We start from the raw sequence: 54906 nt of genomic DNA, 5'->3' as shown, positions 1-54906 counted from the left end.
CCGAAACCGGGGTTGACGCTCATCAGCAGGATCAGGTCGAGGTCGTCGATCACCCAGTCCAGCACGTCCAGCGGCTCGGCCGGGTTGAAGACCAGGCCGGCTTTCACGCCCTTGGAGCGGATCGCCTGGATGCTGCGGTGTACGTGGCCCGAGGCGTCGGGGTGGAAGCTGATGTAGTCGGCGCCGGCGTCGGCGAAGGCGGCGGCCAGGGCGTCCACCGGCTGCACCATCAGGTGCACGTCGATGGGCACGGCCACGCCCTCGGCCGTCTTGGCATGGGGCTTCAGCGCCTGGCAGATCATCGGACCGAAGGTCAGATTGGGGACATAGTGGTTGTCCATCACGTCGAAGTGGATCCAGTCGGCGCCGGCGGCGATGACGTTCTTCACTTCGTCGCCCAGGCGGGCGAAATCGGCGGACAGGATCGAGGGGGCGATTCGGTAGGGGCGGCTCATGCCGCGATTGTCGCAGTTGCCCGGGTGGCCGTGCATTCGGCGGCGGCCCGCGCACCCTGATCCACCCGCCGCCCGAGCCACCGCCCCCTGCAGCCTGCCCAGCCTCCAACTCGGTACTTACCCTTTACCATTGCCCCATGCCGAAGTACCAGTTCCTGGCCGAAGTCGAGCCCGAATACCTGCCCGAGCAGTCCTCGCCCGCCGAGGGCGTCTACAGCTTCGCCTACACCATCACGGTCACCAACACCGGCGACGTGCCCGCGCAGCTCATCTCGCGCCACTGGATCATCAGCGACGCGCGGGGCCACACCGAAGAGGTCAAGGGCCTGGGCGTGGTGGGCCAGCAGCCGCTGCTCAAGCCCGGCGAGGCGTTCCAGTACACCAGCGGCTGCCGCCTGCGCACAGCCAGCGGCAGCATGCACGGCAGCTACTTCTGCATGGCCGACGACGGCGAATCGTTCAGCTGTCCCATCGACCTGTTCGTGCTGGAGGCGGTGGACGACGGCGCCACCGGCGAGCCGCTGACCCACCGGGTGCTGCATTGAGGCGTCCCGCCGACCCGGGGCCGCTGCTGGCGGCCCTGGACCCCGCCGCCCCGCTGGCCCACCGGCACCTGGCGCTGATCGCGCTGCTCGACTGGGTGCGCGGCGACCGCCGCTCGGTCGAGGCCGCCGTCAGCCGCCTGCAGACCCTGGTGGAGCGGGTCGAGGGCGACCCCGCGCTGCAGGAACGCGTGCAGGCCTGGTGGACGGCGCTGATCCAGACGGTGGACATCACCACCTTGCTGGCCGACTTCGGCTTCGCGCCCCGCACCGCGCTGATCAGCGAGATCGGCGAGCGCCTGCGCTACAAGCTGCTGCCCGCCAGCCCGGAAACCATCGATGCGTCCGAGCTGTTCATGCTGGCACTGGCCAGCGACTTCGACGCCCGCTGGCTGGCGGCCCTGGACGAGCCCCTGCTGGAGCGCCTCCTGGCGGTGCTGTCCCCCGCTGAAGCGCCGGGCGCCACGCGCTGGCAGCGTTCGCTGCTGGACGCCATCACCTATTGCGCGGGGCAGATCCTCTCCACCGGCTTCGCGCCCGAGCTGCGCCTGCGCATGACCGATTCGGCCCGCGACGCGCAGCCCTTCCATGCGCTGATCCGCGACGTGGAGAGCCTGCGGGTCGAGGTGCTGCACCAGCTGCGCACCAGCGACCGGCTGGACGAGGCCGTGCTGCGCCTGCGTGACCGGCTGGACGCCTGCCGCGCGGCGGCGTTCACGGTGTATTCCCACTTCCACGACAACGGCATCTCGGTGGGCCTGGTGTTCCGCCTGCGGCAGCTGCGCGAGCGCATTCTGCGGGTGCGCGCGCTGCTCGACTGCCTGCTCTCGCCCACGCCGGCCGTCACCTCGGCGCAGCTGATGGCGCGGCTGGTGAACGTCGGCCGGGAGCGCCGCAGCCTGCGTGCGCTGCTGCGTTCCAACACCTCCCTGTTGGCGGCCAAGGTGGCCGAGCGCAGCGCCGAGACGGGCAGCCACTACATCACCCGCAACGGTGCCGAATACCGCGCCATGTTCGCCAAGGCGGCGGGTGGCGGCCTGGTCATGGCGTTCACCACGCTGATGAAGTTCGGGCTCGCGGCGCTGGCGCTCTCCGCGTTCTGGGGCGGCTTCTGGGCCGGCTTCAACTACGCGGCCAGCTTCGTGCTGATCCAGCTGCTGCATTTCACCGTCGCCACCAAGCAGCCCGCCATGACGGCGCCGGCCATGGCCGCCAAGCTGGTCGACCTGCAGGACGACGCGGCGGTGGAGTCCTTCGTGGACGAGGTCACCCACCTGGTGCGATCGCAGGTCGCGGCGGTGCTGGGCAATGTGCTGGTGGTGTTCCCGGCGGTGATCGGCATCACCCTGGCCATCGCGCATTTCACCGGCGAGCCGGCCATCAGCCACGCGCATGCCCGCCATGTGCTCGAATCGCTGCACGTGCTCGGCCCGTCGCTGCTGTTCGCCGCCTTCACCGGCGTGCTGCTGTTTTCGTCCAGCATCATCGCGGGCTGGGCGGAGAACTGGTTCGTGCTGCACCGGCTCGACTCGGCCATCCGCTTCAACCCGCGCATCACGCGGGTGCTGGGCGCAGCGCGCGCGGTGCGCTGGGCACGCTTCATGCGCACCAACCTGTCGGGCTTCGCGGCGAACATCTCGCTGGGCTTCATGCTGGGCCTGGTGCCGGCCTTCGCGGCCTTCTTCGGCCTGGGGCTGGACGTGCGCCACGTCACCCTCTCCACCGGCCAGATGGGGGCTGCGGCCACCTCGCTGGGCATGGAGGTGCTGCACGAGCCGGCGTTCTGGTGGGCGGCGGCCTCGCTGCCGCTGATCGGCGCGCTGAACGTGACGGTCAGCTTCTACCTGGCCTTCCGGGTCGCGCTGCGGGCCGAGAACGCCACCGGCGGCGAGAAGTCGCGCCTGTACCGCGCGCTGCGCTCGCGCCTCTGGCGCGCCCCGCTCAGCTTCTTCATGCCGGTGCGCGGCCGTGCCGCCGCGGCCGACGCCGCCTGACCCGGCCGGCGCAGCCGCAGGCTGGCCGGCTGGCAGGGCGCGGCGGGGCCGCCGCCCGTGTCCTACAAGCAAAGGGGCTTTCGGCGGGTAGATTCGGGCGACCTCACGGCGGCCCGGGGACGGTCCCGCAGGCGCATCGTTTTTTCGAAAAGAACTCCACGGCGGGTGCAACACCCGCGTCATGGCCACAAGGAATGATCCACACATGAATGAGGTGATGAGCTTCTGGGCGCAATGGCTGCGCCCCTCGGCGGGGCTGCCCACGGTGCAGTGGTCGCTGCTGCTGGCCGGGGCCGCGATGGCCGGCTACCTGGTGCAACGGCACACGGGGCTGCCCAAGGTGGTGGGCTACACGCTGGTCGGCACGGTGGCGGGGTTGCTGGGCTTCAGCGGCGCCGTGTGGCCGCTGCAGGGCATCGGCCTCTTCCTGCTGGAGCTGGGCATCGCGCTGGTGCTGTTCGAGGCCGGCGCCCGCATTCCGCTGCGCTGGTTCCGCCACAACCCGATGGTGCTGGTGCAGAGCGTGGCCGAATCCGCCTTCACCTACTTCGCCGTGTACTGGGTGCTCATCTGGCTCGACGTGCCGCCCCGCGCGGCCGGGCCGCTGGCCCTGGTGGCGCTGGCCGCGTCCCCGGCCATCCTGACCCGCGTGGTGCAGGACACCCGCGCCGCCGGCCCGGTGACCGACCGCGCCATCGTGCTGGCCACGCTGTCCACCCTCTACGCCCTGACGCTGGGCAGCGCACAGGCTGAACTCATCAACCGGCCCGCAGCGCGCCTGGCCGACACCATCTACCCCGTGATGGTGGTGCTGGGGGTGTCGATCATCGTGGGTGCGGTGCTGGCTCTGGTCTTGCGCATGGCGCTGCGGTTCATGAGCCCGACCAGCGAGAACACCTCCATGCTGCTGCTCACGCTGATTGCGGCGGCCACCACCGTGGCGGGTTTCATGGGCGGCTCCGCGCCGCTCGCCGCGCTGCTGGGCGGCATGCTGCTCAAGCAGCTCAACCCGCGCCCCTGGGCCTGGCCGCGGCAGATGGGTACCGCCTCGTCCCTGCTCACCATGCTGATGTTCGTGCTCGTTTCCACCGTGGCCGCACAGGCCGACTGGAGCGGGCCGGTGGCCGGCGTGGTGGTGGCCCTCATCGTGGTGCGGCTGGTGGCCAAGGCGCTGGGCGTGGCCGTCGGCAACGTCGGCAGCGGCGCCAGCTGGCGCCAGGCCTTCTGGGTCAGCTGCGCGATGACGCCCATGTCCTCCATCGCCCTGCTGATCGCCTCGCAGTTCGTGCTGGCCTCGGCCTCCACCGGACACCTGATCGCCCGGGTCGCGCTGCCCGCCATCTTGCTGATGGAAGTGCTGGGCGCGGTGATCGCCACCGTCGCCATCTACCGCGCCGGAGAAAGCTCCAAGCCCTGGGCTGCGCTGACCCGCGCCGCCCGCACCGGCTCCACCGGAGCCACCGCCGCTGCCGCCCCCGCACCGAACGCTGCCCCAGCCGGAGACGCCTCCCGTGAGTCTTGAAGCCTTCCACCAGTCCGAGCCGCTGACGCTCGGCGTCGAGCTGGAACTGCAGCTCGTCAACACGCACGACTACGACCTGGCGCCCTATGCCGAGGACATGCTGCGCCTGATGGCCAAGCAGCCGCTGCCCGGCAGCGTGGTGCCCGAGATGACCAACAGCATGATCGAGATCTCGACCGGCATCTGCCATTCGGGCAGCGAGGTGCTGGGGCAGCTCACGCAGATCCGCGACGCGCTGGTCAAAAGCGCCGACAAGCTGAACATCGCCGTGGTTGGCGGCGGCACGCACCCCTTCCAGCAGTGGCACGAGCGCCGCATCTACGACAAGCCGCGCTTCCAGGAACTGTCGCAGCTCTACGGCTACCTATCCAAGCAGTTCACCATCTTCGGCCAGCACGTGCACATCGGCTGCCCCAGCGCCGACGAGGCGCTGCTCATGCTGCACCGCATGTCGCGCTACATCCCGCACTTCATCGCGCTGTCGGCTTCCAGCCCGTTCGTCCAGGCGCAGGACACGGCGTTCGATTCCGCGCGCCTCAACTCGGTCTTCGCCTTCCCGCTCTCGGGCCGCGCGCCCATGGTGCTGACGTGGAAGGACTTCGAAACCTACTTCGGCAAGATGACCCACACCGGCGTGGTCAAGAGCATGAAGGACTTCTACTGGGACATCCGACCCAAGCCCGAGTTCGGCACCATCGAGATCCGCGTCTTCGACACCCCGCTCACCATCGAGCGGGCCGCCGCGCTGTCGGCCTTCGTGCAGTCGCTGGGCGCCTGGTTCCTGGCCGAGCAGCCCTTCACCCCGAGCGAAGACGACTACCTGGTCTACACCTACAACCGCTTCCAGGCCTGCCGCTTCGGTATGGAAGCGGTGTATGTGGATCCGGCCACCGGCAACCACATGCCGCTGCGCGACCACATCCTGCACACCTTCGACCACATCGCGCGCCATGCCGGCGCGCATGGCGCGTCGGGCGCGCTGCACATGCTGCACAGCGAGGCCTCCGCCGGCCAGAACGACGCCCGCTGGCTGCGGGAGCGCCAGCGCGAGGAGCAATTGCTGGCCGAGGTCAGCCGCCAGGCGGCCGAGCGGTTCCGCGGCGGACCGGGCTGACCGGCGGCGGGCTCGGCTGCTCCGCCCGCACCGGGTGTTCTGAGGACGCCATCACCTGCGCCACCAGCGACATGGCGTGCACCACTTCCTGCACTGTCTTGCGCTGCGACGGCTGCAGCACCAGGTAGCGCGCCAGCATTTCCCTGTCCTGCAGACTGAGCTCGCCCAGCGAAGGGTCCGCCTCCCGGGCCAGGCTGTCGAGCGCATTGCTGCGCGCACCGAAGCGCAGTTCGTCTGGACTCACTTTCAGCCAGTCGCTCAGCGTGCGCAGCTTGTCCTGCATGGGAATGGCCACGCCCGCCAGCCATGCCCGCGCCGTGTGCGCGGTGATGCTTTTTCCCCAATAACGGAGATTGAATTCGTGCGCGACGACGGACGGGGATGGGCGCACGCCCGCCCCTTCTAGCGCCTGCCTCAGCCGTGCGGCAAACGCCTTGGTTTCCTCACCGTGAACAATTTTCACCATAGAACTTGACCCTATGGCTTGGCTAGCGCGCGGTTAACAATGTGATTTACTGATTTGGTAAAAATCAATTACCATTGGCGCTGCAGTTGATAGGCATTTGCATTGAACAACCTCTGGGTCCCTGACCCCACCACCTGATGTCGCAGGCGTGTTTTTCTTCGTCTTCCCGCTCCATTCTTCAGGAGGAAAACAGTCTGGTGCGTAAGCCGGGATCGGTGATCGTCTACATCGCCAATCTGGACATGCTGGTGCTGGCATACGGGGTCCCGGTGAAGGACCCGCTCCATGGAAACGTGGTCGAGCGGCTGCGCGCGTGCGGCTTTGCTGCGCATAGCCTGTCTGGCAATGCCGCCGTGTTCCTGATCGATCTCCCCGCGTCTGGCGCATCGCAGGTTGCCCTGGATCGTCTGCTTGAACGGCTGCGTGCCGCCATCGAGGACCGGCCGTTCACGTGCGCAGGGCATCGCATCTACCTGCAGGCCGGGCTCGATGTGTTCTACCTGCCCGATGGCAGTGCGGCCACCGACGTCCAAGAGGCCTTTGCCGCGCACCGGGGCTGGGCGCCCGGCGGCGAGCAGCCCTATGCCGCAGCCGTAACGGGCAGCAGCCTGCGCTCTGACCTGTTGCAGGCCGGCATGCTGCTCGACGCGCTGCAAGAGGGTGCCTTGGCCCTGGCCTTCCAGTCCGTTCTGCGCACGGACGGTGCCGTGCTCTACCACGAGGCCTTGTTGCGCCACGCAGCGCCTGGCACGCAGGACGTCTTCAACTTAACCCAGTCCATCAGGGCGCTGGAGCGCACCGGCGGCGCTGCGCGGCTGGAGCAGTGCGTCGTCTGGACCTGCGTGCAACTGCTGCGCACCCACCCGGACCAGCGCCTGGGCTGCAACGTCTCGGCCATGTCGCTGCGGGATACGGCGTGGTGGCGCCTGCTGCTGGACCACCTCGCCCACCACCCGCAGGTGGCCGGAAGGCTGGTGCTGGAAATCAAGGAAACCAGCGGCGTGCCGGCCTCTGCGGAGACCTTCGAGCTGCTGGCGCGACTGCAGGGTTGTGGCGCGCGCATCGCTATCGACGACATGGGCGCGGGCCACAGCACGCTCGAATTCCTGGCGCGTTCGCAGGCCGATGTGGTGAAGATGGACCGCAACCTGGTGGTCCATGCCCTGCACTCGCCCGCTCCAGCGGACATGCTGCGCAAACTGGTCGCCGCCTGTTCGGTGCTCTGTCCCTGCGTGGTGGTGGAAGACATAGAGACGCCTGCCGAGTTCGCCGCAGTGCGGCAGTCTGGTGCTCGCGGCCTGCAGGGCGTTCAGATTCAGGTCCCGGAACTGAAGCCTGCGTGGCTGAAATCGGGGCAGGCCATCGTTGCTTGTGACGCGACCGCCGCTGTGGCGCCGACGCCGGCGGATGGCGCTGCACGCCCGGCCGGGCGCGCTGGGTTGCCGCCGCTGGCAGCCTGAGGGCCGCGCCCGCCCGCACATCAGTATTCCTCTTGTCTCGATCGTTCGTGACCAGGATGCTGTCTCGTTCCTCGTTCGTCGTTCCCTCTTGATAGCGACTTGCCGCTTTGGCTCGGCCTGCAGGCGCGGCCTGTACGTCGCAGGCCGTACGGGTAGCACGACCCGATGCGGCAACGACGCCAGAAGGGTTTTTGTGGGTCGCTCTTATCCTCGACCCATGGGTGAATTCGATCTGATCCGCCAGTTCTTCCAGCGCCCGGTGCGCCGCGCCGCGCTGGGCGTGGGCGACGACTGCGCGTTGCTGGCGCCCGCGCCCGGCATGCAGCTGGCCGTGTCCAGCGACATGCTGGTGGAGGGCCGCCACTTCTTTCCCGACGTGGACCCGGCCGCGCTGGGCCACAAGGCGCTGGCCGTGAACCTGAGCGACCTGGCCGCCTGCGGCGCGCGGCCTCTGGCGTTCACGCTGGCGCTTTCGCTGCCGCATGCCGATGCCGGCTGGCTGGAAGCCTTCGCCGGCGGATTGCTGGCGCTGGCCGATGCGCACGGCTGCGAACTGGTGGGCGGCGACACCACGGGCGGGCCCCTCAACATCTGCATCACCGTCTTCGGCGAGGTGTCGCCCGGCCGCGCGCTGCTGAGGAGCGGCGCGCGCCAGGGCGACGACATCTGGGTCAGCGGCACGCTGGGCGATGCGCGGCTGGCGCTGGAGGCCTTGCGCGGCCGCATCGCGTTGCCCGCCGCTGCCCTGGCGGCCACGCGCCAGCGGCTGGAGCGGCCCAGCCCGCGCGTGGCGCTGGGGCAGGCGCTGCAGGGCGTGGCGACCAGCGCCATCGACGTGAGCGACGGGCTGCTGGGCGACCTGGGGCACATCCTCGCGGCGTCGCGGGTCGGCGCCTGCCTGGATGCATCTATTGCTATTAATTTAATAGCATCATGCGCAGGCGGATCAAGCGCTGGAGCCCATTTTGACCTGGAAATCGACGTGGAAACCCGCCGCCAGTGCGCCCTGGCGGGCGGCGACGACTACGAGTTGGCGTTCACCGCGCCGGCCGGCCTGGCGGCCGAGGTGCTGGCTGCCGCGCGCCAGGCCGACACGCCGGTCACCCGCATCGGCCGCATCGAGGCCGAACCCGGCTTGCGGCTGGTGGATGCCGCCGGGCAAGCGCTGCCGGTGCAGCACTACGCCTCGTTCGATCACTTCGCCTGAGCGCCGGCGCCACTCGACATGCCGGGGAGCCCGGCGCGAGGCTGGTGCCCGCTCCAGAGCGCCAGCGCCAGGCCCACGGCCGTCAGCCCCGCCGCCGCCCCGCTGACCGACAGCAGCCCCAGGCCCGCGCCGATCACGCCGCCGCCCACCCAGGCGCCCAGCGCATTGCCCAGGTTGAAGGCCGCGATGTTCAGGCTTGACGCCAGGTTGGCGCCGCTGTCGCCCGCCTGCTGCAACACCCGCATCTGCATGGGGGCCACGGTGGCGAAAGCCACGGTGCCCAGCAGCACCACGTAGACCATGGCCACGGCGGGTGTGCCGAAGGCCCAGCGCCCGGCCGCCAGCACCACCATCAGGGCGGCGATGGACAGCACCAGCGCCCGCATCACGCCCCGGTCCGCCAGCCGGCCGCCCAGCAGGTTGCCCGCCGCCAGCCCGGCGCCGAACAGCAGCAGCGTCAGCGCGACCAGCCCACCCGCCATGTGCGTCACCTGGGTCAGCAGCGGCTCCACATAGGTGTAGAGCGCGAATACGCCGGCGAAGCCGAACACCGTCACGCCGAGCGCCAGCCACACCGGACCGCGCGCCAGCACCGCCAGTTCCTGGCGCAGCGGCACCACGGTGGGGCGGGCCGCGTCCTTCGGCACGAAGGCGGCCAGGATGGCGAAGGCCACCGCGCCCACCGCCACCACGGCCCAGAAGGCCATGCGCCAGCCGTGGTGCTGACCGATCCAGGCCCCCGCCGGCACGCCCAGCAGCGTGGCGAGCGTGAGCCCCGAGAACATCAGCGCGATGGCCGATGCGCGCCGCTCGGGCGCCACCAGGCCGGTGGCCACCACCGCGCCCACGCCGAAGAAGGTGCCGTGCGTGAGCGAGGTGAGCACGCGCGCCGCCATCAGCCAGCCGTAGCCGGGCGCCAGCGCCGCGGCGGCATTGCCGGCGATGAAGATCAGCATCAACGCCAGCAGAAGCCGCTTGCGCGGCCAGTGGCGCGTCAGCAGCGTGAGCACCGGCGCGCCCACCGCCACGCCGAAGGCATAGCCGGAAATCAGCGTGCCGGCCGTCGGAATCGAGACCTGCAGGTCGCCCGCGACCTGGCTGAGCAGGCCCATGATGATGAATTCGGTGGTGCCGATGCCGAAGGCACCGGCGGCCAGCGCCAGAAGGGAAAGAGGCATGGAAAAAGTCCGTGGAAATGGCAATGCCGGCACTTTGGCGCAACCCCGGCGCAGGCGGTAGCCGGAATAATGGCAACGCGGTTGTGCCGTGGCGGCACAAGCCACGGCATCCCGCATCCACCACGGCATCCCGCATCCACCGCGCCCTCGCCCCACCGCGCCCTCGCCCCACCCGACCATGCAGCCCGCCCCCTACGCCCCGTCGATCGCCAGCCCCGATATCAACCGCTCCGGCGAGCTGGAAGTGCTGGTCATCGTGGCCGAGCGCGGCAGCCTTTCGGCGGCGGCGCGCCAGCTGGGCGTGTCGCCCTCGGCCGTCAGCAAGACCATGTCCCGGCTGGAGGCGCGCCTGGGCGTGCAGCTGCTGCAGCGCAGCACCCGGCGCGTGCAGCTCACGCCCGAGGGCCGGCAGCTCTACGAGCGCGCCAAGCAGGTGCTGGCCGACCTGGACGACGCCGAGGCGGCCGTCGCCGTGCGCAGCGTGCCGCGTGGGCTGGTACGCATCAGCGCCAGCACGTCGGTCGGCCAGCGGGTGCTGGCGCCGCTGGTGGGGCCGCTGCTGGCCGCGCACCCGGGCCTGCGGCTGGAGCTGCACTTCACCGACCAGGTGGTGGACCTGGCCGAGAACGGCGTGGACATCGCCATCCGCTGGGGCCGGCTGCCGTCCTCCGACATGGTGGCGCGCCTCCTGGGCCGCACCCGCCAGTTGGTGGTGGGCGCGCCCGGCTACCTGGCGCTGCACGGCACGCCGCTGCATCCCGACGACCTGGCCGGCCACCGCCGCCTGGGCTGGAGCTACCGCCGCGCCGTGCCGCACTGGCCGTTCACCGTCCATGGCCAGCGGGTGGAGGTCGAGATCGGCGAGGCGGTGCGGGTGAACGACGGCGATGCACTGCGGCGCCTGGCCATCCACGGCGCCGGGCTGGCCCGCCTGTCGCTCTACCATGCGTGGGACGACCTGCAGAGCGGCCGGCTGGTGCCCGTGCTGGAGGCCTTCGACACCGGCGAGCTGGAACCCATCCATGCCGTCTACCTGGGCCGCCCCGACCGGCTGCCGCCGCGCACGCGGGCGGTGCTCGACTTCCTGAAGGCGCATGTGGACCTGCGCCACGCCGAAAGCTGGCCCGGCACCATCGATCCCGCTGCCGGCGCAGCGGGAGCTTCACCAGGTAATCCATGACCGACACCGACTCCCGCCACGAACCCAACGCCACCCGCCGCCCGCCCGCCATCAGCCTGCGCCAGGCCGCGCAGGACCTGTTCCGCGCGCTCTGGCGGCATGCGGACGGTGTGCGCGGGCAGCTGCTGGGCGCCGCCGGCCTGCTGTCGGCCGCGCAACTGCTGCGCCTTGCCATGCCGTGGCTGGCAGCGCAGGCCATCAATGCGCTGCAGCAGGGGCAGCTCGCCGCCGCCGGCCGCTGGATCCTCGCGCTGCTGGGCATCTACCTGCTGTCGTGGCTGCTGCATGGCCCCGGGCGCGTGCTGGAGCGCAATGTCGGTGTGCGGGTGCGCGAGCGGCTGGCCGACCAGCTCTACGCCCGCATCGCCGCAGCGCCGCTCGCCTGGCGCGACGGCCGGCATTCGGGCGAGCTGCAGCATCGCGTGATGCAGGCCAGCCGGGCGCTGTCCGACTTCGCGCAGAGCCAGTTCGGCTACCTGCAGAACGCCTTCAACTTCGTCGGACCGCTGGTCGCGCTGGCGCTGCTGTCGGCCACCAGCGGCGCCATCGCGGTGACGGGCTACGTCGTCATCGCTCTGATCATCGTGCGCTTCGATCGCGTGCTGATGCAGCTGGCCCGGGCCGAGAACGACGCCGAGCGCCGCTACGCCGCCGCGCTGCTCGACTTCGTGGGCAACGCCGGCACGGTGATCGGCCTCAGGCTGCAGGCCGCATCGCGCCGCGTGCTGGGCCGGCGCATGGAAGCGGTGATGGCGCCGCTGCGCCGCGCCGTCATGGTGGGCGAAGGCAAGTGGTTCGCCGTCGACCTGCTGGGCATGGGGCTGACCTGGGCGCTGGTCGTCATCTACGTGCTGCAGCACCGCCAGCCGGGCCAGGCCATCGCGCTCGGCACCGTGTTCATGATCTACCAGTACGCGCAGCAGGCCGCCTCGGTGGTGGGCGGCATGGCGTCGAACTTCCAGAGTTTTGCCCGCATGCACACCGACTACGGCAGCGCCGAGCCGATCTGGGCCGCGCCCGCCGATCCCGACGCCGCCGTGCCGGCGGTGGCGCCGCATGCCGCGTGGCAGACGCTGGAGCTGCGCGGCGCCAGCCTGCGGTACGGCCCTGCGGGCGGTGCCGGGGTGGGCGATTCGCAGCCGCGCGGCGGCCTGCACGGCATCGACCTGCGGCTCGAGCGCGGCACGCGCGTGGCGCTCATCGGGCCCAGCGGCGGCGGCAAGAGCACGCTGCTGCGCACGCTGGCGGGGCTCTATGCACCCCAGGAAGGCACGCTGTGGCGCGACGGCGCCGCCGTGCCCTGGGCCGAACTGCGCACCCTGGCCACGCTGATCCCGCAGGAGGCCGAGGTCTTCGAGGCCAGCGTGGAAGAGAACCTGACCTTCGGCGAGCCGTGCGACGCCGCCGCATTGCAGTCGGCCGTGCACGCCGGTGTGTTCGACGAGGTGCTGCAGCGCATGCCGGCCGGGCTGCAGAGCCCCTTGAGCGAGCGCGGCGGCAACCTGTCGGGCGGGCAGCGCCAGCGGCTGGCCCTGGCGCGCGGCGCGCTGGCGGCCCAGGGCAGCTCGCTGCTGCTGCTGGACGAGCCCACCAGCGCGCTCGACCCGCAGGCCGAGGCCCGCGTGTTCGACCGCATGGCGGCGGCCTTTCCGGCGGCCTGCATCGTGGCGTCGGTGCACCGGCCCAGCCTGCTGCCGCGCTTCGACACCGTCGTGGTGGTGGAGTCCGGACGGGTGGTGGATGCCGGCCCGCGCGACGAAGTGCTGGCGCGCCAGGGGCACTGACCGCGCCGGGCGGCGGGCCGCCCCCGGCCGCACTATCATCGCGCCCCCATGCCGCAGCCGCACATCGCCGTCCAGAACCTCGTCAAGACCTACCGCGTGGCCGAGCGCGCCCCCGGCCTCTGGGGCGCCCTGCGTGGCGTGGTCCGCCGCCGCCATCGCACGGTGGAGGCGCTCTCGGGCGTGACGTTCGCGCTGCAGCGCGGCGAGCTGCTGGGCTTCGTCGGCCCCAACGGCGCGGGCAAGTCCACCACCATCAAGATCCTCTCGGGCATTTTGCGGCCCGACGGCGGCACGGTGCGGGTCGATGGCCGCGACCCGTTCGCCGACCGCGAGCGGCACGTGGCCGGCATCGGCGTGGTGTTCGGCCAGCGCAGCCAGCTCTGGTGGGACCTGCCGGTGGAAGACGGCTTCGCGCTGCTGCGCGACATCTACCGGGTGGACGCCACGCGCTTCCAGGCCACGCGCGACGAGCTGGTCGCGCTGCTGCGGCTCGAAGGCGTGCTGGCCCAGCCCGTGCGGCAGCTGTCGCTGGGCCAGCGCATGCGCGCGGAGATCGCGGCGGCGCTGCTGCACGAGCCGTCCATCCTGTTCCTGGACGAGCCCACCATCGGGCTGGACGCGCCCTCCAAGCTGGCGGTGCGCGACTTCGTGCTGCGCGCCAACCGCGAGCGCGGCACCACCGTGCTGCTGACCACGCACGACATGCACGACATCGAGGCGCTGGCCAGCCGCGTCATCGTGATCGGCCATGGCCGGGTGCTGGCCGATGCGCCGCTCGATGCGCTGCGCGCCCAGGTGCTGGCCGAACGCCGGCTGGTGGTGGACTTCGCCGGCCCCGCGCCGCACGACCTGGCGCTGCCGGGCGTGGCGGTGCATGCGCGCGAGGCGCAGCGCCTGGTGCTCGCGTTCGACCCGGCGGTGGTGGCCGCGCCCGTGCTGATCGCCCAGGTGGCCGCCGCCCATGCGGTGGAAGACATCCGCCTGGAGGCGCTGCCCGTGGAGGAGGTGATCACCCGCTTCTACGCGCTGCACGGGGCGCACGAATGACGGCGCACGCCACGGCGGCGGCCCGCTGGCGGCCCTACGCCGCCGCGTTCAATGCGCGCTTCCTGCAGATGCTGCAGTACCGCTCCGCCGCGCTGGCCGGCTTCGTCACGCAGTGCTGGTGGGGCGGCATCAAGGTCATGGTGCTGGCCGCGTTCTATGCCGGCGGGCAGGGTGGTGGCAGCGCCATGCCGCTGGCCCAGGCCATCACCTACACCTGGATCGCCCAGGGCCTGCTGGCGCTGCTGCCCTGGGGCGGCGACCCCGAGGTGGCGCAGGCCGTACGCACCGGCGCGGTGGCCTACGACCGGCTGCGCCCGGTCGATGCCTATGCCTTCTGGTTCGCGCGCACCGCCGGCTGGATCGCCGCGCGCGTGCTGCCGCGCGTGGCGCTGATGCTGGGTTTCGCGGCCGTGGTGCTGCCGCTGGCGGGCCATGCCGAATGGGGCTGGCAGCCGCCGGCCGGGGCGGTGGCCGGGGCGATCTTCGCCGCGTCCCTGCTGCTGGCGCTGCTGCTCTCCACCGCGCTGGTGATGCTGCTCAACGTGGCGGCCACGGCGGCGCTGGATGCGCGCGGCATCAACGCCTTCGCCGTGCCGGCCGTGGTGGTGCTGTCGGGCAACCTGCTGCCGCTGGCGCTCATGCCCGACGCCTGGCAGGCCGCGCTGCTGGTGCAGCCGCTGGCCGGGCTGCTGGACATTCCCGTGCGCCTCTACTTCGGCCGCCTGGCGGGGTGGGACGCCCTGGGCGGGCTGGCGCTGCAGGCCTTCTGGGTCGCCGCGCTGGTCACGCTCGGGCGGGTGGCGCTGGCCCGCACGCTGGCGCGGCTCGACATCCAGGGCGGCTGAGCATGGGTTCGTTCGCGCTGTTCATCCGCCTGGCCGGCGCGTCGCTCTCCGGGCAGATGCGCTATCCCGGCTCGGCGCTGCTGCTGACGGTGGGGCAGTTCCTGGCGACCGGCATCGAGGTGGTCGCCGTGTGGGCGCTGTTCCATCGCTTCGGCGCGGTGCAGGGCTGGGGCATCGGCGAGGTGGCGCTGTTCTACGGCCTGGTCAACGCCATGTTCGCCATTGCCGACGGGCTGGGCCGGGGCTTCGACGTGCTGGGCACCGAGCTGCTGCGCACCGGCGCCTTCGACCGGCTGCTGCTGCGCCCGCGCCCGCTGGCGCTGCAGCTGATGGGGCAGGACGTGCGCCTGAGCCGGCTGGGCCGGCTGCTGCAGGCCGGGCTGGTGATCGCCTTCGCCACGGCGCAGGCCGGTATCGTATGGACGCCCGCCACCATCGCGCTGGCGCTCTTCGCGCTGGCCGGCGGCGCGGCGCTGTTCCTGGGCATCCTGGTGCTGCAGGGTGCGCTGGCCTTCTGGACGGTGGAGAGCCTGGAGATCGCCAACGTCTTCACCTACGGCGGCGTGGAGGCGGGCCAGTACCCGCTGGCCATCTACGCGCGCTGGTTCCGGCGGCTGCTGACCTTCGCCGTGCCGCTGGCGGCCGTCAGCTACTACCCGGCGCTCGCCATTCTGGGCCGGCCCGATCCGCTGGGCGCACCGGGCTGGGTCGGCTGGCTGTCGCCGCTGGCGGGCTTCGCCTTCCTGGCGCTGGCCTTCGCGGCCTGGGGCGCGGGGCTCAGGCGGCACGCGTCCACCGGCAGCTGAGGCGCAGGCTCGGGCTACCATCGACCTTCATCCCCACCTGTCCTTCCCGCCACCCATGCCTTCCTCCGATTCCGCTCCTCGCATGGCGCCGCACGCGCTGCGCGGCTTCCTGCTGTCGCACCCCGCGCATTTCATCGCGCTGGGCCTCGGCAGCGGCCTTTCGCGCGTGGCGCCGGGCACGGTGGGCACGGCCTGGGGCTGGCTGGCCTATCTGGTGCTGCAGGCCTGGCTGGCGCCCCTGGCCATCGGCATCGTCATCGCCGTGTCGCTGGTGCTGGGCTGGTGGGCCTGCACGGTGGCGGCGCGCCACATGGGCGTGGCCGACCCGGGTAGCATCGTGTGGGACGAGATCGTCGCCATCTGGATCGTGCTTTGGCTGGCCATGCCCATGGGCTTCTGGGGGCAGCTGGCGGCGTTCGCGCTGTTCCGCTATTTCGACGCGGCCAAGCCGGGCCCGGTGCGCTGGGCCGACGGCTGCTTCAAGGGCTTCGGCTGGCGCGGCGGCTTCGGCATCCTGTTCGACGACCTGGTGGCGGCGTTCTGCACGCTGCTGGTCATCGCGCTCTGGCGCTGGTTCTGGTAAGCCACCGAGAGCTTTCATCCGGTTTTGCTATTAAAAGAAGAGCATATGCCCCTTGATAGTCAAGCGCTGCGGGCCGATTGGGCCGTTGATGTGAGCCGTCTCGCCGAGCTGCTCGCTGCCCGGGGCGGGATGCTGGCCACGGCGGAGAGCTGCACCGGTGGAATGATCGCCGCCGCCTGCACCGACCTGGCCGGATCCAGCGCCTGGTTCGAGCGCGGCTTCGTCACCTATTCCAACGCCGCCAAGACCGAACTGCTGGGCGTGCCCGCCGCGCTCATCGATGCCCACGGTGCCGTGAGCGAGCCGGTGGCCCGCGCCATGGCCGAGGGGGCCGTGGCCCGGTCGAGCGCTTCGGTGGCGGTGGCCGTCACCGGCGTGGCGGGGCCGGGCGGCGGCAGCGCCGACAAGCCGGTCGGCACCGTGTGGTTCGGCTGGTGCGTGGGCGGTGAAACCGTCACGCAGCAGTGCCGCTTCGACGGCGACCGCGCGGCGGTGCGCGCGCAGACGGTGGCGCATGCGGTGCGCCGGCTGGTGGCGCTGCTGGACCGCTGAGCGTCGGGGCTCAGCCGCCGAATTCGTCGCCCAGCTCGCGCGCCCGGTCCTTCGCGGCATGCAGCGCCTGCGCGAACTTCTGCGCCATGCCGCTCTGCTCCATCGAGGTGATGGCCGCATAGGTGGTGCCGCCCTTGGAGGTGACGCGCTGGCGCAGCACGGCGGGCGATTCGTCGGAACGGCGCGCCAGCTCGGCCGCGCCGGTGAAGGTGCCCACGGCGAGGCGGTGCGCCTGGTCGGCCGGCAGGCCCATCTCCACGCCGGCCTGCGTCATGGCTTCCAGGAAGAAGAACACATAGGCCGGGCCCGAGCCCGACAGCGCGGTGACCGCGTCCAGCTGCGCTTCCTGCGCCACCCACAGCAGGTCGCCGGTGCTGGCGAGCGTGCGCTCGACCAGCGCCCGGTCGGCCGCCGTGATGGCGGGGCGGGCGAAGAGGGCGGTCATGCCGCGCCCGATGAGGGCCGGCGTGTTGGGCATGGTGCGCACGATGCGCTCGGTGCCGAGCCAGGCGGCGATGCTGTCCGACCGGATGCCCGCCGCCACGCTCAGGTGCAGGGCGGCGCCGGTGAAGGGGCGCACCGCCGCAGCGGCTTCCTTGAAGGTCTGCGGCTTGACGGCCCAGACCACCAGTTCGGCGCGCTCCAGCGCCGGGCCGGCCTGTTCCAGCGCGGTGATGCCATGGTGCTGCAGCAGCGCGGCGCGGGCTTCGGCCCAAGGCTCCACCACGTCGATGCGGTCGGCCGGCACGCCCTGGCGGATCAGCCCGCCGATGATGGCGCTGGCCATGTTGCCGCCGCCGATGAAGGCGATGGCGGCGTGCGGGGCGGGGGCTGCGGAACGGGAGTCGGTCATGGTGCGCTGCGGTGGGTTGGAGGAAGACGCCGGATGGTAGCGCCAGCCTCCGCCCCCTCGATCGGCGGCCTGGTCAGTCCAGCGTGGCCTGGCGCACGGCGTGGTCCCAGCGCGCCATCAGCTCCTGCGCCCGGGCCTGGCCCAGCGTGGGAATGAACCGCCGCTCGGCCCGCCAGAGCGCAGAAAGGTCGGCCGTGCCGCCATAGACGCCGCTGGACAGGCCCGCCAGGTAGGCCGCGCCCAGCGCGGTGGTTTCCACCACGGCCGGCCGCACCACCGGAATGCCCAGCAGGTCGGCCTGGAACTGCATCAGGAGGTCGTTCACGCAGGCGCCGCCGTCCACGCGCAGCTCGCTCACCGGCGCACCGCCGGCGGCCACGGCGTCGCGGCTCATGGCCTGCAGCAGCGCGGCGCTCTGGTAGGCAATGCTTTCCAGCGAGGCGCGGGCGATGTGGGCGAGGGTGGTGCCGCGCGTCAGGCCGGTGATGGTGCCGCGCGCCTCGGGCTTCCAGTAGGGCGCGCCCAGGCCGGTGAAGGCGGGCACCATCATCACGCCGCCCGAGTCGGGCACGCTTTCGGCCAGCGACTGCACCTCGTTGCTCGACGAGATGGCGCGCAGTCCATCGCGCAGCCACTGCACCACGGCGCCGCCCACGAAGACGCTGCCTTCCATGGCGTATTCGGGCCGGTCGCCGGGCTGGGCGGCGGCGGTGGTGAGGAGGCCGTTGGCCGAGGCCTGGAAGCGGTCGCCCGTGTGCATCAGCAGGAAGCAGCCGGTGCCGTAGGTGTTCTTGGCCATGCCGGCGGAAAAGCAGGCCTGGCCGAAGAGGGCGCTCTGCTGGTCGCCCGCCACGCCGCCCACGCGGATGGCGTGGCCCAGCAGGTCGGGCGCCACGTCGCAGAAGTGGCTGGCCGAGGGCTGCACGGCGGGCATCAGCGCGCGCGGAATGCGCAGCAGCGCCAGCAGCTCGTCGTCCCACTGGTTGGTGTGGATGTTGAAGAGCATGGTGCGCGCCGCGTTGGTCACGTCGGTCACATGCACCTGGCCGTGGGTCAGCTGCCAGATCAGCCAGCTGTCCACCGTGCCGAAGGCCAGGTCGCCGCGCTCGGCCTGCTCGCGGGCGCCGGGCACGTGGTCCAGCAGCCATTGCAGCTTGGTGGCCGAGAAGTACGCGTCCACGCGCAGGCCGGTCTTGGCGTGGATGGTGGCTTCATGCCCCTGCTCGCGCAGCTGCGCGCAGGCGGGCTCGGCCCGGCGGTCCTGCCAGACGATGGCGTGGTGCACGGGCTGGCCCGTGCGGCGGTTCCACAGCACCGTGGTCTCGCGCTGGTTGGTGATGCCCAGGGCGCGCACCTCGCGCGCATGGATGCCGGCGCTGGCCAGCGCCTCGCGCGCCGTGGCCAGCTGCGTGCGCCAGATCTCCAGCGGGTTGTGCTCCACCCAGCCCGGCTGGGGGTAGATCTGCGGCAGCTCCTGCTGCGCCTGCGCCACGATGTGGCCGTGCTCGTCGAAGACGATGCTGCGGGAGCTGGAGGTGCCTTGGTCGAGTGCGAGCAGGTAGGTCATGGTGAGACAGTGTCAGGGGGGTGTCGTGCGACCAGCATAGGTCACTGCGGTGAGTGCGGGCGCGGCCCAGGCCGGCTACCGCCGCGCAAGGGCCGCCCCGCCGCGCTGGCGGTGTCCCTCGTCCCGCCGGGCGCAGTCCGGCGAGAGAAGGGGGAAGGCGCGCAGCGCCTCAGGGGGATGCATCGCATGCCTCAGGGGGATGCATCGCATGCAATGCAGTCCACGCCGGCATCGCGCAGCAGGGCGGGGAAGGGCTCGGGCGGCGGCGCGTCGGTGAACAGCCGGTGGATCTGCGCCAGCGTGGCGGCCTGCACCATGGCGGCGCGGCTGAACTTGCTGTGGTCGGCGGCCAGCCACACCTCGCGGGCCTGGGCGATGATGGTCTGCGCCACCTTCACCTCGCGGTAGTCGAAGTCGCGCAGCGTGCCGTCCGCCTCGATGCCGGAGATGCCGATGAGCGCGATGTCCACCTTGAACTGGCGGATGAAGTCCACCGCCGCCTCGCCCACGATGCCCCGGTCGCGCGAGCGCACCACGCCGCCGGCCACGATGACCTCGAACTCGGGGTTGCCGCTCAGGATGGCCGCCACGTTCAGGTTGTTGGTGATGACGCGCAGGCCGCGGTGCTGCAGCAGCGCGCGGGCGATGGCTTCGGTGGTGGTACCGATGTTCAGGATGAGCGAGCAGTCGTTGGGCACCTGGCTGGCCACGGCGCGGGCGATGCGGATCTTGCCGTCGGCATGCAGCGTCTCGCGCTGGGTGTGGCCGATGTTCTCGACGGTGGAGACCGGCATGCGCACGCCGCCATGGAAGCGCCGCACCAGCCCCAGCTCGGCCAGCCGCTGCACGTCGCGCCGCACGGTCTGCAGCGTCACGCCCAGGGTTTCGGCCAGGCCTTCGACGGTGGCGGACTGGCGGGTCCGCACTTCTTCGAGCAGGCGCAGCTGGCGGGGGTTGGTGTTCACGGGCGTGTCGGGAATGGGAATGAGGGGGCCAGAAAAAATCGGAAGAGTGGAGGGCGGGGAAGAGCGAATTTAGCGAAAGAGCGGAAGGACGAAAGAGGCGGCGCTGAGTTCCCAGGGCGCTGCGGACTCTGTCAGGCCTGGTCTGGGTCGCACGCCGCGCCGGACGGGCTGGACGTTGGACGTTGGACGGGCCCTGGGAGCACCTTCGATCCGTGCGCTTGCACTCTAAAGCGAAAGAAAACGAAGCGGTTGAGGGTAAACCTTGATTCGATACGATCAGAAAAGAACAAGAATCGCCGCGATCGAATAACTAGCCGAAGCCTTGCGCGCGTTCGCGCCGCGGCGATCGTCACAGAACAAGGGGTCGCTGCATGCAGCTGGCACTGGAGAGCATCAGCAAGAGGGTGGGCGCACAGACCTGGCTCCACGACATGGACCTGGCGCTGCAAAGCGGCGCGGTCACCGTGCTGCTGGGCGCCACGCAGGCGGGCAAGACCAGCCTGATGCGCATCATGGCGGGGCTGGACACGCCCACCGCCGGCCGTGTCCTGGTGGACGGCGCCGACGTCACCGGCATGCCCGTGCGCGAGCGCAACGTGGCCATGGTGTACCAGCAGTTCATCAACTACCCCTCGATGACGGTGGCGGACAACATCGCCTCGCCCCTGAAGCTGCGCGGCGACAGGAACATCGACGCCCGGGTGCGCGAGCTGGCCGAACGCCTGCACATCGACATGTTCCTGCAGCGCCTGCCGGCCGAACTCTCGGGCGGCCAGCAGCAGCGCGTGGCGCTGGCGCGGGCGCTGGCCAAGGGCGCGCCGCTGATGCTGCTGGACGAACCCCTGGTCAACCTCGACTACAAGCTGCGCGAGGAACTGCGCGAAGAACTCTCGCAGCTCTTCGCCGCCGGCCAGTCCACCGTCGTCTACGCCACCACCGAGCCGGCCGAAGCGCTGCTGCTGGGCGGCTACACCGCCGTGCTGCACGAAGGCCGGCTGCTGCAGTACGGCCCCACGGCCGACGTCTTCCACAACCCCCGCTCGCTGGACGTGGCCCGCGCCTTCAGCGACCCGCCCATGAACCTGCTGCCCGCGCAGGCGTCGGCCGGCGGCGTGCAGCTGCAGGGCGGGGCGCTGCTGACCTTGCCCATGGCGGCGACGGCGGCGGCTGTCGCCAGCGGCGCCGTCACCGCCGGCGTGCGCGCCAGCGCCCTGCGCGTGCAGGCCCGCCCGGGCGACCTGGCCTTCGCCGGCACCGTCGAGCTGGCGGAAATCTCCGGCTCCGACACCTTCGTGCACGTGGGCACCGCCGTGGGCAGCCTGGTGGCGCAGCTCACCGGCGTGCACCACTTCGAACTGGGGGCGCCGCTGGCGCTGCACCTGGACCCCGAGCAGGTCTATGTCTTCGGCGCGGACGGCCTGCTGGCCCGCGCGCCCGAGCGCCGGGGAGGGCGCTGAAATGGCACGCATCAGCCTCGATCTGGCGCATTCGTACAAGCCGAACCCGCAGCAGGACAGCGACTATGCGCTGCTGCCGCTGAAGATGGAGTTCGAGGACGGCGGCGCCTACGCGCTGCTGGGCCCCTCGGGCTGCGGCAAGACCACCATGCTCAACATCATGTCGGGCCTGCTGGTGCCCTCGCATGGCACGGTGCAGTTCGACGGGCGCGACGTCACGCGCGCCAGCCCGCAGGAACGCAACATCGCCCAGGTGTTCCAGTTCCCGGTCATCTACGACACCATGACGGTGGCCGAGAACCTGGCCTTCCCGCTGAAGAACCGCAAGGTGCCCGAAGCGCGGATCCGCCAGCGCGTGGGCCGCATCGCCGAGATGCTGGAGATGAGCCACCAGCTGGACATGCGCGCGGCGGGCCTGTCGGCCGACCAGAAGCAGAAGATCTCGCTGGGCCGTGGCCTGGTGCGCGAGGACGTGGCGGCGGTGCTGTTCGACGAGCCGCTCACCGTGATCGACCCGCACCTGAAATGGCAGCTGCGCCGCAAGCTCAAGCAGATCCACCACGAACTCAAGCTCACCCTGATCTACGTCACCCACGACCAGGTGGAGGCGCTGACCTTCGCCGACCAGGTGGTGGTGATGACGCGCGGGCGTGCCGTGCAGGTGGGCACCGCCGCGCAACTGTTCGAGCGGCCCGCGCACGTCTTCGTGGGGCACTTCATCGGCTCGCCGGGCATGAACTTCCTGCCCGCGCAGTCCGCCGGCGGGCTGCTGCAGGTCGCCGGCATCGCGATGCAGGGCGCGCCGGCCGGGCTGCACGGCCAGTGGCCCGAGGGCGCGCTGCAAGTGGGCATCCGCCCCGAATACCTGGCGCTCGCCGCCCCGCAGCAGCCCGGCGCGCTGGCCGCCAGCGTGGTGCAGGTGCAGGACATCGGCACCTACCAGATGCTCACGGCCCGCGTGGGCGAGCACACCCTCAAGGCCCGCTTCGCGCCCGAGGCGCCGTTGCCCGCTGCCGGCGAGACGGCCTGGCTGCAGGTGCTGGGCCCGCACACCTGCTACTACCGCAACGAGGAGCTGCTGGCATGAGCGCCGCCTTGCCGGGCCGCCCCCAGCCAAGCCAAGCTCGCGCCGCAGTGCGCGGCACGGAGGTCATTGAATGAGCGCCACCACCAAACCCGTGAACCAGAAGGCCTGGTTCCTGATCCTGCCCGTCATCATCTGCGTGGCCTTCTCGGCCATCCTGCCGCTGATGACGGTGGTCAACTACTCGGTGCAGGACATCATCTCGCCCGAACGCCGCGTGTTCGTGGGCACCGAATGGTTCGCCCAGGTCATGCGCGACGAGGAGCTGCACAGCGCGCTGCTGCGCCAGATCGCCTTCTCGCTGTCGGTGCTGCTGGTGGAGATCCCGCTGGGCATCTGCCTGGCGCTCGCCATGCCCGCGCAGGGCTGGAAGTCCTCGGCCGTGCTGGTGACCGTGGCGCTGTCGCTGCTGATCCCGTGGAACGTGGTGGGCACCATCTGGCAGATCTACGGCCGTGCCGACATCGGCCTCATGGGCCGCATGCTGCAGGAGGTCGGCATCGACTACAGCTACACCGGCAACGCGACCCAGGCCTGGCTCACCGTGCTGCTGATGGACGTGTGGCACTGGACGCCGCTGGTCGCGCTGCTGGCCTTCGCCGGGCTGCGCTCCATCCCCGATGCCTACTACCAGGCCGCGCGCATCGACGGCGCCAGCAAGTTCGCCGTCTTCCGCTACATCCAGCTGCCCAAGATGCGCGGCGTGCTGATGATCGCCGTGCTGCTGCGCTTCATGGACAGCTTCATGATCTACACCGAGCCCTTCGTGCTCACCGGCGGCGGGCCTGGCAACGCCACCACCTTCCTCAGCCAGTACCTCACCACCAAGGCCGTGGGCCAGTTCGACCTGGGGCCGGCCGCCGCCTTCTCGCTGATCTATTTCTTCATCATCCTGCTGCTGTGCTTCGTGCTCTACAACTGGATGCAGCGCGTGGGCACCCAGCAGCCCGAGGTGGGGCATTGATGCCTGCCATCTTGATCAAAAGAGCCACTGGCGCCCGTATCTGCTGGGCCTATAGCTATCAAAGGTGTAGCAATCATGACTGAGCGCCGCTTCCGCAAACGCACGATCTTCCTGCTGGCGTACCTGGTCTTCGCCCTGCTGCCCATCTACTGGATGGTCAACATGAGCTTCAAGACCAACGCCGAGATTTTGTCCACCTTCACCTTCTGGCCCCAGCACTTCACCTGGGACAACTACAAGACCATCTTCACCGACGAGTCCTGGTACTCGGGCTACATCAACAGCCTGATCTACGTGGCGATGAACACGGTGATCTCGCTGACGGTGGCGCTGCCGGCGGCCTATGCCTTCAGCCGCTACCAGTTCATGGGCGACAAGCACGTCTTCTTCTGGCTGCTCACCAACCGCATGACGCCGCCGGCCGTGTTCCTGCTGCCCTTCTTCCAGCTCTACACCACCGTCGGCCTGATGGACACGCACATCGCCGTGGCGCTGGCGCATCTGCTCTTCAACGTGCCGCTGGCCGTGTGGATCCTGGAAGGCTTCATGAGCGGCATCCCGCGCGAGATCGACGAGACCGCCTACATCGACGGCTACAGCTTCCCGCGCTTCTTCCTCACCATCTTCCTGCCGCTCATCAAGGCCGGCGTGGGCGTGGCCGCGTTCTTCTGCTTCATGTTCAGCTGGGTCGAGCTGCTGCTGGCGCGCACGCTCACCAGCGTGAACGCCAAGCCCATCGTGGCGACCATGACGCGCACGGTGAGCGCCTCGGGCATGGACTGGGCGACGCTGGCCGCTGCGGGCGTGCTGACCATCGTGCCCGGCGCCATCGTCATCTGGTTCGTGCGGCACTACATCGCCAAAGGCTTCGCCATGGGGCGGGTCTGAGCGCACGAGGAAAGAAACCATGAATCCATTTGCTTTGGCCCAGAGCCTGCGCGCAACGCCGGGCCCGCAGCAGCCGTGGAACGGGCTTGGCCCGGCCACTGGCTGCGTCCCCCTGGGGGGCAGCGCCGCAGGCGCTCAGGGGAGTCACCATGTTTGATTGGATGGCCTGGACCACCCCGGTGGCCGTGTTTTTTGTGTGCATCGTGCTCATGCTCGCCGGCATGGCGGTGTGGGAGGCCAAGTCGCCCACCACCTTGCGCAAGGGCTTCCTGCCCATCGCCACCACGCGCGGCGACCGGCTCTTCATCGGGCTGCTCTCGGCGGCGTACGTCAACCTGATCTTCGTGGGCCTGGGTGCCAAGTTCGCCGAGTGGTTCAAGCTGGGCCAGGAGCCCTCCGTCTGGATCAGCTTCGTGCTGTCGATGGCCCTGCTGGCGCTCGTCATGCGGCGGGGCTGATGGGCGGCTGACGGCTGACGGCTGACGGCTGGCCGATGTTTTCGTGTGCCGTGCGGCCCCCCGTTCCCCGGGGCCGGCGGCGGGTAGCAATGGCAGCAGGGGACGAGACACACCGACTAACAAGGAGACTAGTCATGAAGATGCGTTTGACCGCCCTGGCGTTCGCCGCCACGGCCCTGATGATCGGCCAGGCCAGCTGGGCCGGCGAGGCTGAGGCCAAGAAATGGATCGACAGCGAATTCCAGCCATCGACGCTCAGCAAGGACCAGCAGATGGCCGAGATGAAGTGGTTCATCGACGCTGCCAAGAAGCTGCAGGGCAAGGGCGTGAAGGAAATCTCGGTGGTGTCCGAGACCATCACCACCCATGAATACGAATCGAAGACGCTGGCGAAGGCGTTCGAGGAAATCACCGGCATCAAGGTGAAGCACGACCTGATCCAGGAAGGCGACGTGGTCGAGAAGCTGCAGACCTCCATGCAGTCGGGCAAGTCGATCTATGACGGCTGGATCAGCGACTCCGACCTGATCGGCACGCACTACCGCTACGGCAAGATGATGAACCTGACCGACTACATGGCCGGTGCGGGCAAGGAATGGACCAACCCGGGCCTGGACCTCAAGGACTTCATCGGCACCAAGTTCACCACGGCGCCCGACGGCAAGCTCTACCAGCTGCCCGACCAGCAGTTCGCCAACCTGTACTGGTTCCGTGCCGATCTGTTCGAGCGCAAGGACATCAAGGACAAGTTCAAGGCCAAGTACGGCTACGACCTGGGCGTGCCGCTGAACTGGAGCGCCTATGAAGACATCGCCGAGTTCTTCACCAACGACGTGAAGCAGATCGACGGCAAGCCCATCTATGGCCACATGGACTACGGCAAGAAGGACCCGTCGCTGGGCTGGCGCTTCACCGACGCCTGGCTGTCAATGGCGGGCACGGCCGACATCGGCGCGCCCAACGGGCTGCCGATCGACGAATGGGGCATCCGCGTGGCCGACGACAAGTGCACCCCCGTGGGCGCATCGGTGTCCCGCGGCGGCGCGACCAACTCCCCGGCCGCCGTCTACGCGCTGACCAAGTACGTCGACTGGATGAAGAAGTACGCGCCCAAGGAAGCCATGGGCATGACCTTCGGCGAGTCCGGCCCGGTGCCCGCGCAGGGGCAGATCGCCCAGCAGATCTTCTGGTACACCGCCTTCACCGCCGACATGGTCAAGCCCGGCCTGCCGGTGGTGAACGCCGACGGCACGCCCAAGTGGCGCATGGCCCCCGGCCCGAACGGCCCGTACTGGAAGCAGGGCATGCAGAACGGCTACCAGGACGTGGGTTCCTGGTCGTTCTTTAATGGCCATGACGCCAACAAGACGGCAGCCGCCTGGTTGTACGCCCAGTTCGTGACGGCCAAGACCACCTCGCTCAAGAAGACGCTGGTCGGACTGACCCCCATCCGCGAATCCGACATCCAGTCCAAGGCCATGACCGATGCGGCGCCCAAGCTGGGCGGCCTGGTGGAGTTCTACCGCAGCCCCGCCCGCGTGGCATGGTCGCCCACCGGCACCAACGTGCCCGACTACCCCAAGCTGGCCCAGCTGTGGTGGAAGAACGTGGCGCAGGCCGTGACCGGCGAGAAGACGCCGCAGGGCGCGATGGACACGCTGGCCGACGAGATGGACCAGGTGATGGCCCGTCTGGAACGCGCCGGCATGGCCCACTGCGCGCCCAAGCTCAACCCCAAGGGCGACCCCAACAAGTGGCTGAGCGACAAGCAGGCGCCGTGGAAGAAGCTGGCGAACGAAAAGCCGAAGGGCGAGACCATCGCCTACGACAAGCTGCTGCAGGCCTGGAAAGACGGCAAGACCCGCTGAGCAGCGAGCGGACGGTGACGGGGCGCGATGTCCTGCTCGCCGTCCGTTTCTCCTCGGAGGAAGCTTTCCGGCGGGCGGCACCGCCAGCCCTCCGGAAAGCGCGACAATTAAGGGTTAACCCCTAAGAAAACACCGAACCATGGACAATTCCGCCCTATGAACGACCACTCCGCCGCTCCGCTTCCCACCGTCCGCTCCGCACTGCTGGCCCGCCTGGCCGAGCCGGTGGCCTATGACCTGGCGGTGATCGGCGGCGGGGCGACGGGGCTGGGCGTGGCGCTGGACGCGGCAGCGCGCGGCCACCGGGTGGTGCTGGTGGAATCGCACGACTTTGCGAAGGGCACGTCCTCGCGCGCCACCAAGCTGGTGCATGGAGGCGTGCGCTACCTGGCCCAGGGCAACATCGCCCTGGTGCGCGAAGCCCTGCACGAACGCACGACGCTGCTACACAACGCGCCGCACCTGGCGCAGCCGCTCGCCTTCGTCATGCCTTCCTACAAGTTCTGGGAAACGCCGTTCTACGGCGTGGGCCTGAAGATGTACGACGCCCTCGCCGGCAAGGCGGGCCTGGGCGCCACGGAATTCCTGGGCCGCGCAGAAGCCCTGCGCTGCCTGCCCACCGCCCGGCCGGACGGCCTCAAGGGCGGTGTCAAGTATTGGGACGGACAGTTCGACGACGCCCGCCTGGCGCTGGCGCTGGCGCGGACTGCCGCCGCCCAGGGCGCGCTGCTGGTCAATTACTGCCCGGCCCGCGAACTGATCCACCAGGGCGGCAAGGTCGCCGGCCTCGTCTGCGAAGACGCGGAAACGGGCCAGCGCTTCGAGATCCGCGCCCGCTGCGTGGTCAATGCCACCGGCGTCTGGGTGGACGGCCTGCGCCAGCAGGACGGCGAGGCCACCGGCCATCCCGTGCGGGCCATGGTGGCGCCCAGCCAGGGCGTGCACGTGGTGGTCGACCGGGAGTTCCTCCCTTCCGACCACGCGCTGATGGTGCCCAAGACGGCCGACGGCCGCGTGCTGTTCGCCGTGCCGTGGCTGGGCAAGCTCATCCTGGGCACCACCGACAGCCCGCGGCAGGACCTGGCGCGCGAGCCGCTGGCCCTGCGCGAAGAGGTTGCCTTCATCCTGGAGGAATCGGCGCGCTACCTGCGCCGGGCGCCGACGGCGGCAGACGTGCGCAGCATCTGGGTCGGTCTGCGCCCGCTGGTCAAGCCGCAGGAAGACGATGGCAACACCAAGGCCATCAGTCGCGAACACACCGTGGCGGTGGGCCGCAGCGGGCTGGTCACGGTCACTGGCGGCAAGTGGACGACCTACCGCGCCATGGCCGAGGACGTACTGCAGAAATGCGTGGAGGCAGGCCTGCTCACGGGCGGCGCACCGTCCCGGACGAGCGACCTGCCCGTGGTGGGGGCCCCCACCGCCGGCGTGCAGCATCGCCTGTGCGAGCACCAGGGGCTGCATTCCTACGGCACCGAGGCGGCCGCTGTGGCGGCGCTGCCCGGCGCGGGGGTGGAGCTGGCGCCCGGGCTGACCGAAGCCATGGTCCGCTTCGCCGTCCGCCACGAGTACGCACGCACGGTGGAAGACGTGCTGGCGCGCCGCTGCCGGCTGTTGTTCCTCGATGCCCGCCAGGCCGCGCAGGTGGCGCCGGCCGTCGCTGCGCTGCTGAGGGAAGAGGTGGGCACCGACCCGCAGCTGGAGGCCTTCTTGGCGCTGGCGCAACAGTACGCCACGGTTCCCGCCTGACAAGGCGCTTGACTCGGCTGCTGAATTCTTCGACAATCGAGGGCTTCGCGTTAATTAGCGTGAAGTTTCTGCCCAGACGGAAGTGCTGCAAATGGTTTGCGGCATGGACGACGGGCCCAAGACTGACTGGCTGATTTCAGCCCTTGAGAAGTTCTCTGGGGCTGTCGCTTTTGCTGGTGCAAGTTGGGAATATTGAAATGATCCAGACAGAAACTCGGTTAGACGTCGCCGATAACACCGGCGCGAAGTCCGTCCTGTGCATCAAGGTGCTGGGTGGCTCGAAGCGTCGCTACGCTAGCGTGGGCGACATCATCAAGGTGAGCGTCAAGGAAGCTGCTCCCCGCGGCCGCGTCAAAAAGGGCGAGGTCTATAGCGCGGTGGTGGTGCGCACGGCGAAGGGCATTCGCCGCGGCGACGGCTCGCTCGTCAAATTCGATGGCAACGCTGCGGTGTTGCTGAATGCAAAGCTGGAGCCCATCGGCACCCGCATCTTCGGGCCCGTGACGCGTGAACTGCGTACCGAGAAGTTCATGAAGATCGTGTCCCTGGCTCCTGAAGTTCTCTAAGGACTCGCGATGAACAAGATTCGCAAGGGCGATGAAGTGATCGTGCTCACCGGGCGCGACAAGGGCAAGCGCGGCACTGTGACGCTGCGCCACGATGACTCGCATGTGGTCATCGACGGCATCAACACGGTCAAGAAGCACGTCAAGCCGAACCCCATGAAGGGCTCGACCGGCGGCATCGTGGAAAAGTCCATGCCGATCCACCAATCGAACGTGGCCATCTTCAATGCGGCCACCGGCAAGGCCGATCGCGTTGGCGTAAAGGTGCAGGCGGATGGTTCGCGCGTTCGCGTGTTCAAGTCCAGCGGCGCTGAAATCAAGGCGGCGTAAGGAGTCAACATGGCACGACTGCAACAACAATACCGCGACAAGATCGCTCCCGAACTGGTCAAGCAGTTCGGCTACACGTCGACGATGGAAGTTCCTCGCCTGACGAAGATCACGCTGAACATGGGCGTGAGCGAAGCTGTGTCGGACAAGAAGGTCATGGACAACGCCGTGGCCGACCTGACCAAGATCGCCGGCCAGAAGCCCGTGGTCACCAAGGCCAAGAAGGCTATCGCCGGTTTCAAGATCCGCGAAGGCCAGGCCATCGGTTGCATGGTCACGCTGCGTGGCGTTCAGATGTATGAATTCCTGGACCGTTTCGTGACCGTGGCTCTGCCCCGCGTCCGTGACTTCCGTGGTATTTCCGGCCGCGCCTTCGATGGCCGTGGCAACTACAACATCGGCGTCAAAGAGCAGATCATCTTCCCTGAGATCGAGTACGACAAGGTTGACGCCTTGCGCGGTCTCAACATCAGCATCACCACGACGGCCAAGACCGACGAAGAAGCCAAGGCGCTTCTCGCTGGCTTCCGTTTCCCGTTCAAGAACTGAGGCGGCGTATGGCTAAAGTAGCTTTGATCCAGCGCGAACTGAAGCGCGAAAAACTGGCCGCCAAGTACGCTGCCAAGTACACGGAGCTGAAGGCTATCGCTGGCGATGCCAAGCGTAGCGACGAAGAGCGTGATGCAGCCCGCCTGGGCCTGCAGAAGCTCCCACGCAATGCGAACCCCACGCGTCAGCGCAACCGTTGCGAAATCACCGGCCGTCCACGTGGCACGTTCCGCCAGTTCGGTCTGGCTCGCGCGAAGATTCGTGAACTGGCTTTTGCCGGCGACATCCCTGGTGTCACCAAGGCCAGCTGGTAAGCAGGCAGGAGAGATACAACATGAGCATGAGTGATCCCATCGCTGACTTGCTGACCCGCATCCGTAACGCGCAGATGGTCTCCAAGGCCACCGTGCTGGTGCCTTCTTCCAAGGTGAAGATTGCCATCGCACAAGTGCTGAAGGACGAAGGTTATATCGACGGCTTCGAAGTGAAGACCGAAGGCAACAAGTCCGAACTTGAAATCGCACTGAAGTACTACGCCGGTCGTCCGGTGATCGAGCGCATCGAGCGCGTGAGCCGTCCCGGCCTGCGCGTGTACAAGGGTCGCGACTCCATCCCACAGGTCATGAACGGCCTGGGCGTTGCCATCGTCACGACCCCGCAAGGCGTGATGACTGATCGCAAGGCGCGCGCTGTCGGTGTCGGCGGCGAAGTGCTTTGCTACGTCGCTTAACCGTGGCATCGAGGAGAAACTGAAATGTCCCGCGTAGGAAAAATGCCGGTGACCATCCCCGCTGGCGTGGATGTGTCCATCAATGGCGACCAGATCAACGTGAAGGGCTCGGGCGGCACGCTGTCGCTTACCCAGAACGCCTTGGTCAAGGTCACCAACAACGACGGCAAGCTCGCTTTCGAGCCTGCCAATGAATCGCGTGAAGCCAACGCCATGAGCGGCACCATCCGTCAGCTGGTGAACAACATGGTGGTGGGCGTGAGCAAGGGCTTCGAGAAGAAGCTGAGCCTGATCGGCGTGGGTTACAAGGCGGCGGCTTCCGGCGCCAAGCTGAACCTGAACGTCGGCTACTCGCACCCCGTGAACTTCGAGATGCCTGCTGGCATCACCGTCGCTACCCCCACCCCGACCGAAATCGTGGTGAAGGGCGCCGACCGCCAGCGCGTCGGCCAATTGGCTGCTGAGATCCGTGCCGTTCGTCCTCCCGAGCCCTACAAGGGCAAGGGCATCCGCTATGCGGACGAAAAAGTCACGATCAAAGAGACCAAGAAGAAATAAGGAGCTGCAACATGTTGACCAAGAAAGAGCAGCGTCTTCGTCGTGCCCGCCAGACCCGCATCCGCATTGCCCAGCAAGGCATCGCGCGTCTGACCGTGAACCGTACGAACCTCCACATCTACGCCACTGTGATCTCCGGCGACGGCACCAAGGTGCTGGCCAGCGCTTCCACGGCCGAAGCCGACGTGCGCAAGGAACTGGGTGGCTCGGGCAAGGGTGGCAATGCCGCCGCAGCCCAGGCCATCGGCAAGCGCATCGCTGAAAAGGCGAAGGCTGCCGGCGTCGAGAAGGTTGCATTCGATCGTGCAGGCTTTGCCTACCACGGCCGCGTCAAGGCTCTGGCCGACGCCGCACGTGAAGCCGGCCTGCAGTTCTAAGCGGAGCGATACACAAAATGGCTAAATTTCAACCCAAAGTGCAGACCGAAGGCCAAGACGACGGAATGCGCGAGAAGATGATCGCGGTCAACCGCGTGACCAAAGTCGTGAAGGGCGGCCGTATCCTCGGCTTCGCTGCACTGACGGTGGTCGGCGACGGTGACGGCCGCGTGGGCATGGGCAAGGGCAAGTCGAAGGAAGTGCCAGCTGCCGTGCAAAAGGCGATGGAAGAGTGCCGTCGCAACCTGGTGAAGGTTTCGCTCAAGAGCGGCTCCATCCACCACTCGGTGAAGGGCCACCACGGCGCTGCATCGGTGGAACTGCACCCAGCTCCCAAGGGTACCGGCATCATTGCTGGCGGCCCCATGCGCGCTGTGTTCGAAGTGGTGGGCATCACCGACATCGTGGCCAAGAGCCATGGTTCGTCGAACCCCTACAACATGGTCCGTGCGACCTTTGATGCGCTCATCAAGTCGACCACTCCTTCGGACGTGGCAGCCAAGCGCGGCAAAACGGTCGAAGACATCTTCGCCTGATAGGAAGCTGGAATGACTACCCAACAAACCGTCAAGATTCAACTGGTGCGCAGCCCTATCGGCACCAAGGAATCGCACCGTGCCACCGTGCGCGGCCTGGGCCTGCGCAAGCTGAACAGCATCAGCGAACTGCAGGACAGCCCCGAAGTGCGCGGCATGATTAACAAGATCAGCTATCTGGTCAAGGTCCTCTGAGAGGTTGATGATGGAACTCAATAGCATCAAGCCCGCAGCTGGAGCCAAGCACGCCAAGCGCCGCGTCGGCCGTGGTATCGGCTCCGGTCTGGGCAAGACCGCCGGCCGCGGTCACAAGGGTCAGAAGTCGCGTTCGGGTGGCTACCACAAGGTGGGCTTCGAAGGCGGTCAAATGCCTCTGCAGCGCCGTCTGCCCAAGCGTGGTTTCAAGTCGCACCTGCTGAAGTTCAATGCAGAAGTGACGCTGACCGCTCTGGAACAGCTCGGCCTGGCCGAAGTCGACCTGCTGGCGCTCAAGAGCGCCGGCCTGGTGGGCCAACGCGCCAAGGTCGTCAAGGTGATCAACACCGGTTCCCTGACGAAGGCTGTGAAGCTGACGGGCATCGGCGCGACCGCCGCTGCCAAGACGGCGATCGAAGCCTCCGGCGGCAGCCTGGCCTGATTCGGTTCTGAAGGAAGGCACCCGTGGCTACGAACGCAGCTCAAATTGCGAAAACCGGTAAGTTCGGCGACCTGCGTCGCCGGCTGGTTTTTCTGCTGCTGGCGTTGGTCGTGTATCGCATTGGCGCGCACATCCCAGTGCCCGGCATCGATCCGGCGCAGCTGCAGCAGCTTTTCAGTGGCCAGCAAGGCGGCATCCTGAATCTGTTCAACATGTTCTCGGGTGGGGCGCTCTCGCGCTTCACGGTCTTCGCTCTGGGGATCATGCCGTACATCTCGGCATCGATCATCATGCAGCTGATGACCTACGTCATTCCGACGTTCGAGCAGTTGAAGAAGGAAGGCGAGTCGGGTCGCAGGAAGATCACGCAGTACACCCGCTACGGCACGCTGGGCCTGGCGATCTTCCAGTCGCTCGGCATCGCCGTGGCGCTGGAAAGCTCGGCCGGTCTCGTGCTGTCGCCAGGCTTCGGCTTCCGCCTGACGGCGGTGGTGAGCCTGACGGCCGGCACCATGTTCCTCATGTGGCTGGGCGAGCAGATCACCGAACGCGGTCTGGGCAACGGCATCTCGATCCTGATCTTCGCGGGCATTGCCGCAGGTCTGCCAAGCTCGATTGGCGGTCTGCTGGAGCTGGTGCGTACCGGTGCGATGAGCATCCTGGCAGCCATCTTCATCGTGATCGTGGTCGGTCTGGTGACATACTTCGTGGTGTTCGTGGAGCGTGGACAGCGCAAGATCCTGGTGAACTATGCGCGGCGTCAGGTCGGCAACAAGGTGTACGGCGGTCAGTCGTCGCATCTGCCGCTGAAGCTGAACATGGCCGGTGTGATTCCGCCGATCTTCGCGTCGTCGATCATTCTGCTGCCCGCTACGGTGGTGAACTGGTTCAGCGCAGGCGAGTCGATGCGTTGGCTGCGTGACATCTCGAGCGCACTGACCCCCGGGCAACCGGTGTACGTGATGTTCTACGCCGCGGCCATCGTGTTCTTCTGCTTCTTCTACACGGCCCTCGTGTTCAACAGCCGCGAGACCGCCGACAACCTGAAGAAGAGTGGCGCGTTCATCCCCGGGATCCGTCCTGGTGAACAGACCGCCCGCTACATCGACAAGATTCTGGTTCGCCTCACGCTGGCGGGCGCCGTGTACATCACGTTCGTCTGCCTGCTGCCGGAGTTCCTGATCCTGAAATACAACGTTCCGTTCTATTTCGGTGGCACGTCGCTCCTGATCATTGTGGTGGTGACCATGGACTTCATGGCCCAGGTCCAGAACTACATGATGTCGCAGCAGTACGAATCGCTCCTCAAAAAGGCGAACTTCAAAGCGACGCCCGGAACGTAAGTCTGGGGTGTTTCAGAGAACTGCGCTATAGTCGCGGGTTCGCCTGAACTCAAGTTACGGTTATTGATGCCTTCGATCATCGCGGGCGCAAAATTTTTGTGTTCCGCGCTGTGGCCGGGACGAATGGCAAGTTTTAGGAGAATGAAATGAGAGTTTCGGCTTCGGTCAAGAAAATCTGCCGCAACTGCAAGATCATCCGCCGCAAGGGTGTGGTGCGCGTGATCTGCACGGATCTGCGTCACAAGCAGCGCCAAGGTTGACTGGAAAGTATTAGAGGACGCACATGGCACGTATCGCTGGCATCAACATTCCGCCGCATCAGCATGCTGAAATCGGCTTGACCGCCATTTTTGGCATCGGTCGCACCCGTGCTCGCAAGATCTGCGAAGCATGCGACATCGCTTACTCCAAGAAGATCAAGGATCTGACGGACGGCGACCTGGAAAAAATTCGCGATCAGATCGCTCAGTTCACGATCGAAGGCGACCTGCGTCGCGAAACGACGATGAACATCAAGCGCCTGATGGACATCGGCTGCTATCGCGGCTTCCGCCATCGTCGCGGCCTGCCGATGCGCGGCCAGCGCACGCGTACCAACGCCCGCACCCGCAAGGGTCCGCGCAAGGGCGCAGCGGCACTCAAGAAGTAAAGACTGAGAGATCAACATGGCCAAGTCTCCTGCCAATAACGCTGCACAGCGTGTTCGCAAAAAGGTTCGCAAGAACGTGTCGGACGGCATTGCCCACGTGCATGCTTCGTTCAACAACACCATCATCACGATCACCGATCGCCAGGGCAACGCACTGTCCTGGGCTTCCTCCGGTGGCCAAGGCTTCAAGGGCTCGCGCAAGTCGACGCCTTTCGCAGCCCAGGTGGCATCGGAAGTCGCCGGTCGCGCCGCGATCGAACAGGGCATCAAGAACCTCGACGTCGAGATCAAGGGCCCCGGTCCAGGTCGCGAATCGTCGGTTCGCGCTCTGGGCGCGCTGGGTATCCGCATCACGTCCATCTCCGACGTGACGCCGGTTCCCCACAACGGCTGCCGCCCTCAAAAGCGTCGTCGTATCTAACCTTTTTCTCTGAAGCCCACCGCCACCGTCAGCCTAGCGCTGCGGTGGCTCCCGCAATGCTGTTGCGGAAGATGACACAAGGAAGCTCAAGTGGCACGTTACCTCGGCCCCAAGGCCAAACTCTCCCGCCGTGAAGGCACCGACCTGTTCCTGAAGAGCGCACGCCGCTCCATCGCGGACAAGTCGAAGTTCGACTCCAAGCCAGGCCAGCACGGCCGCACTTCGGGTCAGCGTACCTCCGACTACGGTCTGCAGCTGCGCGAAAAGCAGAAGGTCAAGCGCATGTACGGCGTGCTGGAAAAGCAATTCCGCCGCTACTTCGAGGCTGCTGACCGCCGCAAGGGCAACACCGGCGCCAACCTGCTGTCGCTGCTGGAATCCCGCCTGGACAACGTCGTGTACCGCATGGGCTTCGGCTCCACGCGCGCCGAAGCACGCCAGCTGGTGTCGCACAAGGCGATCACCGTGAACGGCCAGTCGGTCAACATCGCGTCGTACCTGGTCAAGACCGGCGACGTCGTGGCCGTGCGCGAAAAGTCCAAGAAGCAGAACCGCATCGTCGAAGCCCTGCAACTGGCACAGCAAGTGGGCCTGCCCGCCTGGGTGGAAGTCAATGCCGACAAGGCAGAGGGCGTCTTCAAGAAGGTGCCAGATCGTGACGAATTCGGCGCCGACATCAACGAATCGCTGATCGTTGAGTTGTACTCGCGTTAATCCGCACTGATCTCCGATTTCGAGAAATCCGTTCCTGAACCGCGAGGCATCGCGGTTTAGGCGCTTCACAGCCTTACCGGTGTAACGAGCTGGGGGTATTGAGAGGAAGTTTGCATGCAAACCAATTTGCTGAAGCCCAAGGCAATCAATGTCGAGCAGCTTGGCCACAATCGCGCCAAGGTCGCACTGGAGCCGTTCGAACGGGGCTACGGCCACACGTTGGGTAACGCCATCCGCCGTGTGCTGCTGTCGTCCATGGTGGGTTACGCAGCAACTGAGGTCACGATTGCAGGTGTGCTGCATGAGTACTCGTCGATCGACGGCGTTCAAGAAGACGTGGTCAACATCCTTCTGAACCTCAAGGGCGTGGTGTTCAAGCTCCACAACCGTGACGAAGTGACCCTGAGCCTGCGCAAGGACGGCGAAGGCGTCGTGACCGCACGCGACATCCAGACGCCGCACGATGTCGAGATCGTCAACCCGGACCACGTGATCGCTAACCTGTCCGCCGGTGGCAAGCTCGACATGCAGATCAAGGTCGAGAAGGGTCGCGGCTACGTGCCCGGCAACCTGCGCCGCTATGCCGACGAATCGACCAAGTCGATCGGCCGCATCGTGCTGGACGCCTCGTTCTCGCCCGTGAAGCGCGTGAGCTACACGGTCGAAAGCGCCCGTGTCGAGCAGCGCACCGACCTGGACAAGCTGGTGGTCGAGATCGAAACCAACGGTGCCATCACTGCAGAAGACGCAGTTCGCGCCTCGGCCAAGATTCTCGTCGAGCAACTGGCGGTGTTCGCGCAGCTGGAAGGTGGCGAACTGGCGGCCTTCGATGCGCCGGCCGGTCCACGCGGCAATGCGACGTTCGATCCGATCCTGCTGCGTCCCGTGGACGAACTGGAACTGACCGTGCGTTCGGCCAACTGCCTGAAGGCCGAAAACATCTACTACATCGGCGACCTGATCCAGCGTACCGAAAACGAGCTGCTCAAGACCCCCAACCTGGGTCGCAAGTCGCTCAACGAGATCAAGGAAGTCCTGGCTTCGCGCGGCTTGACGCTGGGCATGAAGCTGGAAAACTGGCCACCAGCCGGTTTGGACAAGCGTTAAGTTATAATTTTGGGCTCTTTCAAGTAAAGAGCAGTGCACCGGGCAGTACCTGATACGGCTGCCCGTTTTAATTACAGACAAGGAAACAGCACCATGCGTCACGGACACGGCCTTCGCAAACTCAATCGCACTTCTTCGCACCGCCTGGCGATGCTGCAGAACATGATGAACTCGCTCATCGAGCACGAGGCCATCAAGACCACGCTCCCCAAGGCCAAGGAACTGCGCCGCGTGATCGAGCCCATGATCACCCTGGCCAAGGAAGACACCCTGGCCAATCGCCGTCTGGCTTTCAACCGCCTGCGCGACCGTGACAGCGTGACCAAGCTGTTCAACGACCTGGGCCCCCGTTTCAAGGCACGTCCAGGCGGCTACACCCGTATTCTGAAGATGGGCTTTCGCGTGGGCGACAACGCGCCTATGGCTTTCGTCGAGCTGGTGGAGCGTTCTGCACAAGAAAATGCAGATTCTTCCGCAGAAGCCGCAAAGTAAGCTATAATTCAATCTTGCCGCGCGATGGAGCAGTCTGGTAGCTCGTTGGGCTCATAACCCAAAGGTCGGAGGTTCAAATCCTTCTCGCGCAACCAACACCGGTAGTTCGCTACCACGACAAAACGCCCACTCTTCAGTGGGCGTTTTTGTTTTTGCCGGCTGGTTGAGTGGCTGGCCCCCGATGAGATCTGCGTTGGCCGGTCCATGAGCCTCGCTGGCGCAGAGGCTCTGCGGGGCCGCAGATCCGGTGGAGGTGGCTGCCATCGGCGGCTCGGCCAGCGCACGGGATGCTGATGCAGCGTGTTGCCAAGCCCTGCCGCAACGACCGGCAACTCGCGACTCGTGGCGCGTGCCGGCGCATGGCCGCGGGTCTGGCCTGACACCGCAGCTGCAGCGTCGCCGGACCGCATCCGTTCACCTGATCATTTTCCCGTTTTCCATGGCGATTCTTCCCGGCTCCATCCTTGGCATCGATTTCGGCACGTCGAATTCCGCAGCCTCGCTGCGCACCGCAAATTCCGCAGCCGCGCGGCTGATCCCGCTGGACGCCCAGGGCACCACCATCATGCCCACGGCGCTGTTCTTCAACACGGAGGACCGCAGCACGCATTACGGCCGCGACGCGATGCAACAGTACCTGGAAGGTTTCGAGGGGCGCCTGATGCGCTCCCTCAAGAGCCTGCTGGGCAGCACGCTGCTGCAAGACAAGACCTCCGTGCATGACGGGCTGGTCAGCTACCAGGACATCATTGCGATGTTCATGCGCCACATCGCCGTCCAGGTGCGCGGCGCACTGCATGGCGACATGCCGGAACGCGTGGTGCTCGGCCGTCCGGTGCATTTCGTCGACGACGACCCGGCGCGCGACCAGCAGGCGGAAGAAGCCCTGGGCCGGGCGGCAGCCGATGCCGGCTTCACCAACATCGCGTTCCAGTTCGAACCCATCGCAGCCGCGCTCGACTACGAGCAGCGCATGGCGCGCGAGGCACTGGTGCTGGTGGTGGACATTGGCGGGGGAACGTCCGACTTCACCGTGGTGCGGCTCGGGCCGGACCGGCGCGGTGCGGCCGATCGCAGCAGCGACGTGCTGGCCACCACGGGCGTGCACATCGGTGGCACCGACTTCGACCGGCGCCTCAATCTGGAGCAGGTCATGGGACACCTGGGCTTTCGCCACATCGGGCCGCGTGGCCGTGAGGTGCCCAGCCGGGTGTTCTTCGATTTGTCCACCTGGCACCTGATCCAGTGGCAGTACGCCCAGAAGTCGGTGAGGGAAGCCCAGCAGCTGCGCTCCGACTACGCCGACCCGCAACGGCACGACCGGCTGATGACGGTGCTGAACGAGCGCTGGGGCCACCGCCTGGCCAACGCGGTGGAGCAGGCCAAGATCGGCGCCTCGCGGTCGCACGATACGGCCACCATCGCACTGGACTGGCTCGAACCAGCGCTCACGGCGGAGGTCACGCCGGACGACCTGGCCCGCCATCTGGACGGCGCGCTGCGGCAGGTGACGGACTGTGCGGCAGCCTGCGTGCAAGCCGCCGGGTTGCGGCAGCAGGACATCGGCGCCATCTATCTCACTGGCGGGTCTTCGGCCCTGCGCCCATTGCGTCACGTACTGGCGCAGGCATTTCCCGACGTGCCGCAGGTCGAAGGCGACTTGTTCGGCGGCGTGGCGTCCGGCCTGGCTTACAGCCGAGGCTGAAGGCGGCGCGCCGTGGCGGCACGGGGGTGTGCCGGACGGTGTGCGTCGAAGAATGCGATGGAAAAAAGCAGCAGGCTACCGGGGGTAGGACCGGTACTTGCGTGTGAACGAGGACGGAGATGCTGCGCCAGCGGCCAGCGGTCAGCGGTCAGCGGCCAGCGGCCAGCCGTCAGCATCCGGTGGGCAGGCTTCAGTCGCCTTCCTCATCCGCGCTGTCCGCCTCCCGCCGCAGCTGCAGCGCCAGCTCGTAGAGCGCATTGCGCGGCTGCCCGGTCAGTTCCGCCGCGACCTTCACGGCCGTCTTGAGCGGCAATTCGGGAAGCAGCAGCTGCAGTACCCGCCGGCCCTCGGCGTCGTCATCCGGGGCCGCCGCCTGCAAGGGATGCAGCAGCACCACGAATTCTCCGCGCGCACGTTGGGGGTTGCCGCCCAGCCATTCGGTCAGCGCCTGGGCCGGATGGGTGGTGATCTCTTCGAACTGTTTGGTGAGTTCGCGCGCCAGCGTGACCGGTCTGTCGCCCAGCACGGCCAGTGCCCGGCCCAGCTCCTCGATCCGGTGCGGTGCTTCCAACAGCACCACGCAGCGCGATTCCAGCGCCAGCGCCTGCACGGCGGCCGCCCGCTCCGCGCCCCGGGTCGGCAAGAAACCCGCGAACAAGAATCCGGCAGCGCCCGGGCCGTGGGCCACCGCGCCCGCAGCGCTCAGTGCCGTCGTCACGCTGCTGGCCCCGGGCAAGGGCAGGCAGCGCAGGCCGGCGGCAGCCACGGTGTGGGCGAGGCGGGCACCGGGGTCGCTCACGCCCGGCGTGCCGGCGTCGCTGACGTAAGCCACGCGCTGGCCCGCGCGCAGCCGTTCCACGACCGCTTTGGCCGCTTCGGACTCGTTGTGCTGATGCACTGCCAGCAACTGGGCGCCGCCCTTGTCGATGCCGTAGGCGCGCAGCAGCGACTGCGTGTGCCGGGTGTCCTCGCAGGCGATGGTGTCGGCCAGCTGCAGCATATGCAGCGCGCGCAGCGTGATGTCGGCCAGGTTGCCGATGGGGGTGGCCACGACATACAGCGTGCCCTGCGGATAATGCTGGCTCGCCGCCGCATCGCGCGCGGCACTCAGGGCTGAAGCGAAAGAGGCGCTCAATGGGATTCCTTGGCAAGAACTTCGGCAGGGGAGCGGACCGGGCCGCCACGGCGGACGAGCCGGCGAAGAAGGCGGCGCGCACCACGCGAGATCAGGGCAACGCAGCGGAAGACCGCGCGCTGGCGCATCTGCGGGCCGCCGGGCTGACATTGGTGGAACGCAATTATCGGACGCCGGGCCGCGGCGGCGGCGAAATCGACCTCGTCATGCGCGAGCGCGACGGCACTCTGGTGTTCGTCGAGGTCCGCAGCCGCGCCGGCCGGGGCTTCGGGGGCGCGGGCGGCAGCATTGGCCACATCAAGCAGCAGCGCATCGTGCTCGCTGCGCGCCATTACCTCATGCGCTGGCCAGCACCTCCCGCCTGTCGCTTCGACGCGGTGCTGCTCGAAGGTGCGGCGGGTGCACCGATCGAATGGCTGCGCGGCGCCTTCGACGCGGACTGAACCGGGCGCGCCGAGCGCGTGCGTGCAGTCATGCAGTCATGCAGTCATGCAGGCACGGCAACCCGGGCGCATGCACCCGGTGCGTGGGTTCCGCGCAGGTCCCGGCGCCAGCGCAACCCTTTGCTACAAAATTCCAAGCAGGCGAGCCGGGTTTTTCGGCGTCTGGCGACGTGGTTGGGGTGAAATGGTCGCCCCGACCGCCCCCACGCGCTTGGGTATCATCCACGCCCCATGCTCGAGCAACGCATCCAACAGCACTTCATCGACAGCGCCGACCTGAAATACCAGGCCGCCCAGGCGCTCAGCCACCCCATCGGCTCCGCCATCCAGGCCATCCTCGCCTGCGTGACCAGCGGCGCCAAGGTGCTGGCCTGCGGCAGCGGGCCCTCCGCCGCCGATGCCCAGCTGTTCGCCGCACTGTGCGTGGGCGGCTTCGAGCGCGAGCGGCCCGAACTGGCCGCACTCGCGCTGGTGCCCGGCAACACCTGGATGGGCGCCGGATCGGATGAGCCCGACTCCGCCGCCCTCGCGCGGCAGGTGCGCGCGCTCGGCCAGGCCGGCGACGTGCTGGTGGCGCTTTCCGTCAGCGGTGAAGACGCCGTGGTGCTGGAGGCGGTGCAGGCCGCCCATGAACGCGACATGACGGTGGTGGCGCTCTGCGGCCGCACCGGCGGCACCCTGGCGGCGGTGCTGCGCGAAACGGACGTGCAGATCGCCGTGCCCCACGACCGCGCCGCCCGGGTGCGCGAGGTGCACGCCCTGGTGCTGCACTGCCTTTGCGACGGGGTGGACGCCCAGTTACTTGGTGAACAGGAGATACCGCTATGAATTTCAAGACCTTCCGCCGCACGACCTGCGTGCTCTGCGCCACCGCCGCGGTGGCGGCCGGCCTGTCGGCCTGCGCGCCCATCCTCATCGGTGGCGGCGCTGTCGTGGGCGCAATGGTGGCCACGGACCGGCGCACCACTGGCGCACAGGTGGAGGACGAAGGCATCGAGCTGCGCACCGCCAACCGTATCCGCGACACCATGGGCGACCGCGTGCACGTCAATGTGACCAGCTTCAATCGCCAGGTGCTGCTCACCGGCGAAGCCCCGCGCGCCGAAGACCGCCAGCGGGTCGAACAGATCGCGCTGGGCGTGGAGAACGTGCGTTCGGTGGTGAACGAACTGGGCATCGGCGCCCCCTCGTCGCTCACGCAGCGCTCCAACGACACCTTCATCACCGGCAAGGTCCGCGCCAGCCTGGTGGATGCCAAAGACCTGGTGGCCAACGCCTTCAAGGTGGTGACCGAGCGGGAAATCGTCTACCTGATGGGCCGCGTCACCCAGCGCGAAGCCACCCGTGCCACCGACATCGCGCGCGGCGTGAACGGCGTGCGCAAGGTGGTGCGCGTGTTCGAGATCGTGTCGGAGGAAGAGCTGGCCCGTGCGGCGGTGAGGGCTCAGCAGCAGCCCGCACCGGTGGTGCAGGACCCGGCCGCTGCCAGCTATCCGCCCGCCAGCGTTGCGCCAGCGGGCGGCAGCGTGCAGTCCGCACCGCTTGCACCCCTGCCCGCGACGCAGCCGGCGCCTGCCACGGGCGTCGTCACCCAGCCGGTACGCTGACGCCGGCAGGGCCGGCAGGCCGCCGGCGGTCCGCCGCGGCCCCTGGCGCCTGGTCAGGCCTTGTCAGGCCTTCTTGCTCGCCCGGTTCACCCCCAGCCGGGTGATGAGGCTGGACGTGTCCCAGCGCGCGCCGCCCGACTGCTGCACGTCGGCGTAGAACTGGTCCACCAGGGCGGTGACCGGCAAGCGGGCGCCGTTGCGGTGGGCCTCGTCGAGCACCAGGCCCAGATCCTTGCGCATCCAGTCCACGGCGAAGCCGAAGTCGAAGCGGCCTTCCACCATGGTCTTGCCGCGGTTGTCCATCTGCCAGCTCTGGGCGGCGCCCTTGCCGATCACGTCGAGCACCAGCGGCATGTCCAGCCCGGCGTGCTGGCCGAAGGCCACGGCTTCCGACAGCCCCTGCACCAGGCCCGCGATGCAGATCTGGTTGACCATCTTGGCCAACTGGCCGGCGCCGCTATCGCCGATGCGGGTGAAGGCGCGCGAGAACGCCATCGCCGTGGGGCGCACCGCGTCGAATGCCGCTGCGTCGCCGCCGCACATCACCGTCAGCTGGCCGTTCTGCGCGCCGGCCTGGCCGCCCGAAACCGGTGCGTCGATGAACTGCAGGCCCAGCGTGCGGGCCGCGCCGTACAGCTCGCGCGCCACCTCGGCCGAGGCCGTGGTGTGGTCCACGAAGATGGCGCCCGGCTGCATGCCGGCGAAGGCGCCATCGGCACCCAGCACCACGGAGCGCAGGTCGTCGTCGTTGCCCACGCAGCAGAAAACGATCTCTGCGCCCTGGGCCGCCGCGCGGGGCGTTTCGGCATGTTTCACGGCACCGGCGGCCGCGAATTCGTCGCTCCATGCGATGGATTTGCTGGCGGTGCGGTTGTAGACGGTGACGTCGTGGCCGGCCAGCGCCAGATGGCCGGCCATGGGATAGCCCATGACACCCAGGCCGAGAAAGGCGACCTTGCGGGAAGGGGTTGCGTCGTAGTTGCGGGGGTTGGTGCTTGGCATAGAAGAAGGGTTCTAGCAGAAAGGCCGGTGCGGGGCCAGCCATGGATACCGGCGGGCCCCTGCGCAGCAGGGGGCACGGCCCCCGAGAAGGGCTTGGCGGACCAGGCTCCGATCCGCCTGCGCGGCCGTCACACGATGGCGAAGTGCTCCGTGCCCGATGCCAGGTCGCCCGAGCGGGCGCGCTGGCTGCCCAGCTTGATCTGCAGGCGCAGATCGTTGACCGAATCGGCGTTGCGCAGCGCGTCTTCGTAGGTGATGACGTTGGCCTCGAACAGATCGAACAGCGACTGGTCGAAGGTCTGCATGCCCAGGTTGCGGCTCTTTTTCATGATCTCCTTGATCTCGGCGACCTCGCCCTTGAAGATCAGATCGGCGATCAGCGGCGTGTTGAGCATCACCTCGACCGCAGCGGCGCGGCCCTTGCCGTCCTGCTTGGGAATCAGCCGCTGGGAGATCATGCCGCGCAGGTTGAGCGACAGGTCCATCAGCAACTGCGTGCGGCGTTCCTCGGGGAAGAAGTTGATGATGCGGTCCAGCGCCTGGTTGGCGCTGTTGGCATGCAGTGTCGCCAGGCAGAGGTGGCCGGTCTCGGAGAACGCCACCGCGTGCTCCATGGTCTCGCGGTCGCGGATCTCGCCCATCAGGATGACGTCGGGCGCCTGGCGCAGCGTGTTCTTCAGGGCCGCTTCCCAGCTGTCGGTGTCCAGCCCCACTTCGCGCTGCGTCACCACGCAGTTCTTGTGGGGGTGGACGAACTCGATCGGGTCTTCCACCGTGATGATGTGGCCGAAGGAGTTCTCGTTGCGCCAGTCCACCATCGCAGCCAGCGTGGTGGACTTGCCCGAACCCGTTGCGCCCACCAGGATGCACAGGCCGCGCTTGGCCAGCGCCACCTCCTTGAGCACCTGCGGCACGCCCAGCCCGTCGATGGTGGGCAGGGTCAGCGGGATGGTCCGCATCACCATGCCCACGCGCCCTTGCTGGATGAACGCATTCACCCGGAAGCGGCCGATGCCCGCGGGCGATATGGCGAAGTTGCATTCCTTGGTGCGCTCGAAGTCCGCCACCTGCTTGTCGCTCATCACCGAGCGTGCCAGCGTCAGCGTGTGGGCGGGCGTCAGCGGCTGGGGCGACACCTTCGTCACCTTGCCATCGACCTTGATGGCAGGCGGAAACTCCGCCGTGATGAACAGGTCGCTGCCACCGCGGCTCACCATCAGCTTGAGCAGGTCGCTGATGAATTTACTGGCCTGATCGCGCTCCATCAGAAGGCTCCTCGGCGGGCGGCGATCATTTCTGGCCTTCGCTCAGGCGCGCGCTCACCACGCGCAGGCGCTGCGAGAGCTTGCGCGCCAGCAGGGCCACCAGGCTCGCGGCCAGCTGCGGATCCTTGCTCATCATCTCGTCCATGGCCTCGGCGCTCAGCACGGCGATCTCGCAGTCGGTGAGCGTGGTGCACGAGGAAAAGCGGATGCCGCTGTCCAGCAGCGACATCTCGCCCAGGATGTCCCCGGGCCGGGTCTCGGCCAGGCGCAGGTGCTCGCCCCAGGGCTGGGTGCGGTCCACGGCGATGGTGCCGGTCAGCAGCACCACCATGAAGTTGCCGTACTCTTCCTGGCGGATCACGTCGCGCGACGCGGGAATGGCCGCGAACTGGAAGAAGCGCTCCATGCGCTCCACGGCGTCCTTGTCCAGGTGCGCCATGTACTTGTCCTTCGACCAGAGCGCCTGCAGCAGCTTGCCGCCCCGGCTGGCGGGCAGCCGCTTGGCGCCGACCTCGACCGCGCGCGCCTCCCACGGCACCAGCATGGCGCTGTCCACGCCCTGGCCGGCGAAGGCGGTGGTGAAGAACACCGAATCGGCGTGTTCTTCCGCGCCCTTGGCGCGCGACTTGGACTTCAGAAGTCCGAGGATGCCTTTCATGGGAATGCTCCGTGTGCGGGCTGGCCGCTGAAATCTTGGGGGGTGGGCGCGGGGTGGGGCGCGAAGCGTCAGCCGGGGAAGTTGTCCGGAATCTTGGCCTTGCTGCGCGCTTCGGCCGGGCTGATGACGTTGCGCCGCACCAGGTCGGTCAGGTTCTGGTCCAGCGTCTGCATGCCCACGCTGTTGCTGGTCTGGATGGTGGAATACATCTGCGCCACCTTGGCCTCGCGGATCAGGTTGCGGATGGCGCTGGTGCCCAGCATGATCTCGTGCGCCGCCACGCGGCCCGAACCGTCCTTGGTCTTGCAGAGCGTCTGCGAGATCACGGCCTGCAGCGATTCGGACAGCATGGCGCGCACCATTTCCTTTTCCTCGGCGGGGAACACGTCGATGATCCGGTCGATGGTCTTGGCGGCGCTGGAGGTGTGCAGCGTGCCGAACACCAGGTGGCCCGTTTCCGCCGCGGTCATGGCCAGGCGGATGGTTTCCAGATCGCGCATTTCGCCCACCAGGATGGCGTCCGGGTCCTCGCGCAGGGCGGACTTGAGCGCCGCCGCGAACGAGAGCGTCATCGGCCCCACTTCGCGCTGGTTGATCAGGCACTTCTTCGATTCGTGCACGAATTCGATCGGGTCTTCCACCGTCAGGATGTGCCCGTACTCGCTCTCGTTCAGGTAGTTGACCATGGCCGCCAGCGTGGTGGACTTGCCCGAGCCGGTCGGCCCCGTCACCAGCACCAGGCCGCGCGGCTTCAGCGCCAGGTCGGCGAAGATCTTGGGGGCGTTCAGCTGCTCCAGCGTGAGGATCTTGCTGGGGATGGTCCGGAACACGGCGGCGGCGCCGCGGTTCTGGTTGAAGGCGTTGACGCGAAACCGCGCCAGGCCCTCGATCTCGAACGAGAAGTCGACCTCGAGGAACTCTTCATACGCCTTGCGCTGCGCGTCGCTCATGATGTCGTACACCATGGCATGCACCGTCTTGTGGTCGAGTGCATCGACGTTGATGCGGCGCACGTCGCCGTGCACCCGGATCATGGGTGGCAGGCCGGCCGAGAGATGCAGGTCGGATGCCTTGTTCTTCACGCTGAAGGCGAGCAGCTGGGTGATGTCCACGGGATTCCCTCGGTCGTATGGATACGGTCGTCTGTGCGCCGGATGCCTTTTGGTACCCTTGGCCTGAACATTATGACGACGATTGGTAACAAGCTTCAACAAGTGCGTGCCCGCATCGACGCGGCCTGCGCGCAGGCCGGGCGCAGCGCGGGCGACGTGTCGCTGCTGGCCGTCTCCAAGACCTTCGGGCCGGAGGCCGTGCGCGATGCCGCGCTGGCCGGCCAGACCGCCTTCGGCGAGAACTACGTGCAGGAAGCGGTGGAGAAGATCGCGCTGGTCGCCGCGATGGGTCTGCCGCAGCCGCTGCAATGGCATTGCATCGGCCCCCTGCAGAGCAACAAGACGCGGCTGGTGGCCGCGCACTTCGACTGGGTGCACACGGTGGACCGGCTGAAGATCGCCGAGCGCCTGTCGGAGCAGCGGCCGGGCGACCGGGCGCCGTTGCAGGTCTGCATCCAGGTCAACGTGGATGGCGGGCCCACCAAGGCCGGCGTGGCCACGGACGAGGCCGTGGCCCTGGCACGCGCGGTGGCCCAGCTGCCCCGCCTGACGCTGCGGGGCGTGATGGCCATTCCCGATGCGCTGGAGGGCTTCGAGGCGCAACGCGCCGTGCATGAACGCGCCCGCAGCGTCTGGTCTCAGGTGCACGCCGCCCTGGCCAGCGACGGGGTGCCCGGCTGGGAACGGGTGGACACCCTTTCGCTCGGCATGACCGGCGACCTGGAGGCCGCGGTGCACGCCGGCAGCACGATGGTGCGCGTCGGCAGCGGCATCTTCGGGGGCCGGCACTATCCGCCCGCCGGCTGAGGCGGCCGGCTTCAACACAAAAATGGCCTCCGGCGCTTGCTGTATCAGCGCATGTTGCTATAAAAATAATAGCAATCGCCTGGGGCGCGCCTGGCTTGGCCTGCGACCCGGCGCACCGCCATGCCTCCAGGCACGGCGGCCCCCTCAGCCCTTGAACTTCTGCACGCAGTCCAGCGCCTCGGCCACCTGCTGCGGCGTGACGTCCAGGTGCGTCACCCAGCGCAGGCGGGTCTGTCCGGCGTAGAGGCCGCTGGTCACGCGCACGCCGTGGCGCGCCAGCCAGTCGGTGAAGGCCGGAGCCACGTCGGCGTGCAGGTCGGTGAAGAGGATGTTGGTGTTCGCCGAGGCCACGCCCAGCCGGCCGGCCAGCACCGGGTGGCTGCGGCCCGCCTCGGCCAGGCCTTCCGCCAGCTGGCGCAGCAGGGCATGGTCATCGGCCAGCCGGCGCACGTGGTGCTCCAGCGCGTGCTGGCCGGCAGCGGCCAGCACGCCGGCCTGGCGCATGCCGCCGCCCAGCATCTTGCGCGTGCGCCGTGCCCGGGCGATGAAGTCCCGGCTGCCCAGCAGCAGCGAGCCCACCGGCGCGCCCAGTCCCTTGCTGAGGCAGAGCGACACCGAATCGAAATGCGCGGCCAGCGCCCGGGCTTCGTCGTACACGTCGGTGCCGTTCGCCTCGGCGTTGGCGGCGGCGGCGTTGAAAAGGCGCGCGCCGTCCAGGTGCATGGCCAGCTGGCGCGAACGGGCCAGCTCAGCCACCTGCGCGACGTAGGGTGTGGGCAGCACCCGGCCACCGGTGGTGTTCTCCAGCACCACCAGCCGGGTGCGCGCGAAGTGCGGGTCGTCCGGCTTGATGGCGGCGGCGATGTCGGCCAGGGCCAGCGTGCCGTCGGCCTGGTTTTCCACCGGCTGCGGCTGGATCGAACCGAGCACCGCCATGCCGCCGCCTTCCCAGCGGTAGGTGTGCCAGCTCTGGCCGACGATGGCCTCGTCGCCGCGCTGGCAGTGGCCCATCAGGGCGATCAGGTTGGTTTGCGTGCCGGTGGGCGCGAAGAGCGCGGCCTCGAAGCCCAGCAGCGCGGCGGCATGTTCCTGCAGGCCGTTGACGGATGGGTCGTCGCCGAACACGTCGTCGCCCAGCGGCGCGGCGAGCATGGCCGCGCGCATGGCGGGAGTGGGCTGGGTGACGGTATCGCTGCGAAAGTCGGGCATGGGATGCGGGGCGGCGGGGCCCAGGAAGCGGACAAGCCCTGCATCCTACGGTGCCGGCTGGCGTCCCCGGCGGTTCGGCATGCCGCGTGGCGGCATGGGCGGCATGGGCGGCACGGAGGGCATGGGCGCCGCGCGAGCCGCCGCGGTCAGCTGCCGCCCAGTGCCTGGTAGAGCGTCGCGTGGTTGGTCAGGCGCTGCAGCCGGTTGTCCGACAGCGCGATCTCGGCCGAGCGGCGCTTTTCCTGCGCATCCAGCCAGGGCCGCAGCGCCACCGCACCGGCGCGGTAACGCACCTCGTAGAGCTGCTCGGCCCGGCGCGCGTCGGCCAGCGACTGGGTCAGCTGCGCGCCTTGTTCGGCCAGCTGGCGGCGTGCCGACAGGGCGTTGTCCACATCGACGAAGGCTTGGTAGAGCGTCTGGCGGAAGCCCACCACCGCCTGTTCGTAGTCGGCGCGGGCGATGTCGGTGGAGAGCTGCATCTCCGTGCGGTTCAGGAACGGCAGCACCAGCCCGGCGCCCAGCGTGGCGATGGGGTTGGCCAGCAGGTTGCCCAGCGCGCTGCTGGAGCCGCCCAGCGCGCCCGTGAGCGACAGGCGCGGGTAGTACGACAGCCGCGTGGCGTCCGCCGTGGCCAGCGCCTCGCGCAGGCGCAGCTCGGCCGCGTGCAGGTCGGGCCGGCGCGCCAGCAGTTCGGCCGGCAGCCCGGCGGCCACTTCGGGCAGCGGGGTGTCGGGCAGCGACTGCGGCGCGCTCCAGCCCGGTGCGGCCGGGCCGGTGGCGGAGCCGTCGAACAGCAGCACCAGCGCGTTCGAGGTTTCGACGTACTGCTGCTGCAGCTGCGCGAGCGCGGCGCGCTGGCTGGACAGGCTCTGGCGCGATTCGGTCACTTCCAGCGTGGAGACGGCGCCCGCGTCGTACTGCGCCTGGACGAGCGCCACCGTGCGTTCGGCATAGCGGATGCTTTCTGCGGCCGAGGCCAGGCGCTGGTTCAGGTGGCCCAGCTGCCAGTACAGCGTGGCGGTGGTGGCGACCAGCGCCTGCGCGGCGGCCTCGCGGTCCTGCGCGGTGGCCAGGGCCTCCCAGCGGGCAGCGTCGGTCGATGCGCCCAGGCGATTCCACAGGTCGGCCTCGTAGCTCACGCCCAGCGAGGCGGAGTTCGAGCGGCTGGTGCCGCCGCCCTCCAGCGGGCGGCTGGCGCCGCTGCTCACACTGCCGCTGAAGCTGGGCCGGTTCTCGGTCAGCCGGGCCTGCAGCTGCGCGCGCCGCACGCGGATCGCCGCCGCAGCCAGGTCGTTGTTGCGGGCCAGTGCCGCATCCACCAGCTCGCTCAGCACCGGGTCGTCGAACGCCTTCCACCAGTGGCCGGTCACGGCGGCGGCCTCGCGCGCCGGCGCGGTCGATACGCCGTCGCCGGCATGGCGCCACTGCGCGGGCACCACGGTGGCCGGCGCTTCGTAGGGGGTGCGCAGGGTCGAGCAGCCAGCCAGGGCCAGCGCCAGGGCCAGCGCGGCGGGTGTGCGCAGGCGTTCAGGAATTCTCATCAAGGACATGCTGCTTACTCAGTGCGTCCGCAACGCTGCGGGAAGGGGTTGACTGGAGGATGGGTCGAGGCGGCGCACCATGCGCAAGCCCACGTCCGCTCCGGCCGAGGCGGCGGGAGGAAACAGGGCGCGGCGCCTACTCACGCGCCAGTGCCTCCACCGGGTCGAGCCGCGCGGCGCTGCGGGCCGGCAGGAAGCCGAACACCACGCCGATCATCGTGGCGCAGACGAAGGCCGCCACCATCGAGCCGTGCGAATACACCATCCGGAAGTCGCTGCTGGCCCGCGCGAAGATCTGGCCGAAGCCCAGCGCCAGCAGGATGCCCAGCACCCCGCCGATCAGGCACACCAGCACGGCCTCGATCAGGAACTGCTGCTGGATGTCGCTCTGCCGCGCGCCCACGGCCATGCGCACGCCGATCTCGCGAGTGCGCTCGGTCACGCTGACCAGCATGATGTTCATCACGCCGATGCCGCCCACGATCAGCGAGATCACGGCGATGGAGCTGATGAGCAGCGTCATCGTCTGCGTGGTGGCCTCGATGGTCTGGCGGATGCTGTCGGTGTTCAGCACGTAGAAGTCCTTGCGGCCGTGGCGTTGCTCCAGCAGCTGGTTGATGCCCTGCTCGGCCGCGCTGGTGGAGGCGTCGTCGCGCACCCGCACCGTGATGCTGCGCAGGTAGTCCTGGTTGACGATGCGGCTCATGGCGGTGGTGTAGGGCACGAACACGTTCAGCGCCTCGGTGTTGCCGAAGGCCGATTCGCTCTTGGCCGCCACGCCGATCACGCGCACCGGGATGCTGCCCAGCAGGATCACCTCGCCCACCGGGTCGGGCGTGTTGGGGAACAGGGTCTTGCGGGTGTTGTCGTCGATCACCGCCACCTGCTCGCGCCGCGCCACGTTGCCGGCATCGAACTCGGTGCCCTGTGCCACCGTCACGCCCTTGACGCGGAAGTACTGCTCGCCCGCGCCCACCACCGTCATGGAGGCCTCGATGTTGCGGTAGCGGCCGGTGACCGCGTTCTGCAGCGTGGGCGTGACGCTGTCCACATAGCCCTGCCGGGCCAGCGCCGCCGCGTCGGCCGGCACCAGCGTGCGCACCCGGGCCGAGCGCGTGTCGCCGAAGCCGCTGCCGGAGAACACCTCGATGGTGTTGGTGCCGATGGAGCTGATGTTCTTCAGCACCTGCTGGCGCGAGCCCTCGCCCAGCGCCACCACCGCCACCACCGAGGCGATGCCGATGATGATGCCGAGCATGGTGAGGAAGGTGCGCAGCCGGTGCGCGTTCATCGCCAGCAGCGCCATCTGGAAGGCGGAGGCGAAACGGTCGCGCAGCGCGCCGATGCCGTTGCGCGCGGCCGGGCGGGCCGGCGGCGCGGGTGCGGCGGCACGGGCGGGCACGCCGGCCATGCGGGCCGTGGGCCGGTCGCCGATGATTTCGCCGTCGCGGATCTCGATGATGCGTTCGGCATGCTCGGCCACCGCCATGTCGTGCGTCACGATGATGATGGTGTGGCCTTCGGCATGCAGCTCCTGCAGGATCTTCATCACCTCTTCGCCGCTGGCGGTGTCGAGCGCGCCGGTGGGCTCGTCGGCCAGGATGACGCTGCCGCCGTTCATCAGCGCCCGGGCGATGGAGACGCGCTGCTGCTGCCCGCCCGACAGCTGCCCGGGCCGGTGGCCGGTGCGCTCGGCCAGGCCCAGCCGCCCCAGCAAGGCGGCCGCGCGGTCATGGCGCGCCCCCGGCAGCGTGCCGGCATAGATGGCCGGCACCTCCACGTTGCCGCGCGCCGTGAGGTCGCCCAGCAGGTGGTAGCGCTGGAAGATGAAGCCGAAGTATTCGCGCCGCAGCGCGGCCAGCTCGTCCGGACCCAGCTGGCCGGTGGCGCGGCCGGCCACGCGGTAGCTGCCGGAGGTGGGCCGGTCCAGGCAGCCCAGGATGTTCATCAGCGTGGACTTGCCTGAGCCCGACTGGCCGACGATGGCGACCATCTCGCCCGCCCGGATGGCGAGGTCGATGTCCTTGAGCACGGCGATGGTGCCCTCGCCGGCGGGGAACTCGCGGCGCAGGTCGCGCAGCTCCAGCAGCGGCGCGTCGGGGGCGCCCTGGCGGTCGGCGGGCGCAAGTGGATGGGGGGCCTGGTTCATGGCGATGCGGTCGATGGGCGTTCTCGGCACGGGGCTGCGATCACATGCGCATCGGCGGGCGGCGGCCGCCGGGCTGGGCGCCGGCAGCCGGCGCGGCGGCTTCGCCCAGCACCACCTTGTCGCCTTCGGCCAGGCCTTCGGTGATCTCGGCGCTCACGTTGTTGTTGATGCCCACCTTCACCGGGCGGGGCTGCGGGTTGCCCTGGGCGTCCAGCACACGCACGCTGGCGCCGCCGGCCCCGCGCCGGCTCAGTGCCGAGGAGGGGATCACGATCGCACCCTTGGCTTCTGCGCGCACGATGGACACCTGCGCCGTCATCGAGATGCGCAGCTTGTTCTCGGGGTTGGGCACGTCGAAGAGGCCGTTGTAGTAGATGGCCGTGGTCGAGCTGGAGCTGGAGCTGCTGCTGTTGGACGACGTCGTCTCGGTCAGGATGGCGTCGGTCGCGGGCTCGACGGTGCGCAGCACGGCGTTGTAGCGCCGGTCCGGTTCGCCCAGGATGGTGAAGTACACCGGCAGCCCGGGCTTCACCTTGACCACGTCGGCCTCGGAGATCTGCGTCTTGACCGTCACCTGGTCGAGCTGCGCCACCTTGATGATGGTGGGCGTGGTCTGGTTCGCGTTCACCGTCTGGCCCTGCTGCACCACCAGCGCCACCACCACGCCGTCGATGGGCGAGACAATCTTCGTGTAGCCGAGGTTGACCTTGGCCGTGTCGGCGGTGACGGCCGCCTGCTTGATCTGCGCCTGCAGCGCGGCGATGTTGGCGCGCGTGGTGTTACGGGTGGCTTCGGCCGCCTCGAGCTCGGCGCGCGAGCCCGCCTCCGCATCGAACAGCTGCTTCTGGCGCTTGTACTTCAGCTCGGCCTCGACCAGCGACGCCTGCTGCGCGGCGAGTTGCGCGCGCACGTTCTCCAGCGCGGCCTCGGCATTTCGGACCGTGTTCTGCTGCGTGGTGGAGTCGATCTCCGCCACCAGGTCGCCCTTCTTGACCGTCTGGCCCAGCTCCACCCGCAGCGCCTTCACCTGGCCCGACACCTGCGCGCCCACGCTTACCTGCTTGAAGGCCTGGATGGTGCCGGTGGCGAGCACCGTGTCCTCGATGTCGCTCCGGGCGGCGGTGGTGGTCACGAAGCGGGGTGCGGGCGCCGGCTGGAAGAAGAGGCGCCAGGCACCGAAGGCGAGCGCGGCCAGCACGAGCAGGAGCAGCGCGAGGCGCCAGGGCTTGGAGATCTTGCGGGCGATGGTCATGGAGGTGTTGAGCGGGAAGATGCGGCAGACGCCGTGAGGACACGGCCACGCGAAATGAGAACCAGCCCCGAGTGTGCCAACGCTGCGCGACCCCACTGCTGCGCGGCCGTAAAGTTAGGTAAAACGGCGGGCAGCCGCCCCCGGGCGCGTCGATGGGGCGCGTGCTAAGCTGGCCCGCGATTGTTTGTCTGCGACTCGGAGAACCCCCCATGCCTGGCTTGCTGCCCCACATCGACCCCGATGGTCTGCTCGAATTCTCGGTCGTCTATACCGACCGCGCGCTCAACCACATGTCCAAGCGCTTCACGGGTGTGATGCAGGACATCCTCGCCACGCTCAAGCAGGTCTACGGCGCCCACACGGCGGTGCTGGTGCCGGGCAGCGGCACCTTCGGCATGGAGGCGGTGGCGCGCCAGTTCGCCAACCGCGAGAAGGTGCTGATCGTGCGCAACGGCTGGTTCAGCTACCGCTGGAGCCAGATCTTCGACGCGGGCGCCCTGGGTGGCGGCGCGGTGGTGTGCAAGGCGCGCCAGCAGGGCGAGGGCGCCCAGGCGCCCTGGGCGCCGTGCCCGGCCGACGAAATGGCCGCCGCCATCCGTGCCGAGCGGCCCAGGGTCGTGTTCGCGCCCCATGTGGAAACCGCCAGCGGCATCATCCTGCCGGACGACTACCTGCGCACCGTGGCCGACGCGGCGCACGAGGTGGGCGCGCTCTTCGTGCTGGACTGCGTGGCCTCCGGCGCCATGTGGGTGGACATGCGCGCCACCGGGGTGGACGTGCTGATCAGCGCGCCGCAGAAGGGCTGGAGCGGCTCGCCCTGCTGCGCCATGGTGATGCTGAGCGAGCGCGCGCGCCAAGCCATCGACGGCACGCAAAGCTCCAGCTTCTCGTGCGATCTGAAGAAATGGATGCAGATCGCCGAAGGCTACGAAAAAGGCCAGCACGCCTACCACACCACCATGCCGACCGACGCGCTGGTGCAGTTGCGCGATGTGATGCTGGAGACGCGCGACTACGGCTTCGAGAAGGTGCGCCAGGAGCAGATCGACCTCGGCGCGCAGGTGCGCCAGCTGCTCGAATCGAACGGCCTACCGAGCGTGGCGGCCGAAGGCTTCAAGGCGCCGGGCGTGGTGGTCAGCTACACCACCGACTTGGGGCTCCAGAACGGCTCGAAGTTCGCCGCCGTGGGCCTGCAGACCGCTGCGGGCGTGCCGCTGCAGTGCGACGAAGGGCCGGACTTCCGCACCTTCCGCATCGGCCTCTTCGGGCTGGAGAAGTGGCACAACGTGGAGCGCACGGTGGGCCATCTGCGCACCGCGCTGGCCCAGGTCATCTCCCGCTGACGCGCCAGGGAAAAGCCGCGCCGGGTGGACGCGGCGCCGGCCCCGGGGCTATCCTGCGGCCATGCCACTGACTGCCACCGC

At 68.4% G+C, this 54906-nt stretch carries 59 protein-coding genes and 1 tRNA gene (2 of these 60 only partly in view); 45 read left to right on the top strand and 15 right to left on the bottom strand.

All coding sequences use genetic code 11. The annotated features are described in order from the left end of the window. On the bottom strand, positions 1 to 455 hold the 5' portion of the coding sequence (rpe, locus tag ASF94_RS20425) for a ribulose-phosphate 3-epimerase (protein WP_056671156.1). Its footprint begins 226 nt before the window's first position; the window shows 455 of its 681 coding nt (coding positions 1-455); it begins with the start codon at positions 453 to 455; its stop codon lies beyond the left edge, outside the window. A gap of 137 nt (positions 456 to 592) precedes the next feature. On the opposite strand from rpe, the gene apaG reads away from it, so the two are divergent. The 4 genes from apaG (at position 593) to ASF94_RS20405 (ending at position 5627) form a co-directional block, all read left to right on the top strand. Then, complete coding sequence (gene apaG / locus ASF94_RS20420; RefSeq protein WP_056671033.1) at positions 593 to 1000, top strand: Co2+/Mg2+ efflux protein ApaG; 408 nt, start codon at positions 593 to 595, stop codon at positions 998 to 1000. Continuing rightward, complete coding sequence (locus ASF94_RS20415) at positions 997 to 2991, top strand: site-specific recombinase (RefSeq protein ID WP_056671031.1); 1995 nt, start codon at positions 997 to 999, stop codon at positions 2989 to 2991. Before apaG ends, ASF94_RS20415 begins: the two co-directional genes overlap by 4 nt. Before the next feature lie 205 nt (positions 2992 to 3196). Next, positions 3197 to 4513, top strand: coding sequence for a cation:proton antiporter (locus ASF94_RS20410; protein WP_056671028.1), 1317 nt, complete (start codon positions 3197 to 3199; stop codon positions 4511 to 4513). Continuing rightward, positions 4503 to 5627, top strand: coding sequence for a YbdK family carboxylate-amine ligase (locus ASF94_RS20405; RefSeq protein ID WP_056671025.1), 1125 nt, complete (start codon positions 4503 to 4505; stop codon positions 5625 to 5627). Before ASF94_RS20410 ends, ASF94_RS20405 begins: the two co-directional genes overlap by 11 nt. Here ASF94_RS20405 and ASF94_RS20400 read toward each other — a convergent pair. After that, positions 5584 to 6018 carry a hypothetical protein gene (locus ASF94_RS20400; RefSeq protein ID WP_235505447.1) on the bottom strand — a complete coding sequence of 145 codons (435 nt, stop codon included), beginning with the start codon at positions 6016 to 6018 and terminating at the stop codon, positions 5584 to 5586. The genes ASF94_RS20405 and ASF94_RS20400 overlap by 44 nt on opposite strands. Positions 6019 to 6230: 212 nt before the next feature. Here ASF94_RS20400 and ASF94_RS20395 point away from each other — a divergent pair, with 212 nt between their 5' ends. After that, entirely contained in the window at positions 6231 to 7553 is a 1323-nt protein-coding gene (locus ASF94_RS20395; protein WP_082493455.1) for an EAL domain-containing protein, read from the top strand. A 217-nt stretch (positions 7554 to 7770) separates the two neighbouring features. After that, entirely contained in the window at positions 7771 to 8760 is a 990-nt protein-coding gene (gene thiL, locus ASF94_RS20390) for a thiamine-phosphate kinase (protein ID WP_056671017.1), read from the top strand. On the opposite strand, the gene ASF94_RS20385 is transcribed toward thiL, so the two are convergent. Further along, on the bottom strand, positions 8748 to 9938 hold the full coding sequence (locus ASF94_RS20385; protein WP_056671014.1) for an MFS transporter: 1191 nt from the start codon (positions 9936 to 9938) through the stop codon (positions 8748 to 8750). The genes thiL and ASF94_RS20385 overlap by 13 nt on opposite strands. 178 nt (positions 9939 to 10116) lie before the next feature. On the opposite strand from ASF94_RS20385, the gene ASF94_RS20380 reads away from it, so the two are divergent. Genes ASF94_RS20380 through ASF94_RS20350 form a run of 7 tightly spaced genes read left to right on the top strand, consistent with a single transcriptional unit; the run spans position 10117 to position 16735 of the window. Next, positions 10117 to 11118: a LysR family transcriptional regulator gene (locus ASF94_RS20380; RefSeq protein ID WP_056671011.1), complete on the top strand. Its 1002-nt coding sequence runs from the start codon at positions 10117 to 10119 to the stop codon at positions 11116 to 11118. Beyond that, positions 11115 to 12902, top strand: a complete 1788-nt coding sequence (locus ASF94_RS20375) for an ABC transporter ATP-binding protein (protein ID WP_082493454.1) — start codon at positions 11115 to 11117, stop codon at positions 12900 to 12902. Before ASF94_RS20380 ends, ASF94_RS20375 begins: the two co-directional genes overlap by 4 nt. A 48-nt stretch (positions 12903 to 12950) precedes the next feature. Continuing rightward, positions 12951 to 13949 carry an ATP-binding cassette domain-containing protein gene (locus tag ASF94_RS20370; RefSeq protein ID WP_056671008.1) on the top strand — a complete coding sequence of 333 codons (999 nt, stop codon included), beginning with the start codon at positions 12951 to 12953 and terminating at the stop codon, positions 13947 to 13949. Next, the gene (locus ASF94_RS20365) at positions 13946 to 14794 is read left to right on the top strand and encodes an ABC-2 family transporter protein (protein WP_056671005.1); all 849 of its coding nucleotides are present in this window, start codon (positions 13946 to 13948) and stop codon (positions 14792 to 14794) included. Before ASF94_RS20370 ends, ASF94_RS20365 begins: the two co-directional genes overlap by 4 nt. A 2-nt stretch (positions 14795 to 14796) precedes the next feature. Then, entirely contained in the window at positions 14797 to 15600 is an 804-nt protein-coding gene (locus ASF94_RS20360; RefSeq protein ID WP_056671003.1) for an ABC transporter permease, read from the top strand. Positions 15601 to 15655: 55 nt separating this feature from the next. Then, entirely contained in the window at positions 15656 to 16183 is a 528-nt protein-coding gene (locus ASF94_RS20355) for a phosphatidylglycerophosphatase A (protein WP_056671000.1), read from the top strand. 45 nt (positions 16184 to 16228) lie between these two features. Beyond that, complete coding sequence (locus tag ASF94_RS20350) at positions 16229 to 16735, top strand: CinA family protein (RefSeq protein ID WP_056670998.1); 507 nt, start codon at positions 16229 to 16231, stop codon at positions 16733 to 16735. A gap of 10 nt (positions 16736 to 16745) precedes the next feature. Here the strand turns inward: ASF94_RS20350 and proC are convergent, their stop codons facing one another. The 3 genes from proC to ASF94_RS20335 all read right to left on the bottom strand — a co-directional run bounded on the left by proC (position 16746) and on the right by ASF94_RS20335 (position 20120). Further along, positions 16746 to 17588, bottom strand: a complete 843-nt coding sequence (gene proC, locus ASF94_RS20345; RefSeq protein WP_056670995.1) for a pyrroline-5-carboxylate reductase — start codon at positions 17586 to 17588, stop codon at positions 16746 to 16748. A gap of 73 nt (positions 17589 to 17661) precedes the next feature. After that, positions 17662 to 19155: a glycerol kinase GlpK gene (glpK, locus tag ASF94_RS20340; protein ID WP_056670990.1), complete on the bottom strand. Its 1494-nt coding sequence runs from the start codon at positions 19153 to 19155 to the stop codon at positions 17662 to 17664. A gap of 191 nt (positions 19156 to 19346) precedes the next feature. Continuing rightward, positions 19347 to 20120 (bottom strand): DeoR/GlpR family DNA-binding transcription regulator, encoded by a 774-nt coding sequence (locus tag ASF94_RS20335; protein WP_056670987.1) that lies wholly within the window; start codon positions 20118 to 20120, stop codon positions 19347 to 19349. 371 nt (positions 20121 to 20491) lie between these two features. Between ASF94_RS20335 and ASF94_RS20330 the strand changes: the two genes are divergently transcribed. The 26 genes from ASF94_RS20330 (at position 20492) to ASF94_RS20205 (ending at position 39302) form a co-directional block, all read left to right on the top strand. After that, a complete protein-coding gene (locus ASF94_RS20330) occupies positions 20492 to 21577 on the top strand; it encodes an ABC transporter ATP-binding protein (RefSeq protein ID WP_056670984.1) in 1086 nt (361 codons plus the stop codon). Between the two features lies 1 nt (position 21578). Beyond that, complete coding sequence (locus tag ASF94_RS20325) at positions 21579 to 22664, top strand: ABC transporter ATP-binding protein (protein WP_056671150.1); 1086 nt, start codon at positions 21579 to 21581, stop codon at positions 22662 to 22664. Between the two features lie 70 nt (positions 22665 to 22734). Beyond that, positions 22735 to 23625: a carbohydrate ABC transporter permease gene (locus ASF94_RS20320; protein ID WP_056670982.1), complete on the top strand. Its 891-nt coding sequence runs from the start codon at positions 22735 to 22737 to the stop codon at positions 23623 to 23625. A gap of 75 nt (positions 23626 to 23700) precedes the next feature. Further along, positions 23701 to 24513: a carbohydrate ABC transporter permease gene (locus ASF94_RS20315; RefSeq protein WP_056670979.1), complete on the top strand. Its 813-nt coding sequence runs from the start codon at positions 23701 to 23703 to the stop codon at positions 24511 to 24513. 149 nt (positions 24514 to 24662) lie between these two features. Continuing rightward, on the top strand, positions 24663 to 24971 hold the full coding sequence (locus ASF94_RS20310; protein ID WP_056670976.1) for a DUF2160 domain-containing protein: 309 nt from the start codon (positions 24663 to 24665) through the stop codon (positions 24969 to 24971). 134 nt (positions 24972 to 25105) lie between these two features. Next, positions 25106 to 26839 carry an ABC transporter substrate-binding protein gene (locus ASF94_RS20305; protein ID WP_056670972.1) on the top strand — a complete coding sequence of 578 codons (1734 nt, stop codon included), beginning with the start codon at positions 25106 to 25108 and terminating at the stop codon, positions 26837 to 26839. 156 nt (positions 26840 to 26995) lie between these two features. Beyond that, the gene (locus ASF94_RS20300) at positions 26996 to 28588 is read left to right on the top strand and encodes a glycerol-3-phosphate dehydrogenase/oxidase (RefSeq protein ID WP_056670969.1); all 1593 of its coding nucleotides are present in this window, start codon (positions 26996 to 26998) and stop codon (positions 28586 to 28588) included. Between the two features lie 197 nt (positions 28589 to 28785). Then, entirely contained in the window at positions 28786 to 29154 is a 369-nt protein-coding gene (rplN, locus tag ASF94_RS20295; RefSeq protein ID WP_056670966.1) for a 50S ribosomal protein L14, read from the top strand. 9 nt (positions 29155 to 29163) lie between these two features. After that, positions 29164 to 29484 (top strand): 50S ribosomal protein L24, encoded by a 321-nt coding sequence (gene rplX / locus ASF94_RS20290; protein WP_056670963.1) that lies wholly within the window; start codon positions 29164 to 29166, stop codon positions 29482 to 29484. A gap of 9 nt (positions 29485 to 29493) precedes the next feature. Next, on the top strand, positions 29494 to 30033 hold the full coding sequence (gene rplE / locus ASF94_RS20285; protein WP_056670959.1) for a 50S ribosomal protein L5: 540 nt from the start codon (positions 29494 to 29496) through the stop codon (positions 30031 to 30033). Between the two features lie 8 nt (positions 30034 to 30041). After that, positions 30042 to 30347, top strand: a complete 306-nt coding sequence (gene rpsN / locus ASF94_RS20280; protein WP_056670956.1) for a 30S ribosomal protein S14 — start codon at positions 30042 to 30044, stop codon at positions 30345 to 30347. Positions 30348 to 30367: 20 nt separating this feature from the next. Next, positions 30368 to 30763, top strand: coding sequence for a 30S ribosomal protein S8 (gene rpsH / locus ASF94_RS20275; RefSeq protein WP_056670953.1), 396 nt, complete (start codon positions 30368 to 30370; stop codon positions 30761 to 30763). A 24-nt stretch (positions 30764 to 30787) separates the two neighbouring features. Beyond that, on the top strand, positions 30788 to 31321 hold the full coding sequence (gene rplF, locus ASF94_RS20270; protein ID WP_056670950.1) for a 50S ribosomal protein L6: 534 nt from the start codon (positions 30788 to 30790) through the stop codon (positions 31319 to 31321). An 11-nt stretch (positions 31322 to 31332) separates the two neighbouring features. Beyond that, positions 31333 to 31698 (top strand): 50S ribosomal protein L18, encoded by a 366-nt coding sequence (gene rplR / locus ASF94_RS20265; protein WP_056670948.1) that lies wholly within the window; start codon positions 31333 to 31335, stop codon positions 31696 to 31698. Between the two features lie 17 nt (positions 31699 to 31715). Next, positions 31716 to 32234 (top strand): 30S ribosomal protein S5, encoded by a 519-nt coding sequence (gene rpsE / locus ASF94_RS20260; RefSeq protein ID WP_056670944.1) that lies wholly within the window; start codon positions 31716 to 31718, stop codon positions 32232 to 32234. Between the two features lie 12 nt (positions 32235 to 32246). Then, positions 32247 to 32429 carry a 50S ribosomal protein L30 gene (gene rpmD / locus ASF94_RS20255; RefSeq protein ID WP_056670941.1) on the top strand — a complete coding sequence of 61 codons (183 nt, stop codon included), beginning with the start codon at positions 32247 to 32249 and terminating at the stop codon, positions 32427 to 32429. A 10-nt stretch (positions 32430 to 32439) separates the two neighbouring features. Then, positions 32440 to 32871, top strand: a complete 432-nt coding sequence (gene rplO / locus ASF94_RS20250; RefSeq protein ID WP_056671147.1) for a 50S ribosomal protein L15 — start codon at positions 32440 to 32442, stop codon at positions 32869 to 32871. Positions 32872 to 32894: 23 nt separating this feature from the next. Then, the gene (gene secY / locus ASF94_RS20245; RefSeq protein ID WP_056670938.1) at positions 32895 to 34214 is read left to right on the top strand and encodes a preprotein translocase subunit SecY; all 1320 of its coding nucleotides are present in this window, start codon (positions 32895 to 32897) and stop codon (positions 34212 to 34214) included. Between the two features lie 146 nt (positions 34215 to 34360). Beyond that, complete coding sequence (gene rpmJ / locus ASF94_RS20240) at positions 34361 to 34474, top strand: 50S ribosomal protein L36 (RefSeq protein ID WP_005793651.1); 114 nt, start codon at positions 34361 to 34363, stop codon at positions 34472 to 34474. Positions 34475 to 34497: 23 nt separating this feature from the next. Beyond that, positions 34498 to 34863, top strand: coding sequence for a 30S ribosomal protein S13 (rpsM, locus tag ASF94_RS20235; protein ID WP_056670935.1), 366 nt, complete (start codon positions 34498 to 34500; stop codon positions 34861 to 34863). A 16-nt stretch (positions 34864 to 34879) separates the two neighbouring features. Next, positions 34880 to 35284, top strand: a complete 405-nt coding sequence (gene rpsK / locus ASF94_RS20230; protein ID WP_011793799.1) for a 30S ribosomal protein S11 — start codon at positions 34880 to 34882, stop codon at positions 35282 to 35284. Positions 35285 to 35374: 90 nt separating this feature from the next. Further along, positions 35375 to 35998, top strand: a complete 624-nt coding sequence (rpsD, locus tag ASF94_RS20225) for a 30S ribosomal protein S4 (RefSeq protein WP_056670930.1) — start codon at positions 35375 to 35377, stop codon at positions 35996 to 35998. Between the two features lie 114 nt (positions 35999 to 36112). Continuing rightward, a complete protein-coding gene (gene rpoA, locus ASF94_RS20220; RefSeq protein ID WP_005793666.1) occupies positions 36113 to 37105 on the top strand; it encodes a DNA-directed RNA polymerase subunit alpha in 993 nt (330 codons plus the stop codon). A gap of 93 nt (positions 37106 to 37198) precedes the next feature. After that, positions 37199 to 37597 carry a 50S ribosomal protein L17 gene (rplQ, locus tag ASF94_RS20215; protein ID WP_056670928.1) on the top strand — a complete coding sequence of 133 codons (399 nt, stop codon included), beginning with the start codon at positions 37199 to 37201 and terminating at the stop codon, positions 37595 to 37597. Between the two features lie 18 nt (positions 37598 to 37615). Then, a tRNA-Met gene (locus ASF94_RS20210) sits at positions 37616 to 37692 on the top strand. A gap of 344 nt (positions 37693 to 38036) precedes the next feature. Then, entirely contained in the window at positions 38037 to 39302 is a 1266-nt protein-coding gene (locus ASF94_RS20205; RefSeq protein WP_056670925.1) for an Hsp70 family protein, read from the top strand. A gap of 190 nt (positions 39303 to 39492) precedes the next feature. On the opposite strand, the gene rsmI is transcribed toward ASF94_RS20205, so the two are convergent. Continuing rightward, a complete protein-coding gene (rsmI, locus tag ASF94_RS20200) occupies positions 39493 to 40437 on the bottom strand; it encodes a 16S rRNA (cytidine(1402)-2'-O)-methyltransferase (RefSeq protein ID WP_056670922.1) in 945 nt (314 codons plus the stop codon). On the opposite strand from rsmI, the gene ASF94_RS20195 reads away from it, so the two are divergent. From ASF94_RS20195 to ASF94_RS20185, 3 genes are all read left to right on the top strand, one after another. After that, positions 40437 to 40880, top strand: a complete 444-nt coding sequence (locus tag ASF94_RS20195; protein ID WP_056670918.1) for a YraN family protein — start codon at positions 40437 to 40439, stop codon at positions 40878 to 40880. The genes rsmI and ASF94_RS20195 overlap by 1 nt on opposite strands. A 231-nt stretch (positions 40881 to 41111) precedes the next feature. Continuing rightward, entirely contained in the window at positions 41112 to 41708 is a 597-nt protein-coding gene (locus ASF94_RS20190; protein WP_056670915.1) for an SIS domain-containing protein, read from the top strand. Next, entirely contained in the window at positions 41705 to 42487 is a 783-nt protein-coding gene (locus ASF94_RS20185) for a BON domain-containing protein (RefSeq protein WP_082493453.1), read from the top strand. Before ASF94_RS20190 ends, ASF94_RS20185 begins: the two co-directional genes overlap by 4 nt. A gap of 63 nt (positions 42488 to 42550) precedes the next feature. Here ASF94_RS20185 and ASF94_RS20180 read toward each other — a convergent pair whose 3' ends face one another. The 4 genes from ASF94_RS20180 to ASF94_RS20165 all read right to left on the bottom strand — a co-directional run bounded on the left by ASF94_RS20180 (position 42551) and on the right by ASF94_RS20165 (position 46524). After that, positions 42551 to 43489, bottom strand: coding sequence for an NAD(P)-dependent oxidoreductase (locus ASF94_RS20180; RefSeq protein ID WP_056670913.1), 939 nt, complete (start codon positions 43487 to 43489; stop codon positions 42551 to 42553). A gap of 128 nt (positions 43490 to 43617) precedes the next feature. After that, the gene (locus ASF94_RS20175; protein WP_056670910.1) at positions 43618 to 44754 is read right to left on the bottom strand and encodes a PilT/PilU family type 4a pilus ATPase; all 1137 of its coding nucleotides are present in this window, start codon (positions 44752 to 44754) and stop codon (positions 43618 to 43620) included. A gap of 25 nt (positions 44755 to 44779) precedes the next feature. After that, a complete protein-coding gene (locus ASF94_RS20170) occupies positions 44780 to 45412 on the bottom strand; it encodes a cyclic nucleotide-binding domain-containing protein (protein WP_056670905.1) in 633 nt (210 codons plus the stop codon). 68 nt (positions 45413 to 45480) lie between these two features. Then, positions 45481 to 46524 (bottom strand): type IV pilus twitching motility protein PilT, encoded by a 1044-nt coding sequence (locus ASF94_RS20165; RefSeq protein ID WP_056670902.1) that lies wholly within the window; start codon positions 46522 to 46524, stop codon positions 45481 to 45483. Positions 46525 to 46596: 72 nt separating this feature from the next. On the opposite strand from ASF94_RS20165, the gene ASF94_RS20160 reads away from it, so the two are divergent. Further along, positions 46597 to 47331: a YggS family pyridoxal phosphate-dependent enzyme gene (locus tag ASF94_RS20160; RefSeq protein WP_056670899.1), complete on the top strand. Its 735-nt coding sequence runs from the start codon at positions 46597 to 46599 to the stop codon at positions 47329 to 47331. Between the two features lie 144 nt (positions 47332 to 47475). Here ASF94_RS20160 and ltaE read toward each other — a convergent pair whose 3' ends face one another. The 4 genes from ltaE to ASF94_RS20140 form a co-directional block, all read right to left on the bottom strand. Then, positions 47476 to 48540 carry a low-specificity L-threonine aldolase gene (gene ltaE / locus ASF94_RS20155; protein ID WP_056670896.1) on the bottom strand — a complete coding sequence of 355 codons (1065 nt, stop codon included), beginning with the start codon at positions 48538 to 48540 and terminating at the stop codon, positions 47476 to 47478. A 146-nt stretch (positions 48541 to 48686) separates the two neighbouring features. Beyond that, positions 48687 to 50090, bottom strand: a complete 1404-nt coding sequence (locus ASF94_RS20150; protein WP_369818685.1) for an efflux transporter outer membrane subunit — start codon at positions 50088 to 50090, stop codon at positions 48687 to 48689. Between the two features lie 127 nt (positions 50091 to 50217). Then, positions 50218 to 52230, bottom strand: coding sequence for a MacB family efflux pump subunit (locus ASF94_RS20145; protein ID WP_056670893.1), 2013 nt, complete (start codon positions 52228 to 52230; stop codon positions 50218 to 50220). Between the two features lie 40 nt (positions 52231 to 52270). Continuing rightward, entirely contained in the window at positions 52271 to 53482 is a 1212-nt protein-coding gene (locus tag ASF94_RS20140; protein WP_056670888.1) for an efflux RND transporter periplasmic adaptor subunit, read from the bottom strand. A gap of 209 nt (positions 53483 to 53691) precedes the next feature. Here ASF94_RS20140 and ASF94_RS20135 point away from each other — a divergent pair, with 209 nt between their 5' ends. Together ASF94_RS20135 and ASF94_RS20130 are read left to right on the top strand one after the other, a co-directional pair. Next, complete coding sequence (locus ASF94_RS20135; protein WP_056670885.1) at positions 53692 to 54825, top strand: aminotransferase class V-fold PLP-dependent enzyme; 1134 nt, start codon at positions 53692 to 53694, stop codon at positions 54823 to 54825. Positions 54826 to 54886: 61 nt separating this feature from the next. Then, positions 54887 to 54906, top strand: partial view of a DUF445 domain-containing protein gene (locus ASF94_RS20130; protein WP_056670882.1) — the start only. Its footprint extends 1300 nt past the window's final position; only the first 20 of its 1320 coding nucleotides appear in the window; it begins with the start codon at positions 54887 to 54889; the stop codon falls past the right edge of the window.

The sequence above is a fragment of the Acidovorax sp. Leaf160 genome (assembly GCF_001424265.1).
In the GTDB taxonomy this organism is placed as follows: Bacteria; Pseudomonadota; Gammaproteobacteria; order Burkholderiales; family Burkholderiaceae_C; genus Paracidovorax.
This window is presented reverse-complemented; position numbering and strand designations above follow the sequence as displayed.

Excerpts from the sequence above, each read along its gene's own strand:
- apaG (WP_056671033.1), top strand. The coding sequence starts at position 593 with ATGCCGAAGTACCAGTTCCTGGCCGAAGTCGAGCCCGAATACCTGCCC.
- ASF94_RS20410 (WP_056671028.1), top strand. The coding sequence starts at position 3,197 with ATGAATGAGGTGATGAGCTTCTGGGCGCAATGGCTGCGCCCCTCGGCG.
- ASF94_RS20395 (WP_082493455.1), top strand. The coding sequence starts at position 6,231 with ATGTCGCAGGCGTGTTTTTCTTCGTCTTCCCGCTCCATTCTTCAGGAG.
- thiL (WP_056671017.1), top strand. The coding sequence starts at position 7,771 with ATGGGTGAATTCGATCTGATCCGCCAGTTCTTCCAGCGCCCGGTGCGC.
- ASF94_RS20385 (WP_056671014.1), bottom strand. The coding sequence starts at position 9,938 with ATGCCTCTTTCCCTTCTGGCGCTGGCCGCCGGTGCCTTCGGCATCGGC.
- ASF94_RS20380 (WP_056671011.1), top strand. The coding sequence starts at position 10,117 with ATGCAGCCCGCCCCCTACGCCCCGTCGATCGCCAGCCCCGATATCAAC.
- ASF94_RS20375 (WP_082493454.1), top strand. The coding sequence starts at position 11,115 with ATGACCGACACCGACTCCCGCCACGAACCCAACGCCACCCGCCGCCCG.
- ASF94_RS20370 (WP_056671008.1), top strand. The coding sequence starts at position 12,951 with ATGCCGCAGCCGCACATCGCCGTCCAGAACCTCGTCAAGACCTACCGC.
- ASF94_RS20365 (WP_056671005.1), top strand. The coding sequence starts at position 13,946 with ATGACGGCGCACGCCACGGCGGCGGCCCGCTGGCGGCCCTACGCCGCC.
- ASF94_RS20360 (WP_056671003.1), top strand. The coding sequence starts at position 14,797 with ATGGGTTCGTTCGCGCTGTTCATCCGCCTGGCCGGCGCGTCGCTCTCC.
- ASF94_RS20355 (WP_056671000.1), top strand. The coding sequence starts at position 15,656 with ATGCCTTCCTCCGATTCCGCTCCTCGCATGGCGCCGCACGCGCTGCGC.
- ASF94_RS20350 (WP_056670998.1), top strand. The coding sequence starts at position 16,229 with ATGCCCCTTGATAGTCAAGCGCTGCGGGCCGATTGGGCCGTTGATGTG.
- proC (WP_056670995.1), bottom strand. The coding sequence starts at position 17,588 with ATGACCGACTCCCGTTCCGCAGCCCCCGCCCCGCACGCCGCCATCGCC.
- glpK (WP_056670990.1), bottom strand. The coding sequence starts at position 19,155 with ATGACCTACCTGCTCGCACTCGACCAAGGCACCTCCAGCTCCCGCAGC.
- ASF94_RS20330 (WP_056670984.1), top strand. The coding sequence starts at position 20,492 with ATGCAGCTGGCACTGGAGAGCATCAGCAAGAGGGTGGGCGCACAGACC.
- ASF94_RS20325 (WP_056671150.1), top strand. The coding sequence starts at position 21,579 with ATGGCACGCATCAGCCTCGATCTGGCGCATTCGTACAAGCCGAACCCG.
- ASF94_RS20320 (WP_056670982.1), top strand. The coding sequence starts at position 22,735 with ATGAGCGCCACCACCAAACCCGTGAACCAGAAGGCCTGGTTCCTGATC.
- ASF94_RS20315 (WP_056670979.1), top strand. The coding sequence starts at position 23,701 with ATGACTGAGCGCCGCTTCCGCAAACGCACGATCTTCCTGCTGGCGTAC.
- ASF94_RS20310 (WP_056670976.1), top strand. The coding sequence starts at position 24,663 with ATGTTTGATTGGATGGCCTGGACCACCCCGGTGGCCGTGTTTTTTGTG.
- ASF94_RS20305 (WP_056670972.1), top strand. The coding sequence starts at position 25,106 with ATGAAGATGCGTTTGACCGCCCTGGCGTTCGCCGCCACGGCCCTGATG.
- ASF94_RS20300 (WP_056670969.1), top strand. The coding sequence starts at position 26,996 with ATGAACGACCACTCCGCCGCTCCGCTTCCCACCGTCCGCTCCGCACTG.
- rplN (WP_056670966.1), top strand. The coding sequence starts at position 28,786 with ATGATCCAGACAGAAACTCGGTTAGACGTCGCCGATAACACCGGCGCG.
- rplX (WP_056670963.1), top strand. The coding sequence starts at position 29,164 with ATGAACAAGATTCGCAAGGGCGATGAAGTGATCGTGCTCACCGGGCGC.
- rplE (WP_056670959.1), top strand. The coding sequence starts at position 29,494 with ATGGCACGACTGCAACAACAATACCGCGACAAGATCGCTCCCGAACTG.
- rpsN (WP_056670956.1), top strand. The coding sequence starts at position 30,042 with ATGGCTAAAGTAGCTTTGATCCAGCGCGAACTGAAGCGCGAAAAACTG.
- rpsH (WP_056670953.1), top strand. The coding sequence starts at position 30,368 with ATGAGCATGAGTGATCCCATCGCTGACTTGCTGACCCGCATCCGTAAC.
- rplF (WP_056670950.1), top strand. The coding sequence starts at position 30,788 with ATGTCCCGCGTAGGAAAAATGCCGGTGACCATCCCCGCTGGCGTGGAT.
- rplR (WP_056670948.1), top strand. The coding sequence starts at position 31,333 with ATGTTGACCAAGAAAGAGCAGCGTCTTCGTCGTGCCCGCCAGACCCGC.
- rpsE (WP_056670944.1), top strand. The coding sequence starts at position 31,716 with ATGGCTAAATTTCAACCCAAAGTGCAGACCGAAGGCCAAGACGACGGA.
- rpmD (WP_056670941.1), top strand. The coding sequence starts at position 32,247 with ATGACTACCCAACAAACCGTCAAGATTCAACTGGTGCGCAGCCCTATC.
- rplO (WP_056671147.1), top strand. The coding sequence starts at position 32,440 with ATGGAACTCAATAGCATCAAGCCCGCAGCTGGAGCCAAGCACGCCAAG.
- rpmJ (WP_005793651.1), top strand. The coding sequence starts at position 34,361 with ATGAGAGTTTCGGCTTCGGTCAAGAAAATCTGCCGCAACTGCAAGATC.
- rpsM (WP_056670935.1), top strand. The coding sequence starts at position 34,498 with ATGGCACGTATCGCTGGCATCAACATTCCGCCGCATCAGCATGCTGAA.
- rpsK (WP_011793799.1), top strand. The coding sequence starts at position 34,880 with ATGGCCAAGTCTCCTGCCAATAACGCTGCACAGCGTGTTCGCAAAAAG.
- rpoA (WP_005793666.1), top strand. The coding sequence starts at position 36,113 with ATGCAAACCAATTTGCTGAAGCCCAAGGCAATCAATGTCGAGCAGCTT.
- rplQ (WP_056670928.1), top strand. The coding sequence starts at position 37,199 with ATGCGTCACGGACACGGCCTTCGCAAACTCAATCGCACTTCTTCGCAC.
- ASF94_RS20205 (WP_056670925.1), top strand. The coding sequence starts at position 38,037 with ATGGCGATTCTTCCCGGCTCCATCCTTGGCATCGATTTCGGCACGTCG.
- ASF94_RS20195 (WP_056670918.1), top strand. The coding sequence starts at position 40,437 with ATGGGATTCCTTGGCAAGAACTTCGGCAGGGGAGCGGACCGGGCCGCC.
- ASF94_RS20190 (WP_056670915.1), top strand. The coding sequence starts at position 41,112 with ATGCTCGAGCAACGCATCCAACAGCACTTCATCGACAGCGCCGACCTG.
- ASF94_RS20185 (WP_082493453.1), top strand. The coding sequence starts at position 41,705 with ATGAATTTCAAGACCTTCCGCCGCACGACCTGCGTGCTCTGCGCCACC.
- ASF94_RS20180 (WP_056670913.1), bottom strand. The coding sequence starts at position 43,489 with ATGCCAAGCACCAACCCCCGCAACTACGACGCAACCCCTTCCCGCAAG.
- ASF94_RS20175 (WP_056670910.1), bottom strand. The coding sequence starts at position 44,754 with ATGGAGCGCGATCAGGCCAGTAAATTCATCAGCGACCTGCTCAAGCTG.
- ASF94_RS20170 (WP_056670905.1), bottom strand. The coding sequence starts at position 45,412 with ATGAAAGGCATCCTCGGACTTCTGAAGTCCAAGTCGCGCGCCAAGGGC.
- ASF94_RS20160 (WP_056670899.1), top strand. The coding sequence starts at position 46,597 with ATGACGACGATTGGTAACAAGCTTCAACAAGTGCGTGCCCGCATCGAC.
- ltaE (WP_056670896.1), bottom strand. The coding sequence starts at position 48,540 with ATGCCCGACTTTCGCAGCGATACCGTCACCCAGCCCACTCCCGCCATG.
- ASF94_RS20150 (WP_369818685.1), bottom strand. The coding sequence starts at position 50,090 with ATGTCCTTGATGAGAATTCCTGAACGCCTGCGCACACCCGCCGCGCTG.
- ASF94_RS20145 (WP_056670893.1), bottom strand. The coding sequence starts at position 52,230 with ATGAACCAGGCCCCCCATCCACTTGCGCCCGCCGACCGCCAGGGCGCC.
- ASF94_RS20140 (WP_056670888.1), bottom strand. The coding sequence starts at position 53,482 with ATGACCATCGCCCGCAAGATCTCCAAGCCCTGGCGCCTCGCGCTGCTC.
- ASF94_RS20135 (WP_056670885.1), top strand. The coding sequence starts at position 53,692 with ATGCCTGGCTTGCTGCCCCACATCGACCCCGATGGTCTGCTCGAATTC.